The sequence below is a fragment of the Paenibacillus campinasensis genome, assembly GCF_002272015.1.
In the GTDB taxonomy this organism is placed as follows: Bacteria; Bacillota; Bacilli; order Paenibacillales; family Paenibacillaceae; genus Paenibacillus_AQ; species Paenibacillus_AQ campinasensis.
In genome coordinates this window covers 1-57,671 of sequence record NZ_NPBY01000029.1, presented here as the reverse complement: position 1 = coordinate 57,671, position 57,671 = coordinate 1, and the positions used below count along the sequence as shown (strand labels likewise).

Here is a 57,671-nt window from a genome sequence, read left to right as displayed (position 1 = left end):
CGTGGTAAAATCCTTCCTCGGCAATGGCGTTCATAATATGTCCGCAGGCCACATCCACCGCTGATTTATAATCCCCGTCGCTCCGAAGCTCGTATTCCAGCAGCGTGATGCCCTGCAGATCGGATAGAAGATGGTATTCCTCCACTGTCGCATCGTGTATCAAGTCTTTCTCCGGCTCAACCTGATCGGGAATCATGCAGTACACCCTTCTTCTGCCAAGCCTTCCCCAGAACAGCCCCATCTCAAACAAGGTGTTGTCGCGGGTGATAAACACATGCTTGCCCCGAATCAGCGCAATGTCATCCGGGGAAAATACGAACACGCCAAAATCACTGGACGCCAGCTGCTTCTCCAAAGCTTCCATCGTATACATGTTCGGCCCGAACGTTCCGCCGTACCACGGTGTCACCTGCGCGGCCCGCTTAATCTGTTCATGTATGGCCCTAGCATACTTAATGGCCTCTCTGGAAGAACCTATGAATAAATTCGGCTTTGGTATGGACATAGGCACCATATTCCCCTTTGTTATACAATTTCGTCTTATCGACCATTATAACAAAGTTTCCTATTTTTGGCTGTATTTCAGGAATCATTCCATCTGCCAGCAATTCACCACCAACTGCTGTCTGATATAGTATATGCTAAGGTTGATTGACAGACCCCATAAATAACCATGCGCCTGTATCCCGATCTTCGATGGCGAAGAAAAACGGGCGATCGACATGCGTGATAACCGGCTCGGACGGCGGCGCTGCGCTTGTCTGCATCTCGATACCCGTCACCGCCGCTGCTTCCGTGCCCGCCTCATGGACGTCAATGTACACCTTGTGTTGAACCCGGCCAATAAAAAAGTCAGCCCCGTTATCCGCCATCCGGCTGAAATCCGCCGCCTGGTCTTGAAAAGCTGCCCTCATGCCGAGCTGCTCCAGCGCAGCTGACAGCTCGGCTGAAGCCTCCAGCTTGAACTTGGGCAAGGCCAGATCCACCTTCTCCATGGCAAAGCCCTCCCTCCATTCCAGCTCGTTCTCCCACAGCGCGGTATGCATAATATCAAGCGAGGATTGTTCTGACGGCAGCAGAATGAGCATCTCCATTCGCCCGTCTCCGTACGGAAGCCGAACAGCCTGCCAATCCTCGCTTTCCTTGTAGGCAAAGCGCTCCTCCTGCTGCATCATCTGAACCTCAGACAGCTTGCCATCCGGCAGCTTGAACGAATCCTTGACCGTCAAGGACGGGTCAAATGCCTGCTTCCAATTGCCGTTGAAATAGACCGCATTGATCAGCATCGCAGCTGCATTCGGAGGCTCATCAAGGATCTCGCTGATCTTGCCACGGGTTTTCTCCTCGACCCAGCTGTTGATCTCCTCCACCGCTTGTGAACTCGTCAAGTCCGTTTTCCGAACCTCGGCTCCGTAGCTGTCACGGACCGCACTTATATACGGCTGCTGGAGCATCACTCCCTGATGATGCCATACCGAGTTGGCTACATTCAGCAGCACCCCGCCGCCCTGCTCAAGCAGAAGTTTGAGGTGCCGGTTGTTCTCATTAATCTCATCCAGGTCCATGCCCGACCAACCCAGCACCCCCGCCATCTCCTCCTGCGTCATCCCGGCGCTGCCGTTATACGCCAGCGCCAACGCAGCCGTAATGCTGTAGGGAGACAGCATCACATTCGGCTCCGCCGATGACTCCACCAACTGCTGATGGATCGATAGCCCCAGCCGGTTTTGAGCCTCGATCATCTCCCTGTTCACAGCAGACAGCAGGCGTTTCCGCTCATCTTCCGTAAGCTCCGGCACCTCCCTGGACGTATTGACTGAATCATGACGCTTGCTCTGCTCCTTGTCCAAATGCAGCTCCCCGCCATTCTCCCCTTGTCCAGGACCGCCACAGGCCGTCAATGCCAGCAGCACCGCTAGGCCAAGCATCGCCCATCCGCTTCTCCCCATATTCGAACCTCCTTCGTGTAGGTCATCTTATCAACCCGCTTCTTTCCTCGTTATTAGACGAAGTATTGCACCAGGATGTTGCGGCATGCGGAGATGCAGCAGTTCTCCCCCAGCATGCCCTTTATCTTGAACGGCGAGAGGGAGGGCTTTCAGGGCTTTCAACTCGGTCTTGGATTGGGGACGTGCTGCCGAACCAGCACACAGGCTACAGGCTTATATAACAAAAGGCTTTGCCCCGTCCTTCGACGAGACAAAGCCTTTCATGCTACCGCTAGTCATTCAATTCATCTTAAATGCCGGCCAGCACCTGATACCAGATGCCCCGCTTGGAATACAGTGTTTCCCGCACATGATCCCAACCACCGAGATATTCGATGTCAAACAGGCCCGGAGGCTCGGTGAACATCCCCTTCGTCCGTTCTGCTACGGACTCTTCCACCGGCCGGAATCCGTATTTCACAAAAATGTCCTGGGCCTCGGGAGAACGTAAATACGCAATAAACGCCTCGGCCACATCCGTCGTTCCGCGCTCGCTCGCATAGCGATCCACCACCACGGCCGGATTCTCAATCAGAATGGTATCATCCGGAATTACGATATCATAAGCGACGCCCTGGGCGATGCGTGCCAGCAGCTCATTCTCATACGTGACGATCACATCGCCGACGCCGTATTCGAAGGCGGCCATCGAGGCCCTGCCGCTCTTGTCGAGCGACTCCACATTGCGATGGACGGCTTCAAGGAACGCCTTGGCCGCTGCCGGATCCTTCACGCCGTTTTTCTCCTCCGAACGTTTCAGACCGGCGCCATAGATGGCATTAATATCCCACTGGGCGCCTCCGGATGTTTTCGGATTCGGATACAGCACCTTCACATCCGAACGGGTCAAATCCTCAAAATCCTGAATGCCTTTCGGATTGCCATCCCTCGTTCCAAGGACGACGATCGACCGGGTAATCATCCCGCCATAAGGCTGCTGATTCCAATCCTCCCGGACCAGCCCCGATCTGACCAGTTTATCCACATCCCCCTCCAGAGCAAGCAGCGATACATCTGCCTCAAATCCGCCGACGATGGCCCGCGCCTGTGTCCCGGAGGCTTCATAGGATTCCTGGAAGCTGATCGTCTCTCCGGTCTCTTCCTTCCATTGTTGCTGGAAATTCGGAATGATCTCAGCCATGGCATCCTTCACAACGCTGTATGCCCCGATGACAAGCGTTCGCTCTCCCGGCCTTGACACCACTTCGGCCGAAGAAGTTTCTTGATCGGCGCATCCCGTCAGCAGGATCGTGAAGAGCAGCGCCATGCCTGCCGACAGCAAGGCTACCCGCCTCCAAATTAAATTATGCATGAACACCCTCTCCCTCTTCCTCTCCCTCTTGCGCCTTCTCAGATCATGATCGGCATCGGGTCAACCTTTAAGCCATTCTCCTCGATCCAGCTGTTCTCATCATTGAACAGATAGGCCCGGTGCACCAGCACCCGAACCTCCTGCCCCGGATGCAGCGTTTCCTTCTCCAGCGAGCGGTAGGTGATCAGCTTGTTCCCTTTAACCTCCACTTCCACCAGCCATTCGCTGCCCCGGAAGTGCAGGTGGCGGACGATGCCCGTCTCCGTTGCCGACAACACCGGAAAGTCCGTCTCGCTGCCGATCTCGATATATTCAGGGCGGATCAGTGCGCGCACGTCATGCTTCGCGGCTGATTCAAATCCTTTCAGTTCGGAAGCCTTGTCAACCACGGTGGATTCGCCAATAAACGAAGCGACGAACGGCGTTCTCGGCTCCTTGTAGATGTCCCAAGGGGTTCCTTTCTGCTCCACCTGTCCTTGACTAATAATCATAATTTCATCCGCGACTTCAATCGCCTCATCCTGGTCATGCGTCACGAATATCGAGGTGATGCCAACCCGCTCGATCAGCTCTCTCAGCCAGGAGCGCAGCTCCTGCCGGATCTTCGCATCGATGGCTGCAAATGGCTCATCCAGCAGCAGCAGCTGAGGTTCAGGAGCGAGGGCCCGGGCAAAAGCGACCCGCTGTCGCTGTCCGCCGGACAGCTGATGCGGATAGCGGTGTTCAAAGCCGGAAAGTCCGGTCAGCTCCACCAGTTCCATTACCCGATCCTTGATTTTGGCCTTCGTCGCTTTCTTGACCTTGAGGCCGAAAGCAATATTATCAAACACCGTCATATGCTTGAACAGCGCATAGCTCTGAAATACAAAACCGATGCCCCGCTCCTGCGGAGGAATGTCATTGACGACCTTGCCGTGAAACCGGATTTCACCGGAATCCGGTGTTTCCAGACCCGCCAGCATGCGGAGAATGGAAGTCTTGCCGCCGCCGCTCGGGCCTAGAAGGCCGATCAGGTGGCCTTTTTCAATCTCGAAGCTGACATTCTTCACGGCGTGAAAGGAACCAAAGTGTTTGTTAAGATCACGAACTTCCACATGCATATCAGTGCACTCCCTTTCTTTTTTTGGCCCATTCCATCACCAGCAGAAGGCCGACGGAGAAGGCTGCAAGTACCAGGGCGACCCCATTGGCCGCCGCGACATTAAAATTCTCGACATCCTGATACACAAGCGTCGTCGCTGTCTGCGTGTGGTTCATAATATTGCCGGATACGACCAGCACGGCCCCGAATTCGCCAAGCGAGCGGGCGACCGTCAGCACGATCCCGTATACGACCGCCCAGCGGATGGACGGCCAGGTCACCTTCGCAAATGTTGTCCAGCCGTAAGCCCCCAGCGTTGCCGCCGCCTGCTCCTGATCCTCGCCGATCTCCTGCAGCACCGGCATCACCTCACGAACCATCAGCGGAAACGTAACAAACAACGTAGCAATGACCATGCCCGGAAATGCATAGACAACCTTGAAGCCGATGCCTTCAAAGAAACCGCCGATAATGCTGTCCGGCCCCAAGAGCAGCACGATCATCAGGCCTCCGATGACGGGCGATACCGCGTACGGAAGATCCACGATGCTGTTAAGGACGCCCTTGAGCTTGCGGCTGAGCCAGGTTGCTCTGACCAGATATAAAGCCATCATGATGCCAAACAGCCCGTTAAGAAACGTAACAACGATAACAATCAGGCCCGTCATCATCAGCGCGTGCAGCGCCTCGGGACGAAGCAGCGCTGTCGCAAAACCGTCCAGCCCATGTTCGAACGCACCGACCGCTATACGGGATAGCGGAATGATCAACAAGATCGTGAACACCGCATACGTCAGGCCAATCCACAGTCTCCTCATGCCCGTCTCCCCCTCTGCTGCACCAGATTGATCACCCACAGAATCGCAAAGGAGAGCGTCAGGAGCATAACGGATACCGCTGCGGCTCCGACAGGGTTGTCACTTTCCACCTCGCCGAAAATAAAAACAGACGCAATGAGCGTTCGTCCGGGAATATTGCCCGCGACGAGCACCACCGCTCCGAATTCGGCCAGCGCCCTGGAGAAGGCGAGCATGCCGCCGCTGATGATGCCCGGAAGCATCGACGGCAGAACGACCTTGAAGAAGGTTCTTCTTCGGGATGCCCCCATCGTGTAGGCGGCCTCTTCCTCCAAGGGGTCAAGCTCTTCCAGCAGCGGCTGGACTGCCCGAATGACAAACGGAAACGTAACAAAGATCATCGCAATGACGATGGCCGGCTGATGAAACACAATCTGGAAGCCGAGACGCTCCGCAGCTTCGCCGATCCAGCTTCCCGGACCGAGCAGAAGCAAAATCATCAGGCCTCCAACCGCCGTCGGAAGCGCAAAGGGCAAATCTACCAAACTGTTTAACAACGTCCTACCCGGAAATTTGTATCTGATCAGCACCCAGGCGATCATCGTTCCGATGAGCACGTTGATGAACGTGGAGATCAGGCCCAGCTTCACTGTGAGCAGAACCGCCTTCCATGCGATAGGATCAGCGACGCTTTCGATCAGCGCTTCCCATCCGGCCGACAGCGACTGTACGTATACCCCGAATATAGGAAGCACGATCAATGCAAGAAAATACAGCAAAACTGTGCTTCGAAATCCCCATGTCCAGCCCTTATGACGAATCAGAGATGTCATTTAAAGTCCCTCCTGCCTCCGGATCGATATTCCGGTCGACTGCTTTACCCATGATCATTCACATTTCCTATTTGGATACTTGGTTTTTCTTAAACCTACTTTATCAAAAGGGTATTCCGATCGTCAATCCATCTTTTTGCAGATGTAGGGTAAAATATAGAAAACAAAAAAAGATATGGAGGTTATATCCTATGCTGTATACCGGGCATCTGTCTACACAAAAGCGTGATGAAATGAAGGATATTACGAGGGAAATCGCCTCCTTCGTCGAGGATAGCGGCGTGGCTGAGGGGACGGTGCTGATCTACTGTCCGCATACGACGGCAGGCATTGCGATCAATGAAAACGCCGATCCGGATGTAAAAAGCGATGTGCTGATGAGACTGGACGAAGTATACCCTTGGGAGCATCCCAAGTACCGTCATATGGAGGGCAACACCGCTTCCCATCTGAAGTCGATGACGTGCGGCCCTTCGCAAACCGTCATTATCCATAACGGCAAGCTTCTTCTCGGACGCTGGCAAGGCATTTACTTCTGCGAATTCGACGGGCCGAGACAGCGCGAATACATGGTTAAAATTATGCGGGGCTAGCTGGACAAGCCCTTGTTCCGTGTTATCATTCATAACCAATGCCAAAAAGCCAGGCGCATGCTAGGGGGCATGCGCCTGGCTTTTATACAGGTTTGGGTGGTTTCGTATTTCAACGCTAGAGCGTTGCAATCCGTTGAAGTATGCGGGTGCAACAAATCAGGTGCGACGAGGGATCAGACCTTGCTGTACAGGCTGCGGCACAGCACCTTGATGTGGGCGAGAGCGGCGGGTTTTATCTCATCAAACCCTATTCGGTCTTGAATATAGTAGGATATGAATCCATGCAGCGACAAAAACAACGTCCGCGGAACGGTTCTCCGCTCTTCTTCACTGTATTGATCATCAAGCAAATATTGACGGACCAGAATGGCAAACATATCAAAACATCGTCCCTGCTCAGCGCGGCAGTAAGCCAGCAGCTCCTCGTCCCGGATCATGAACATAATCTCGTACTGGTACGGATTGTCCAGGCCGAAACGAATGAATTCCAGCATCAGCTGCTCCAGCTTCGACATCCCTTCGCAGAGAGGCCTCGCCGACACTTCCAACAGCAGATCATTCAGATCGTTGAAGTCCTTCATAACGATGGCGTAGAATAGCTCCGCCTTTTCTTTAAAATGATAGTACAACGACCCGTGGCTATAACCAAGGTGCTGCCCGATGCTTCGCATCGAAATCGCCCTGTAACCCTTGGTTATGAACAAATGCCTGGCCGCTTCCAATATTCGCTCCCTCGACAATTCTCGCTCAACTGCTCTTCTTGCCATATTATTTTATTCCCCTTCAATAAAATAAAGCCGCTCTCCCTCCGTGATCGAGGACTGCCCCTGTGTTAAATCCACCATCCAGGCCTTGAAGTTCTCCGCCTCGCCGTCAAGCGGCAAGCAGGTGAGTGTTACCTTGTCAGCAAATACAGTCTCACCCATCCGAATGCCCCGGCCCCGCAGCGCGTTCTCTACCTTGCCCAGCCACGTATAATCCAGCTCTACAAAAATCTCGCGGTGAAGCACCCTTGTGATCGGTTCGCCGGCCTCGATCGCTGCCACGGCGCCGTCGGTGTATGCCCGAATCAGGCCGCCAGCCCCCAGCATAATGCCTCCAAAATAGCGTGTAACCACGATGGCGACATTCTTCAGCTCCTGGTTGCGGATCACCTCGAGAATCGGCTTGCCCGCCGTTCCGCTCGGTTCCCCGTCATCCGATTGCTTCTGGATCTCGTCCCGTTCCCCGATCATGAAAGCGGAACAGTTATGGGTTGCGTTCCAGTGCTTCTTCTTGATGTCTTCAATAAATGCCACAGCGTCCTCTTCGGTCTCCACCGGCATGATATGCCCGATGAAGCGCGATTTTCGAATGACAATCTCTTTCACGCCCGCTGCGCGCACCGTCTTATAACGTTCCAGCATGAACCGATAACCACCCCTTTACGACCGAGTCCCCCGCAATGTGCGCCTGCCCTCCATAGCGAGGACAGGCCGACTGACGGGTGTGCTCAAAAACCATTCATTTGCAAGAAAGCAGTCCCCGGGCACCTGTTATGCCGGCGAACTGCTTCCTTCAGCGTTATGCTTCTGTTGATGATGTGTTCGGGTTTACTCGGAAAGTCTTGCTTCTAGCTCAGCTTTTTCCTTCTCGTACCCTGGTTTGCCGAGCAGGGCAAACATATTTTTCTTGTAAGCCTCTACGCCCGGTTGGTCAAACGGGTTCACACCCAACAAGTAGCCGCTGATACCGCATGCCTTTTCGAAAAAGTATACCAGATATCCGAAAGAATAGGGAGTGAAATCTGGAATTGTCACAATCAAATTCGGCACTTGTCCATCCGTGTGCGCCAGCATCGTGCCTTGAAATGCCTTCTTATTCACGAAATCGAGCGTTTTCCCTTCCAAAAAGTTCAAGCCGTCGAGATCATCCGGATCGGCTTCAATCGCAATCTGCTCCGTCACCTGATCCACTTGAATGACCGTCTCAAAAATGTTCCGGCTGCCTTCCTGGATGAATTGGCCCATGGAGTGCAGATCGGTGGAGAAATCGACCGAAGCCGGGTAGATGCCCTTGAAATCCTTACCTTCGCTCTCACCGTACAGCTGCTTCCACCACTCCGATACAAAGTGCAGGGAAGGCTCATAGTTGACCAGAATTTCGATCGCCTTGCCTTTGCGGTACAACGCGTTGCGAACCGCTGCATATTGGTAAGCTTCGTTCTCGGCCACATTCGGGTTGCTGTATTCCTTGGCTGCATCCGCCGCGCCCTGCATCATCTCGTCGATGTTAATGCCTGCCGTAGCGATCGGGAGCAGGCCGACAGCCGTAAGCACGGAATAGCGCCCGCCTACGTCGTCTGGAATAATGAAGGACTCGTAGCCTTCCTCCGTCGCCAGCTTCTTGAGCGCGCCCTTCTCGCGGTCTGTCGTGGCATAGATCCGCTTGCGCGCCTCTTCCTTGCCGTATTTCTTCTCCAGCGCGGCACGGAAAATCCGGAAGGCGATTGCCGGCTCGGTTGTCGTGCCCGATTTGGAAATGACATTGATGGAGAAATCCTTGCCTTCAATCAGATCAAGCAGGTGGCTGACATATGTAGAACTGATGTTGTTTCCGGCAAAATAAATTTCCGGTGTCTTGCGCTTCTCCTTCGACAGCTCGTTATAGAAGGAATGCGACAGCATCTCAATCGCCGCGCGCGCCCCGAGATAGGAGCCGCCGATCCCGATCACAATCAGCACATCGGAGTCGCTCTGGATTTTGGCAGCCGCCTTCTGGATGCGGGCGAACTCTTCCTTGTCATATTCGGTCGGCAGGTTAATCCATCCGAGGTAATCGGAGCCTGCGCCTGTTCCTTGATGAAGCTGCTCGTGCGCCGTCTGAATCGGCTGGGCAAAATAATCAATCTCATGCTGGTGAACAAAGGAAAGCGCCTTGCTATAATCAAATTTTACTTTCTTGGACATTCGTTCCATCCTCCTATTATTTATTTCTACATTTCGCTTTAATTCGATATCTGCTAACTAGGATACTTGAATTCGCTCCCCCTTCGCAAGTAACACTCACGGGCGCCCCTCATATGGAGACTGGGCTCTCTTCATCACATCTCGTAACCCCGGATTACCGTCTCTTCCGATAGGATAACTTAGATTTATTGTGGTTCTGCATGATATGACGTGCTAATATAGAAGAGATTTGGAATCCACAAACGAAGGTGATATCGATGAAAAAAATCGGCTTTATCGGACTTGGTACAATGGGTGCGCCTATGGCCTCCAATCTGCTCAGACAAGGGTATGACCTCACCGTCTATAACCGGACTTCCGAGAAGTGCCTGCCGCTGGCCGAGCAGGGAGCGAAGACCGCTCCTACGCCGCGTGAAGCAGCGCTTGGACAGGACATTGTAATTACGATGGTGAGCAATGACGATTCGATTCGCGAAGTATTTTACGGCGAAGAAGGCGTGATCGCCTCCTTAAAGAGCGGGATGACGGTCATCGACTGCAGCACCATCTCGCCAAGCCTGGTTAAAGAAATCGCCTCGGCGGTCACTGGGCTCGGCGCTTCCTTCCTGGATGCCCCGGTTACGGGCAGCAAGCCGGCAGCGATTGATGGAACGCTCGTGTTCATGGTTGGCGGCGATCCCCAGGTTATCGAGGCTCACTCTGACGTCTTCGACACCCTTGGCAAAAAAGTTATCCCGATGGGCGAGAACGGCAGCGGCGCTGTAGCGAAGCTGGCGCATAACACCATTGTCGGCATCAACAATCTGGCGCTTGCCGAGGGCTTCTCCATCGCTGCCAAATCCGGCATACCGGCCGACCGCTTTCTGGAGCTGGTGCAGCTCGGATCCGCAGGCAGCAAGGCAGCTGACCTGAAAGGCCGCAAAATCATCGATGGCGACTTCAGCAACCAGTTCTCCCTGGCGCTGATGCTGAAGGATCTGAAGCTCGCCTCCTCCCTCACCGACGGGATGGGCATGCCTTCCCCGATGCTGAGCCTGGCGAAAAGCCTGTTCCAGGCCGGTGCCAGTCAGGGCTACGGAGACGAGGATCTGTCCGCTGTAGTGAAATGCTACGAGGCCTGGATCGGCCAAACCATCGGGCAGAAGCCATAATGTAATACACAGCTCCTTGCTCGTTCACCAGCGCTCATACAATATGTTCAACCAGAGCCTTAAGACCACATTCCACACTGCTTCCTAATTGTAAGAGCGGGGAGGAGTGTGGTTTTGTTTTCTTAAAGGATCTCATTTCCATTTTTGTTATTAAGGACTGCAACTATTGTCCATGTACAGACGTCTTATGATGGTAAAGGAGGAATGAATTACTATGCATCGAAATCTTCTCAAGACAATGGCCAGTACAGCCGCGCTAACAACGCTCTTCCTGTTGCCTGTATCCGGAGGCCCTGCAGTATCCGCTGCCCCGGCAGCCGCAGCACCAACAGCTATTATTAACAGTGTTCCCGCCGCCGGAGAGGTACTGATCCGGAATGGAACAACGTATGTGACGCTCACCGATCTGAAGCCGATGGGCAACTACAAGATTAGCTACGACAATAAGAAGAAGCAGGCGGTTGTCCAAGGCGATGGCAGAACGATCGAACTGACCGTCGGAAGCACCGCCATAACCGTGGACGGGCAGACGTTAGACGAATCTGCCGCTCCGCTGATCCATAAAGGTAAAGTGATGGTTCCGCTCCGCGCTGTAGCAGAAGCATTCGGGTCCCATATCGTTTGGAACAACGCTCAGAAAACAGCTTTTATCATTAAAGCGGACCCGCTCGTGATCGCAGATCTTCTGAGCTCCGATCTGTCCACCGCAAGGAATGCGGCAGTCCATCTGCCGTATGCTTCACAATTGAAGCTGCCGGAACTGGAGCTAACCCCGATGGAGATGCAAGGCGTTGACTTTTATTTTCCTCAAGGAGCATCCGACCGTTTCTTCATCGTCGACAATGATATTGTAAGTTACTTTGAAATCCGGGGCGGAGTCAAGCTGCTTAAGTGGCAGGGCAAGCTCGATTATGCTGCCGAAGCTCCGGAGAATCGCAACCCGTTCTTCCTGCCTGCTGTTAAAGCCGAGATCGGCGAATTGCCGGATGTGAAGAACTGGACCGTAGCCAAGTTCCAATTCCGTTATCCGGTTGGCGAGACCTACTACACGCTGCTGGACCGTACCAAGGAATGGGCCCAAGGCTCCGTGGAACTGGATACAAGCTCACCGGACTACAAAGGTGTAATCGTCGATATCCCGGAGGAATAACCTCATTATAGCGATAAATTTCAAGCCCTGCGTTGATATCAGACATTGACATCAACAGCGGGGATTAAGTAAGGGCCTGCTGCCTTCCTGCCGTCTGGCGTAGAGCGTCACGCGGGGTGAGCAGGAATGGAGGCCCTCGATGGGTTAAATAGCAGCTTGGATAGAAAGACCCCAATTCCCCTTCGCGCCGGGAACTGGGGTCTTCATCTCTTCATCTTGCTCCCTCTGCCATGCAGTTGATCTAAGAACAGGCGGATACCCTTTACGCCTTGGGATAAGAGCAGCAATAATCTGTAACTGTACGGATTTCCAGCTTAAAGCTTGAATCGCCGGGCACGTGGAATGTCGCGCTGCCCTGAATCTGTCTCCACTCCTGCTCCCCAGGCAGCAGAACGGACAGATCGCCGGACAGGATCTCCATAATTTCCGGACCGTCGGTGCCAAACTCATAGCTTCCCGGCAGCATAATGCCAAGCGTTACCTTCTGCCCGTCCTCCAGCAGCACCGTGCGGCTGGTTACGTTTCCCTCATAATAAATATTCGCGGCCTTTACAATTGTGGCATTGTTGAACTGTGACATGAACAAACCCTCTCCTTATTCAAGTTGTTGTATACATGAACAATGGCATGGCAAAGCCTTCGCCCCACCGGTCTGTTAGCTGAGATAAGCAGCCACATGGGCCATCTGCGAACGGCAGTTTATCTTCCGCCTGTTGCGCTGATGCGGCTCCTAAGCGGCTGTTCGTTCGAACAGGGGCCTGACATCGGGGCGAAACCCCTTCCGAATATATGGACGGCACCCGCTTAAGGCGGGTGCCGAAGCATTCCATATGAAGCTGTGATGGCTATAGCGCCATCTACAATTTACAGCATTACAGCAGCGCTTTTACACGGCTGACCACATTCTCAACCGTAAATCCGTACTCGGCGATGACACGATCGCCAGGTGCGGAAGCACCGAAGGTGCTGATGCCAAGAATATCGCCCTTCTCGCCAACGTAACGCTCCCAGCCGAATGGATGTGCCATTTCAACCGCAAGACGTGCTTTTACATCAGGCAGCAAGACGGAATCCTTGTATGCTTGATCCTGTTGATCGAACAGATCCCAGCTTGGCATGCTGATGACGCGAACCTGGATGCCTTCTTCGGCAAGCTTCGCCTGCGCTTTAACCGCAAGCTGAACCTCGGAGCCTGTCGCAATAATTTGCGCCTGGGCTTTGCCGGATGCTGCATCAGATACAACGTAGGCACCGCGTTTGATGCCTTCGCGTGCGTTCTCGGCCGTTCCGGCGAGAATTGGCAGGTTCTGACGAGTCAGAACAAGCGCCACCGGACGATCCTTGTTCTCCATCGCATACGCCCAAGCTGCGGAAGTCTCATTGGCATCGGCAGGACGAATGACCGTCAGCTGCGGGATGATGCGCAGTGAAGCAAGCTGCTCGATCGGCTCATGGGTAGGGCCGTCTTCACCAACAGCGATGCTGTCATGCGTGAGCACATACGTAACCGGAAGCTTCATCAGTGCAGCCAGACGGATCGCCGGACGCAGATAATCCGTAAAGACGAAGAATGTACCTCCGAAAATTTTCAGGCCGCCATGGAGGGCAATCCCGTTCATTGCGCCAGCCATCGCGAATTCGCGCACACCGTAGTAAATGTTGCGCCCTTCATAGCTATCCGCCGTAAAGTTCGCAAGACCGTTCAGATGGGTCATGGTGGAGCTTTCCAGGTCTGCGGAGCCGCCCAGCAATTGAGGCACTCCTGCCGTCAGCCCATTCAGCGCCTTACCGGAAGCAACACGTGTGGACATTGCACTGTCCTCCGGGCTGTATTTCGGAAGATCCTTGTCCCAGCCCTCAGCCAGGTCACCGGATTCGCCGCGCTCGAATTGCGCTGCCAGCTCCGGATACGCTTCTTTATATTTCTTGAATTGATCTACCCATGCCTGGTAAGCAGCGATACCGCGATCCTTCACTTTGCCGAAATGCTCGCGCACTTCCTCAGGCACATAGAAATCCTCTTCGTATACCCATTTGTAGAATTCCTTGGTCAGCTTCGCTTCCTCTGCTCCCAGCGGGGAACCGTGAGTACCGCCGTGACCGCCCTTACCCTGCTTGTTCGGGCTGCCGTATCCGATGACCGTCTTCACTTCGATCAATGTCGGACGGGACGCGTCAGCTTGCGCTTCCTGGATGGCCTTCTCGATAGCCGGAAGGTCATTGCCGTCCTCAACGCGCAGAACTTGCCAGCCGTAAGCTTCAAAGCGCTTCGCGACATTCTCCGAGAACGCCAGATTAAGCTCGCCGTCCAGGGAAATATCGTTGGAATCGTACAGCATGATCAGTTTGCCAAGCTTCAGATGTCCAGCCAGGGAAGCTGCCTCGGCGGATACGCCCTCCATCAGGTCGCCGTCGCCGCAGATCGCATACGTGTAGTGGTCGATGACTTTGAAATCATCTTTATTATATGTTGCTGCCAGATGCGCTTCGGCCATAGCCATACCAACCGCCATCGCAACCCCTTGTCCAAGCGGGCCGGTGGTAGCGTCAACGCCAGCTGTGTGCCCGAACTCCGGGTGGCCCGGCGTCTTGCTGCCCCATTGACGGAACTGCTTCAGATCCTCCAGCGACAGATCGTATCCGCTCAGGTGAAGCAGGCTGTACAGCAGCATGGAGCCGTGACCTGCAGACAGCACAAAGCGGTCGCGGTTAATCCATGCTGGCTCGTCGGGGTTGTGGACCATCGTTTTGGCAAACAATTGATAGCCCATTGGTGCGGAACCCATCGGCATGCCCGGATGACCGGATTTTGCCTTCTCGATTGCGTCGATCGCCAGCGTCCGAACCGTCGCAATGGACAGGTTGTCGATGGTTTGGTTGTTTTCGGTTGTCATGATTCGTCCTCCTCAAATCTTTTGCTTTTCGGACATTGCAAACCTCGATCCGAGCCGCTTCCGGGACACAATTACAGACGAACATAACCGATTCTATCCATAGATTGCTCATGGTAAGCCACTCATCCGATCCTTGCAAAATCCTGCCTTGAATAAAAGCTGCGAAAAATGAAGACTTCTCCTCCCCATCGCCGGCTGTTCATCACAACTTAGGAAATGGGAATGTTGAAAATATCATTTTGATATTCTTATTGTAACATCTGTGCCGGTTCATTTCCACATCCGAATTATGAATTGTTTCGCAAGGGCAGGCCCTTCCATGCATTATTTCCCTTATTAAACGGGTTATAACCGGCTGAACCGGAGTTCAGCCGCAGCGATGGGCAGATGCCTCTCCCGGCAACCGCCAGGCGGCGGTCTGATAACAAAAAAACGGCCGTTCAGGAGGTCATTCCTGAGCGACCGTTGCATGATTTAGATTCAAGCGGCTGCTTCCGGCGGATGGAATAAGGCGCGTCGCCTGCATCCTTCCCGCTTGCGAAGCCGCGCTGGAGCTAACGCCCCCGGAACGCGGATGTATCTTGGCTGCCATAGCCGCCAGGCCATGGCGAGCCGGACATCATCAGGGGCGCAGCCGGGGGCCGAACCCGTCCCGCCCTGCACTTAGCGGCGGGATGTGGTGCCTCAGGCGCGGCGGCATCTTACCGAGAGCCGCGCTTCTTCGCCTTGAGGAGGCGGTCCATTGAGGACGCGCGCTCCTCTGTCGCCGGCCCTGGGGCACCGGGCCGGCGCTCTTCGCCCCCGCCGCCGGAGGCGGGAGGGGGCGGTGGTGGCGGCGCGCTCGCATCGCGCGCGCCATCCCGGCCGGCCGGCTTCGCCCGGGCCGGCTCCCGCAGCGGGGCATCCGCCCGCCGCTGCGGCGCTGCCTCCGGCGGGGCCTTGCGGCCCCCCGCCGGTGCAGCCCCGGGTGCCGGGGAGCGCACCGCGCCCCCGGCATTCCCGGCGCCCGCGCCGCGTTCACGCGGCCCCGCGGGCGGGGACGACGGCGGCGGCTGGGCGGAGCCCCTGCCTGCGCCGCCGCCGTAGAAGCTCGCGGCACGGGCTTTGCGCGCCGCGAGCCGCTCGAGGCCGGGGCGCTGCCCGGCCTCCGCGGCCTGGGCCGGTCGCCTGCGCAGCAGGGCGGCCGCACCGGCGGCGATGGCCCCCCATGGCAGGGCCAGGCGCCGCACCGCGATGTCGGCGACCCACAGCAGCAGGGCCGCCGCCAGCAGCGCGTAGCTCCAGTCATGGAGCTGCGTCCGCGTGGACGCCTCCCGGTCGAACACCGCTGCCGGTTCATCCCAGGACAGGACGCGTCCCCCCGTCAATTCAGCCAGCCGGGTCAGCGCCTCTTCGCCACCGCCGGAGGAAATTTTGTACTCCGGCGAATATGGAACGACAAACCCTGTCCCCGGCGCAGCCTGAACGGCTTCATCGTCGCTGTGATCCTGGAGCGACATCAGAAACGCGCCCGGCTTGGAGACGCGAACCTGTCCGGTATACCGCCCCGGTGCTTCCTGAATCAGCTCCACGACCTGCTCGCCCGCCTCGTCGTCGCCGATAATCGCACTCAGCTTCTCGGGCGGCTGATCGCCTGTCGTGTTCACCTGCAATGTTACCTCATTGCCCGCTACAGCCGTCGTGATCTCATAAGGCGATGATACGAACTGCGGGAACGTCCATTTCACGATCTCCGTCAGCGTATCCGCAAAGCCGGACCAGTTCACCCACTCGCTCGACCATTTCCCGCTCAAGTCACTCGTCCAGGCTACCGTCCGGCCGGAACCGTACTGCCATCTTGCCAGCACGGGATCCGGCTCGGGACTAACCAGCACATTTTGCGCCGACGACTTCGGCGTCGTTGCCACATAACCAAGCAGTCCCGGAACGCCGCGCTCGAACAAGCCCATCCAGTCTCCGGCCTGCTGCACAGCAGGCACGAACGGCCGGTCTACAATGTAGGACTGCGCCATCATCACTGTCTCTTGGCTGAATACCGCCGGCAGCGTCGTCTCATCTTCCACGAAGTAATAACGTCCGTTCGCCGCTTCCGCCAAAAACTGCAGCAGATTCAAATCGGCATCCATTCCGACCGCGACGGTAGACATCGTAATATTCTCCTCGACCATCGTGTCCGCCAGCCCCTGATAATTGGAGTTGAAGGCAGACTGGCCATCCGTCATCAGAATAATATGCTTACGCTGCGTATTCAGCTTGAGCATTTCATCCAGCGCCGACTCTACTGCCGGGTATATATCCGTTCCCCCGCCGCTCGGGATCGACTGGATGCTGCTGATGACCTCTTCCTTGTTTTCCAGCGTTTGCGGCATCACAACCCACCAGGGCTGATCGTCAAACGCCACCACGCCGACCGTATCCTTGGATCTTAGCAACTCCACCGTCCGCATGGCCGATTCCTTGGCCAGCTCGATCTTGTTGCCGTCCATGCTGCCGGAGCGGTCGATGACGAGTATAAGTCCCAAAGATGGCACTTCACGCTTCCCTTCAAGCTCCATCGAGACCGGCAGCGCTTTTTCGATCGGGGTTTTGAAATAACCCCCCATCCCGTAGCTGTTCTCTCCGCCGACCATCATAAAGCCGACACCGAAGCTGCGCACCGCCTGCTCAATCATATCCATCGCAGGACCGCTTACCTTCGTGGCAGACACATTGTTAAAAATAATGCTGTCATACGCTGCATACTTCGCCGCCTCGAGCGGCAGCATCTCCGGTGGAATCACTTCCGTACCGATCAGCGCCGACTCAAGCGCTGCTGTAATGTTGGAGGAGGTGTCCGGCTTGCCTTCGACGATCAGCACCTTCGGCGAACCCTCGACACGGGTAAAATCATACGCCGCATTATTCGCCGACGATTCATCGCCGCTCATGAACACCTCTGCGCGATAGCGATGCAGCCCCGGCGTTTTCGCCAGGCCCTGGACCGCAAAGCGGTTCTCGCCCGGCGACACCTCTACCGTCTGACGGGCAATCTCCCGGTTGTCCTCATAAATTCGCAGCTCGCCTGAGGTTTTGAAGGTGCTTTGCACCAGCACTTCAGCGTAAAAAGCTTCCGCCTGATACAGCCGGTCCGGCACGCGCAGCTCCTCCACCGCAACATCGCGGATTTGCTGCCCGGGAGCCGGAAGTACATCGACGGCGATGCCGCGATCCTTCAGCAGCCTGCCCGCAGCAGCCATGCTGCCGACATTCTCCTCCCCGTCGGAGATCAGCACGATCCGTGAATCCGAGCTGCCTTCGAACAGGCTGCCTGCCAGTTGAAGCCCGGATTCGAGCCCGGTGAACCTTGATTCCAGCCGGGCGTTCATCCCGGCTCCCGGACGCTCATGGTCAGTCAGAAGACGCTCCACAGCGCCTTCAAGACCAACCGATACAATCGCCGTCTGATCCCGCTCTCCCTTGGTCTGTACCGCCTCGCTGATCCAGGTGCTGATCCGATCGGCATCGCCCATGCTATCCGAGCGGTCCGCCAGAAACACGACCTGCTTGTCACGGAGCACGGTGTAACCGTGCAGACCGGATAACATCAGAATCAGCAGCAGAGTGACCAGGGCGCGCAGCGTCAAGGCCAGCTTTTTGCGAAAGCCGCTTAGCCTGAAATCAGACCGGAATGCATAATACAGAAACAGTGCTGCCGGAATCAGCAGCAGCAGGAACCACGGCTGACTAAACTGAACGCCCACGCTGGTACACCCCCCATTCTGCAGCGATAACGGCCAGCGCAAGTGCCGCAAGCCAAGGCATTAACGAAGCTGCCCTCGCAGCCGCCGATGACGCGTTCTGTTCTGACTGATCTGACCCTTCTCCGGATTGCTCTGGACCGCTGCCTGCCGTGGTCTGAACAATATTCGGTTCCCGGCGCTCGCTCCAATCCCCTTCGAACGGGTCCGGCGCAACCGACAGCCAATAGCTGATCTTCTCCCCGTCCCGATTCTCCTGTTCAAAAGCGTACAGTCCCGGTATGTCCGGTACCGTCTGCACCGGTGAAACTCCCTGCGCTGTCTCGGCCGCTTCCGTATAGGCAGGAGCTTCGGCAAGCGCGAGCCCGCCCTTGGCAGCCCATCCGGCCTTCACCGTGTCCGCCGCAATCGGAATATCTGCCTGGGCACCTGCGATGTAACGTCCAAGCCCGGTGCCTTTGCCTGCTGTCATCCATTCAAGCGCATTGCTGACCAGCACCGGAAATTCCGGCGACAATGGCAGATCGCTGTCCTGGAGCAGAAAATGAAAAGCCAGACGCGGACGGCCGCCTTCCTTCCCGGCATGGATCAGCGGAGTATCTCCGATCCTCGCAATCGCTTCTCCCCAGATCGGCGCCTGCCCCTCATCTGTCACCGCGCCGAAGTACACATCGTTCAGCGTAATGTAAGACATGACCGGATGCGTGCCGATGGCCGCTCGGCCGCCAGGCTGCTCGCTGCGGGTGCCTTCGCCGCCGATCGTCCACAGCGGGACGGAGGCTGTGAGCTTGGCCCACTCGCCCTTCTTGAAGCTGTCCGGCACGCTGCCGTCCATCACGATGACGTCAAAGGCTCCATCCGGAACCGGAGGCGGACTTGCCTCGCTGGACTGACGGTTATCAGCCGTTCCCGTTTCCTCTGTGCTCTCCAAATCCCCGCCCGCTTCGTCCGCGATGCCAGTCGCAATCCGGGTCACCTCGGCACCGCTGAGCTGCAGCGCCTTCTCCAGAAACAGATTGCCGGATGTCAGCAGCAGCACGCGCGAAGTTCCATGCCCGCTGCTGAACGCATACGCTTCATTGTCAGCGGCATAGCCGTCATCCCCTGCCAGCTCAAGCCGGTAGATCTCCGCCAGCGGCAGATCCGGGAAGGAAACCGTCGCACGCGCATCCGGTGTCAGTTCCACCACCTTGCTCGCCAGGAGCTGCTCATCCCCATACAGGCTGACTTCCATGGCTGTCGCCGCCTGCGCAGTCAGGCTGATGACCGCAACGGCATCATGCCGAAGCCCCGCTTCATCCCTTGGCGATACGCCAAACTGATCAATCGATGCATTCAGCAGCATATCCCCTGCAATCGACTCCACCGAGACCGGCACCTGATAAGCGACCTCAACCTCGTCACGTTTCCAGTAACCATCTGTAAATATAACTACTTCGGCATCTGACTCCTCCCGGGTCAGCGCTGAAGCCAGTGACAGCGTCTCTCTGTAGGAGGCTGGCCCGTAATAAGGACGCAGCTGCTCCAAAGCGCTTTGCAGCGAAGCGCTGTCACCTTCCCGCGACAGCAATGTGATCGGGCTCGCCCCTGCAGCCAGCAGGGTAATGTCGCTGCCCTGCCCGTGATCGCGGACATATTCCCGGATTCGCTCCTTCATCAGATCAAGCCGGGAAGTCCGCTCCTGCGCGCCGCCTTCCGAATTATCCGTCGGTCCGGCCTCCGCGCTCATGCTGCCCGAGGTATCCGCAATGATCACGATATGTGCGCTTCCGCCCCCGGACACCTGCAAGAATGGCTGCATCAGTGCGAAGACGAGCAGCGCTGCGACCAGCAGCTGCAACCACAGCAGAAGCCGGTTCTGCAGCTTCTGCCACGGCCGGTTCGCCTCCAGATTTCGGAGAACCCGATCCCATAACAAGTGGCTGGGGACTGCCATGTCGACATACTTTCGCTTAAACATATACATGAGCACAATGGCCGGCAGCGTTAAACCGAACCAGAGACTAACCCACGACTGAATCCCCAAACATGCCCCCTCCTTCCATACCCGGCACAGCGCTTGTCGCTATTCGGCTTATAAGTCATTGCCCTAGCAGATCCAGACGCCGCGCTTTCTGCTATATCTCCCTGATTCTACCTATTGTAGATTTGTCTCGTTTCTTGAATCAGACCCGCAGTGCCTGCCACCTTATCCGCTCACCAGTCCCGATCCGGCCAGTACGCCAAACATCGCGTCGGACAGCGGCAAGTCTGCCGGAATGAGCACATAGGACATGCCCCGCTCGGCACATACGGCGGAGAGCATGTGGCGGTAACGCTCCAGCTCCCTCTCGTACGCCTCCAGCACCTTGCCCGTCAGCGCCACTTCCTTGCCGGTCAGCGTCTCGCTGTCCACCAGCCTCAGATCGCCCGAAAGCTTCGGCTCAAGCTCTGCCCGCGACAAAATATGGACGAGCACCACCTCCTGCCCCGTTCCGGACAGCAGGGACAGCGCCTTGTACAGCTCCTCTTCCCCGCCTTCCAGCCAGAAGTCCGAGAATATCCAGGTCATACCCGGCTGCCTTGGCAGCGAGCCCGGCACTGCCAGCGCCGCCGCCAGGCTTCCTTCTCCCCCGGTCTGTGCCGATTGCAGAAAGGAGAAAAGTCGATGTGCCGATCCTTTCCCCCGCATAACCGGCAAGCGGGCATTGAGCGTCCGGCTGTAACAGGCGATTTGCAGACGGTCATATGAGGATAGCGCCATATAGCCGATGCTGGCCGCAAGCTGCCGGGCGAGCATCCATTTGGCGCCTCCCTCCGGCAGGGCTGAGCCCGATGTCCCCCCAAGCTCCGGAGAAGCTGCAATATCTGTTCCCATGGAAGCCGAGCAGTCCACATAAATGTTGACCGTCAGCTCCTGCTCATCCATGAACTGACGGACGAACCCTTTCCCTGTACGGGAATATATGCCCCAGTCAAACCTGCGGACATCATCGCCGGGAGTGTACAGCCGGTAGTCGGCAAACTCCAGCGAGGAACCGAGGCGCTTGGAGCGCCGCTTCCCTTGATGGGTGCCTGCCACCCGCCTTTTGGCACTCAGGCTGAATCGTTCAAGCCGCGGCAGCCACTCGGGTGGAAGCAAATGTCCGGCCCCGCTCACGCCGATCCCTCCAGCGCCTGCAGAACCTCCTGTATGATGCTGTCTGTCGTAATGCCAAGCGCCTGTCCTTCAAAATTCAGGAACAGACGATGACGCAGCGCAGGCAGCGCCACGGCCCGGATATCACCTGTCGATACATGCATCCGGCCGCTGCACAGCGCCCGCACCTTGCTGACCGAGATGATGGACTGCACGCCGCGCGGCCCGGAGCCGAACTGGACGTACTTCCGAACCGCCTCCGGAGCCGAAGCCTCTTCGGGATGCGTGGACATAAGCAGCCTCACTGCATAGTCCAAAATATCTTCAGCGACCAGCACTTCCTTCGCGCCTTGCTGAATTTCCAGAAGGGTGTCTGCCGTCATCTGTCTCGTCACCTGGAATTCATGCGATGACGTCGTGCGCCGTACAATCTCCTTCAGCTCGTCACCGCTAGGGTACGAAACGTCGATCTTGAGCAGGAACCGGTCAAGCTGCGCTTCCGGAAGCGGATAGGTTCCTTCATTCTCAAGCGGGTTCTGTGTTGCCAGGACGAAGAACGGCCTTGGCAGCCGATGCGTCTCTCCGCCTACGGTAACGGTCTTCTCCTGCATCGCTTCCAGCAAGGCGCTCTGCGTTTTGGGGGTCGCCCGGTTGATTTCATCCGCCAGCACGATGCTGCTGAACAGCGGCCCTTTCTGAAACGTCATGCCGGTGCTGCCCTGCTGCCCGAACGACAATATATTCGTGCCTGTAATATCGCTCGGCATCAAATCGGGGGTGAACTGGATGCGCGAGAACGACAGATCCAGCGCCTCCGACACCGTGCGGACCAGCATCGTTTTCCCAAGGCCGGGAATGCCCTCCAGCAATGCGTGCCCTCCGGCGAATATGCACCAGAGCATCTGCTCGACAACCTCCTGCTGACCGACGATGACCTTTCCGATATGCTCCCTGAGACTGTCGATACTCTCTTTCCATTCCTGTGGTTTCACTGCGATATCCGACATGAATTGTCCTCCGTCTTCTTGAATTAATAAGTGCTGTTTATGGCTATATACGCACGGATGCCTTCCGTACGCACGAAGCTAAGGATTCGGATTAATCTCGATGAAATACGCCTCGACCAGTCCCTGCATCTGCTCAGGCAGCTGGCTGCGATTTAGCGACTTCCGCGCTTCTATTTCATAATCACGGTACACCTCTTCATAAGGTCTGGCAGTTCCTGGCACGGTCGGGGACACGCCGCCCTTCTGGACTTCGCCGCCTTGGCCGTCCAGCGGACCGGTATCGACTTCGACATTGCCGCTGCCCTCCAATGCTCGCGGCGTGGTGACCAGCTCGCGGCCGCCCGACCCAAGTCCGGCTCCGCTGCCGCCTGTCCCATTGCCCACACCAGTCCCACTTCCGCCACTGCCTGCCCCAGCTCCGCTTCCTCCGCTGCCGCCACTGCTGCCAGAGCCTCCAGAACCTTGACTTCCGGAGCCTTCACTGCCAGATGGTTGCCCCGAGCCACCTTCCCCCGATTCTCCTGATTCACCGCTGCTGCCAGCAGCCTGTGCCAGCGCCTGGGCGCTGCCGCCAGAGCTCCAGCTGTTCGATACTGACATCCCCGAGGCCAGCATCTGCTCCGCCAGCCCAAGACCTTGGGCAGCCAGAGCGGACGCCAGTGCAGAGGCGCCTTGCGACTCGCTATCCGCGGACGCCTTGGCAAGGGCAGACTCCTCCAGTTCGGCGAACATCTGCCTTAGCGCCTCTTCCAATTCCTCTGGCAAAGCGCCTTCCTGTAAAGCCTGGGCGGTCTTCTTCAGCTCCTCGGCCAGCTTCTCGATGTCCGGTACTTCTTTCGCAGCTTCAGCGAGCTGTTCCAGCATCTCTTCCAGCTCATCCTTCTCCTGCTGGGTCATCTGCTTGACCTCTTCCATCATCTTGCTCATTTCCTGCTGCATCTCATCGGCCTTGCCTTGTTCCAGACTCTGTCCTGTCTGAGCCAATGCCTGCTCCTGCTGCATCTGCCGGGCCAGCTCTGCAAGCTCACGCGAACGCTCTTCCTGCTGCTTCGCCAGCTTCTCCATTTCCTTCATCGCTTCTTCCAGCTTTTCCAGCGCCTGCTCGGGAAATTGCTCGGCTGCAAGCTGCTGCTTCAGTTCATCCAGCTTTTCAAGCAGCTTCTGCTTGGTGGCAGGATCCAGTGTCTCCTGCTGGATCTGCTCTTCAAGCTCTTCCGTTTTCTGTACCTGCTCCTGTACCCAGGCCTTCTGCTCCCGCGCCGCCTCGATCTTATCATCCATCGGGTTCGGGATCAGCGTCAGCGCCACAACCGAGACGAGGCCGGCCATACTGATCAGCAGCTGTTTGCGAACATTCGGTGCGGGCAGCCTGGACTTCATCTCGGCCGTGAAACTTGCCCCGTATGCCTCCGCCTGCGCCCGCTGATAGCGAGCCGCTACCGTGTCTTCCTCCTTGAAGGAGAGGGCGGTCACCATCATGTCACTTCGCTCGGCTTCACCCGAAGCGCGGTCCATCGCCTGGGCCGCCGCTTCTGCCGGTATGCGCCGCAGCCAGCCATACAGAAGCCCAATCAGGATTGCCGCCAGCGGAACCATCATCACCGCCGTCTTCAGCCAAGGGATCGGAACGATTCTCCCGATCACCAGCAGCAGAAGCGCCGCTCCCATTCCGGCCATAAGGCCGTACAAACCGCCAGCAAGCACGCGAAAGGCCTGAAGCCTTCGCCTGGCAGACTCAATGAAGCGAATGATGTTGTCCACGACGATCCCCTCCTTTAGTTAAATGAACGTGCACCATGTCAGGATTGCGAAGGTTGCTCAGCTTGCCCCACCTCTTGCTGGGCTTGCTCCGCCGCTTGCCCGGCTTTCGGTCCGCCATCCTTCTTTCTCTTCCGTCTCGCCACTGGGCGAATGTTGCGGATGGCAATCAGCAGTGCCAGCACTATCACAACTGAATAGACAAGCACAAACTCCAGCCACAGCTGAATCGGAGGCTCACTGTTCAAACTGCCGCCGTACATGAGAAATGCATCTCTGGAGAACGTCGGGTTCAGCAGGCTAACCATCGCCCCGGCCGGATTAAGCCCCAGCAAATATCCTACCCATGAATAGGTTCCCGGCGCCGGCTGACCTGAGCTGTACATATTCTGCTGCGCAATGCCCATACAGAACAGATACAGAAGTCCCGTGACCAGAAAGATGATCAGCCCTGTTCCATAAGTCACGATCACCGCGATAATGGTGCGCTTAAACAGCGTTGAGAACATCACGCCTAGGGCGCCCAGCAGCAGCATGACAAACAGGTAGAACAGGAAGACCGATACCATCTGTTTTGGTGAAATACCGCCATACAAAAACACAATGCTGTATACCGGCAGTGTTGCCAGGACGATCAGCGCCATGAAGCTCAGCGCAGACGCCAGCTTGCTCAGAATGATCGTGGTAGAGCTTTGCTGGGTCGTAAGCAGCATGCTGAGCGTCTGCTTCTCGCGTTCGCTGCTGACGACGCCCGCCGTTAAGGCCGGAGCCATAAAGGCGATCAGTATCAGCTGTGCAAAACTGAGCACATAGAACATCATCTGGCTCGCCTGCGCATTAAAGCGCTGGGAACTCCTTTGGTCCAAATACAGTGTCAGATAGATAAAGCCCATCGCCACAACGCCCAAAGCCAAAACGTAGAACAGCACGGACATCATCGAACGCGGGGAGCGCATCCGGAGTCTGAACTCCTTGTTAATTACCGGATTGATTAATCTTCGGGTCCAATTCATTCGCGGGCCCCTCCTTTGGTGATTTCGAGGAATACATCCTCCAGGTTGCTCTGCGCTTCCTGGAAGGACACAATCGGAATTTCCCAGGAGATGACCTGGCGCAGCAAGGCGCTCTGCTGCACATCATCCCCGCTGTAATGCACATGGACCCCGGTGTTGTCCGTCAATACGGAGCTTACATGAGGCTCATCCCGCAACTTGGCCGCCAGCTCCTCCTCCCGCTCCAGGGTCCGGATATGAATCACCTTTTTAACCCGCAGCCGGTTCTGAATATCTGCAACCTTGCCCTGGGCAATCATCTCGCCATGCTCGATCACGCCGATTTCGTCCACCATTTCAGCAAGTTCGGGAAGGATGTGAGACGAAATAATGATCGTTTTCCCCATCAGCTTCAATTCTTTCAATATTTCGCGCATCTCGATCCGCGCCCTCGGGTCAAGCCCCGAAGCCGGTTCATCGAGAATCAGCACCTCCGGATCATGAACCAGGCAGCGGGCAAGGCACAATCTCTGCTTCATCCCGCGCGACAAGGTGTCCACGTAGGCATCCGCCTTGTCGCTCAAGTTCACAAGCTCCAGCAGCTGCGGAATCAGCTGCTCCCGCTCCGTGCGCGGAATGCCGTAGCTCGCGCCATAGAAATGCAGGTACTCCGTCGCCTTCAGCTGATCGTAAACCCCAAAGAAGTCGGGCATGTAGCCGATCCGTTTGCGCACTTCTTTTGGATACTGTGTCACATCATAGCCGTCGACTTTGGCAACGCCTGATGTCGGCAGCATTAACGTCGCCAGGATGGACATCGTGGTCGATTTTCCAGCTCCGTTCGGTCCGACAAACCCGAAGACCGTCCCCTTGCCAATCTCCAAGTTGATCTCCTTCAAAGCATGGAAATTCCCGTACCTCTTACTCAGATTGCGTATTTCAATCATGCTGAGACTCCCCTTTCAGCGACAGCTCCGGCATCATGAAGTTGACATGGTCAGACGTGCTGATCATAATCCGGATCTTATTGTTCACAATATACTGTTCCGGGTTGTCCGCGATCACATGGACACTGTTCTGTTGCGTCATCGGCTCCCACTCTCCGGATGATGCGTTCCACAGTTCCATTGTAGCTACTCCCGGCACTCTCGTTCCCTTGATGGAGATTTCAGAATATTTGACATCGTCGCCCGGCAACAGCGGGAACTCCATAATCATCGTTCCTTGCCCAAGCTCCACGCCATGCACATAGGTTCCGAAGATAGGGGAATTCACCTGCGTCACTTCCGGCGTCAAGAATCCATACGGAATGGTAATCTCGCCTTCATTCAGGGCCCATCCCATCTGAATCGGCTGCACCCAGAAGTTCAGCTGGTCGCTGCTCACTTCTTTTCCGGCGCGTGTATAATTCGTCAGATGATCTTTGCTCCAGCCAAAAATATAAGTCGATGTCTTGTCAATATTGGTTGGCGAATAGCTGTACATGGACAAAACTTCCCGTTCACGATTGTAGACATCGTTATTCGTGTACGGATACAGAAGATTGGAAAGATTCTGATGATTGGTAGTGAGAATCTGTGCTTTGTCTTGAGGCACCTCAGCGCTCTCTCCTTGCTTTATATCGCCCATCCGGTAAGCCTTGCCGCCCATAACGAGCACAACATTCTCCAGATCGCTCTTCGTTTCATTCGTCACTTGACCGACAATCTGCCCTGCTGCGTCCAGACGAATATCTGATGTCAGCTTGCCCGCCTCATTGTATCCCTGTCCCTGCATGTAGACTTTGCCAAGCGACCATTGAGGCATATTTCGAAACTCCAGCAGCGTCTCATTTTCCGCAGCACGGATATAGGTGTTGTTATCGCCTAATCTGCTGCCGCCAAAAGAGTTGCTGGAACCTCCGGCTCTCAGGTACGTGTTCTTAGGAAACTCGAGTGTGTAATTTCCGCTGCGAGGCGAGAAGAAGGCGGAAACCGATGACTTCAGAGCGCTCCCCTCACCGTCCATCTCTATAACATTGATCGTGTGGGCCATTTCCTCCGTACGGTCTGAGGAGCCCACCGTATACACCGTGCCGCTGGCCACAACGGCCAGGGCAGGAATAAGAAGCCAGGCCCATTCCCGCTTGTCTACTTTCTTCAATATAAAATACAGCAGCGGACCTACAATAACCGCATATCCGATGAGCATCCACAGCAGCAGCTGAAAGGATGGCATCTTCAAGGACGGAAAGTACTCCGTGACGTAACCGAGGCTTTCAAGCATGGGTTGGTAATACCCCATCCCGCCTGGATTAACAAGCGGAAGCGCGCCTCTTAGAATCGAAGCCCATGCATCTGCATGCCCTCCCCAAGAAGCAACGGGCTCCAAGGCCAGATCATAAGCCGCATACATCACCTGGCCCATGCCCTGGCTTTTCGAGACGATCAGCGGGTTCCCGTTCCCTTCGAGCTGGCTTTCCGCGCCTTCTACCGGCGTTGCGGTCGAAATCGTATAGCTTTCTTGCAGGCTTAGCGGTTTGCCGCCCAGCTTCTCCAGCTCAGGCAGAGACTGCACCGTTGTCGTCCCGGTCCATTGCACCGGAGCAATATCGGCGAATGGCGCCGCGGATTTCACATAACCGGCTCCGCCGGACAGCACCAGGGTTCCGCCTTCACTCACCCAATGGGCGATGGCCTCTTGCTGCGCAGCCGACAATGTATCGGAAGCAAAATTATTAATTACAAGAACATCCAGCCCGTTCAGCAGCTGCGCCTGATCCGGCAATTCCTCTGCCTTCAGAGGCACGGTGTTCAGGCTGTTGCCTCTGCCGTTCAGGGCGTTCATAAAGTTCATCGTATCCGGATCATCGGACAATACGGCAATCAGCGCCCCGGAATATTGCGAGCTCTGAAGGTAGTTCCGGCCGAGGTCAAACGGAATCGGCTGGCCCTCAGTATACGATTTTTCATAAAATAAAATCTGGTTATTATCCTTGTTTAAATAGCCGCCAGGGATGCCGATAACAACCTCCTTCGGCGTGTCCTTCGGAAGCTCAACATATTGAACATAGGAAGACTCTATCCCCATGCCTTGATAGCTCTGAATTTGAACAACGATGTCACCCGCGATATCCTGATCGCTTGTCAGCGTTATCTTCAGCGGATTCCATTTCCCCTCTTTCAGCTTCCCCTTATAGCCCAGCTCTGTCTGAATCTGGATCTTAGGAGCGTCGGCATTGGCCGTTCCGCTCCCGGTGAACAATGACGCAGCCAGTACCAGCAACGCCATCACCCACAGCGACAGACCCCGCAAACTTCTTGTACACAACGACAACTGATGATTCCCCTCTCCAATAAAATAGCTCTTTCCTATTCCCCTCACGTCTGCTTCTTGGCTGTATGTAAAACATAAATACGGATGACCCGAGATGATGTTCCGCCTGATCAAAACGTCTCGAACCCGATCAGAGGCAACCATCGCATCCGGCGTACAATACTATTGACGAGTACAATGTGAAAAAAGTTTGAACTGTTGCTTGAAAAACTGCATCGGCCTTTTCTCCATCAGAGTGCGGATAAAAGAAAGCTCCCGCCCCTTAAAGGAGCGGGAGTTAAACCAATTGCAGCGTTAAAGTGTCAGCTGCTCCTGTGGCCCTTGTTCTCTATTAACCGTGTATACCGCCCCGCATCGTTACCTGCGGGATACGTTATCCATCGTCCGAGCGCCAAGTCTATATCGCATGTACGAAAGCCCTGGCTAAGTCCGGATCAGCTGAATACAACGGTTTTATTGTTGTGAACGAGAATTCGATCTTCAATATGCCATTTGACGGCACGTGCAAGCACCACCCGTTCAATGGTGCGGCCGATGCGCTTCAGTTCATTCACATCGTCGCGGTGGCTGACGCGCTGAACATCCTGCTCAATAATCGGTCCGCCATCAAGCTCCTCGGTCACATAGTGTGCCGTTGCGCCGATGATTTTCACCCCGCGATTATATGCCTGCGCATAAGGCTTGCCGCCAACGAAGGCGGGCAGAAAGGAGTGATGGATATTGATAATCCGGTTCCGGTAAAACTCAATGAATGCAGGTGAGATGATCTGCATGTAGCGGGCGAGGATAATGACATCAATATCTTCCCCAATCACTTCAAGCTGACGCTTCTCGGCTTCTGGCTTCGTATCAGCTGTAACCGGAATATGATGATACGGAATACCGAAAGACTCAACATAATCCTTCATGTCCAGATGGTTGCTTACCACCATCGCAATATCCGCATCCAGGTCTCCGGCTTGCCACTGCCACAGCAGTTCGACCAGACAATGATCTTCCTTGGACACGAAGATGGCCAGTCTTTTTTTGCGGGCGGCGTGGTAGATGTTCCACTGCATGTCGAACGAGTCTGCAACCTCGCGGAACGAACGCTCCAGCTCTGGCAGCTTGCTGTCCAGATGGTCCAGGTCGAACTCGACCCGCATGAAGAACATTCCACCCTCGGGGTCCATGGAGTACTGATCGGATTGGACGATATTGGCGCCGTGCTCGAACAGAAAGCGCGAGACGGCCGCTACGATCCCAGGTCCATCCGGACAAGAGATCAGCATGCGGGCACGATTCGGGTGTAAGCCGGATGCCGACGGCTGTTCTTTTTTTACATGGATTTCCATACTAACTTGATGACCCTCCTGTCATTTCGATGCTGTAAAGCGGCTACTTACCTATTATGAAGACAGAGACGCACCGGACAACCAGGCGATGATTCGTTGGTTCACCTGCTCCTCCGAGCAGTCCGGCAGCAGTTCTGCTGCAACAACCATGTCATACAGACGCTCCATGGGCTCGCGCGGGTCGGCCTTTTTCGCCTTCGCGTCATTCTTCAGGAGCGTCCACGTATCGAGCACGAATTGGCGGGAATCGATCCCTTCCTTGGTAAAGAACGAGCCGAGCTCTTCAACCTGTTCAATGAACCCTTGTCCGAAGCGAGCTTCAACATCGCCGCGCAGCAGCGCAATTTCAATCTCATACATCGGACGCTGCGTTTTGGGATCTTTGCCGATCCAAGGCGTCTCCAGAATGAACGGTCTGCCCTGCAGCTTCTCATGATGAACCACGTTGCGGATCGCCTCGAAGCCAATCCAGCCTGTGCCCAGTGGCGTATGGCGGTCTTTGGCTGCTCCGATCGGATTTTTGCTGTCGTTAATATGAACGACACTCAGACGGTCCAGACCGATCAGCGAATCGAATTTCTCCAGCACACCGTCCAGATCATTGACGATGTCATAGCCGGCATCATGAATGTGGCATGTATCCAGGCAGATCGAGAGCCGGTCATTATACTTCACCTTATCTATAATAGAAGCAATTTCTTCAAAGCTGCGTCCCATCTCCGTGCCTTTGCCGGCCATGGTCTCCAGTGCGATCTTCACCTCGGTCTCTTCGGTACCGCCCAGCACTTCATTCAAGCCCTCGGCAATCCGGTCGATACCGTACGCCGGGTCCTTGTCGGTATATGCACCGGGATGCAGCACGATGTTCTTCACGCCAATGGCATGCGTGCGGCGAATCTCTTCCTGCAGGAAGCTGACCGCAAGCTCATAGGTGTTCACCTTATAGGAGCCCAGGTTAACAATGTAAGGCGCATGGACAACGATCTCCTCAATCCCGCTTTCCTTCATCGCGGCTTTGCCCTCTTCGAGGAACATGGATTCCATCGGCTTGCGGCGAGTGTTCTGTGGCGCGCCGGTATATATCATGAACGAGCTGGAGCCATATGAATTGGCTTCAGCCGTTGCTGTCAACAATCCCTTGTCCGAGAAGGACACGTGGGAACCAATCTTCAACATAAACCTAATCCCCCTTTTGACACACAATTACCACCTATTTTAGCGTGAATACTGAAATAAATCTAGAAATGCGTTATAATTCTCATAGAAGTGTCATGTAAGTTAATCCTCCTGAGGTGATATAGAGATGATGAGCGTAGGGGTTGTTACAGCATTTTTATCCTCCAGCGCACCTCCTTCCTGGTTTATGTATTCGATTGCATTCTGGGGATGGGTGATGCTTGGGGTGATGGGTATCGGCGGTTTTTTTATGTTCCGGAAGTTTCTGAAGGTGCTTCCGAAGGCCGACGGCAAGTCCAAGCTGGACTGGCAGAACTATTGGGTTGAGAAGAGCCGGCCATTGTGGACCGATGATTCCAAGGCATTCTTGAATGAGCTGGTGCAGCCGGTTCCAGGCCCGTTCCGCGACATCGCCAAGCATTCCATCGCCGCCGAGATCGGCAAGATCGCCGTGGAATCCGGCGCAACTGAAGTGACCCGCGACCACTGCATCAAAGGCTACATCGTCGCGACACCGAAACGGGACTACAAGTTCCTGGTCGACTTTCTTCAGAAGAAAAATATCGACTATACACCATACCAGCATTTATTGAACAAGTAAGCATAACGAACAGATCCCCTGGGTCCTTTACGCTTGACGTTAAAGGACCCAGGGGATGTTTTTGTTAATATCCGAATCGGGCACAGTCTCAGTTTCATTCCCGCTTTCCGCACGCTTTGCTCCGTTATCCCGATTAATCAGGAAGCTGCAGGAATAGCACTAACACTGCCACGACACAGGTTTTGTTCTATATCGCTCTAATATTCGCTCTATATTCGTTCTATTTTCGTTCTATTTTCGTTCTATATTCGTTCTATATTCGTTATCGTTTCATGTTCGTTCCCTCTTTAACTGTCCCAGGCATTGGGTTACTTGCTACACCGACACCCTAAAGCTGAATTTCCCTCCTGCAATGACAAAGGTATCTCCCTCTTGCAGCGCATACCCTTTGTACGGAACCATAGGCTCCCCGTTCAACACCGTCCCGTTCTTCGAACCCAAATCTTTAATGAGATAGCCGCCTTGATCGCGAGACAATTCCACATGTGCCCGCGAGGTTCCCGGAGCGGAGGCCACATACTGTGCGACCTCGGGTGAACGGCCGATGATAAAATGCTGCTGAACAAGCTCAATTCGCTGACTTGCTCCTGTATTCGGGTCGGTTGTCTCAATGAAGGCTCTCGGAGCTGTAGCTGCCGTCATACATCCCCCATCCTGGGCTGAGAGCAGCATTGTACCGGCGTCACCCGAAGCCAATACGCTGGTCTTGTGTGACAGCTGCCGATAATAGTCTTCGGCATCGGTCGGCTCCTCCATCTGCCTAGTTGACATCCCAGGATTCCCGGCGGTTCGTTGTTGATGGGGACGCTGCTGCAGCGCACCTCCCTCAGCCTGGATTCCTCCGGAAGAATTGTAGCCGCCTCCGAATCCGGAATCTGGGCTCCCCGTCCGGTCGTTTGTGCTTACGCTCGGCTGCTCTCCCGGTTCCATATCCGGTTGATTCCATCTCCAGTCCTCCGTGAGTTCCTCCTCATGCCTTTGTCTTCCCCTGACTGGTCGGGATGGAATATCGCGATGTTCCGTCAAAACCTCAGATAACGGGTCTGCCTCAAATTTCGGAATTCCCCAGCCAATCTTGCGCGGGGAAGGAAGCTCCACCGATTCAAGCAGCGGCAGTGAGCCTGAGTCTGTCCAGGCCTCCGATCTTGCAAACAAACGCTTCAGCTTGCCCTGCCATGCCAGCCAAGCAGCTGCCGCCAGCAGCAGTGTAATGACAGCCGATACGATCAGCATCAGCGTGCCCGGCTGATTCATGTACAGGAACCGCCACGTGACCGCTGCCGCGAGCATACAGCCAAGCACAATATACGTACGTACGGGCGAGGAGCCTTGCGCCTCCTCCGTTGTCTCATCCTCGCTCGAAGAAAAGGAAGCGGACAACGAAAAGGCGGAAGCCTTCGGCAGACGCTCACGTATTTCCCTCTGCTCCTGTGCCTGATCCTCCTCTTCCTGCGCTCGCCTCGCATTTCGCCTTATGCTGCGGCTGCGAACCTGACTTTTTCTATTCGTCTCCTGCTCCGGGTGTTGTGCTGTTGGAATCGCGTCCGGTTCATACCTTGCCGCCCGGTAGCCATGCTCCACCTCACTGGCCGCTTGCTCGCTGGCAAGTTCATACACACTCCGCATATCGGCATTTTCGGTCCGAGCCTCTCTGCCTCCCGTATCATCCTCTGTGGACAACAGGTCAATAAGCAGCTCCTTAATCCCTGTCAGATGGAAGGCTTCGCTCGCGCAAAAAGACATCAGCGCCTGCACACCCCCGCCTTTCAGCTCGGTCACATTCGCCAGCAGACGGGTCATGAACTCCTTCAATGGATGCTGCACGCCAGGCCCGGTTCCCCTGGCGTTTTCCAAAGGGACATAGCATAAATACAGCGTCCCGAGATGCAGATCCCCTTCCACAAAAATATAGTCCTCATGCAAAACATACTGCTCGGGCTGAAGCATGTATTGACTCGCTTCATTCAAAGCTGTGGCCATCTGGAGCAGCAGCCCATAATATTCAGTCAGGCTCAGCCTTTCGCTTTTCAATGCTTGTGACAGCATCTTTTTGCCGCTGATGTCATATTCCAGCGTTACCTGATTATCCAGTTCCCGCACATGCAGCTTGAGCAGGTGAGGGATACGCGCGGAGCGAATCATCCCTAGCTGCACCGGGTTGAGCTCGGAAGGTGCAATTCCTTGCTCTCTCCCCAACACCATAAACGTTCCGCCATTCTGTACAAAATCCGTGTTTAACCCAAGCAATGCTCCCGCCCCCTACACATATAAAAATAGGTACGCACCGATGGCGCCCGGGAGCACCGCGGTCATAAACGGAAAACGCAAATGCTCTCCCTCCTGACCACGCCAAGGCTGCAAGCTTCTCAGCATAACCACACCCGCTATGCCCGCCACGACTCGTCGTAACCTGCTGAATACCTCTCTGCGCCAGAGCAGAAGACATAATCCGATTACGCCGGCAAACAGAACCGAATACAGAATACACTGCAGTGTGAACAACGCTCCGGTCCATGCGCCGATTCCGCCAAACAGCTTGACATCTCCCGCGCCAACAGCCCCGGTAAAGTACATGATCAGCAGAATGAAGAACCCCGTCCCAAGGCCTTTAAGCGAAAAGAACAGCCCTTCCCATCCCCCAATCACACCATGATACAGCAAGCCCAGTGTCATCGCCGACACCGTTATGACATTCGGAATTTTCATCGTGCGAATATCGGTTATAAATGACATCAGCAGAAAAATGCCGCAGGCTCCAAAAGCCAGCTCCATGTCCCGTCCCCCTCTCGATCCGACCGTACATATCCGCCGTTCTTCACTTTCGTTCTACCTCTTGCCCCTTCAATTGAAGGTTCTCGTTCCATGCCAAGCAGGGTCCTGATCATTGTCGCGGCACGACAGTAAACATCACCTCGAGTCGCTGACCATCCGCGGTTTCTATCACAAATGGCCATGTGCCAGGGGTCGTGTTAAAGCCAACATTCCATTCCCATTCGATATACCCGTTCTCATCCGCCGTTTTCCAGCCCAAATATTTGGCTGTGCTTTTGCCACTTTTGTAGTAGACCGACAGCTGGGCTTCCATCCCTGGCTCGATCTTGGCCCGCACGATAGCCTGCTTGCTCGCAACGGCCGGGTCCGGCTTCTCCAGCAGCTCAATGGAGCGTCCTGTGTTCTCCTCCGTTCCCCCGCCGCTTCGCCCTTCTCCGGTATCTCCAATCCATAGCCGTTCCTGGGCTTTCGCCTGCAGCACAATCTTCTTGTTCACAAAAGGCATGCGGATCGGAAGTTCGTAGTTGACCTCAATGCCGAAGTAAGGCTTCTCATTGGTCTTCAGGTTCGGAATATGGAGATTGGATACATGGATCCGTTCGTAATGAAGAAGCTCCGGCATGAACGGCCTTAGAATCGGTTTGACTACCGGGTCAAGCACCGCTTGAGCCGCCTCGTTCTTAAGCTGCTGCAAGGGCTCCTCCCCGGTCGCAATAGCCTCCTGTATCCACTCATTCACAGGCGATGGAAGCTGTGATGTGTACTGGGAGGCCCAATCGCTTAAAGACAGCTTCGGAATTTCCCAGTGCGAGGGACTCGAGGAACCGGATTCGGAGGCTTGGTCTCCGTTCGGACTCACTGCGATGGAGACCGGGTATATATGGGCGGTTACCGTTTTGACTGTATCGGACACCATGCTTTGCAGGGCAGTTGAAATCAGTGTCATTTGCACAATATAAATGAGAAAAATGACAAAAAACATAAACATCGGCAGCACCAGTGCTGCTTCAACCACCATGCTTCCCTGCTCGGTTCGAATATGGCTCCCGCTCCCGTGCCGGAAGGCGCTCTTACGCCGTATTGCTCTTCTCATTCGAATCCCTCTAATCCTAATAGGAAAAATCCGCTCTGCGGCTAAACACATACCGATTCCCCTGGACTTCGCCGCTGTCGCCAATTGCTGTGCCCAGCACATTCGTAATGCCAGGCAGAAACCAGAGCCGCATCGCCATGGTGACCTCACCGGAAGCATAGGTCGATCGATCAGCCGGATTGATTCCCGTATTGAATCGGATCAGTGCCAGCATACGGGACATTTTGCGCTCATTGTTGCTATGCAGCAGCAGAAACAGCCTGAGATGATCTCGATAAGTCAGCTGCACAGGCACATACTTGGACAATGGAATCGAGCCCTTCTGAACTAGCTGAAGCATGTCTTCAATCGACTTCTCGATCCCATACAATATAGCAGCTGCCAGAACCACCAGCGGATTGCCGAGCTTGCTGTTCTCGACCAGTCCCTCCATCGTCCGGATCGCAAGCCGGGTAGCGAAAATTTCGGCATAAGCGGAAGATATGTTGCCAATCGGGTTGTGAAATCCGTAAAGAATGTACTCCACCTCTTGATTCGCGACCCTAAGCTCATCAGCTAGACGGCTTCCGGCCGAAGGATTCTGGATGACCTCGGATAATTTGCCTATATCAAAATGCTGATAATAGTGCACCGCATACTCATTTTGAAAAAGCTCTTCTCCTGCTCCCTCCAGAATGCTCCCCATCGATCCGAATATGCCGTCCATCCCGTTCATGGCTGACTTGCCAGCGTCATAGGGATTGCTGCCGAGCTCCCGTCTACTCCTCGCCTCATCTAGCTCCCGGTTGAACTGCAGACTTTCGTCATAATACTGCTGCAGCTTGCGGAACTCATCCATTAGCTCGTTTTGCCCTTCGAGTCCGTTAAGAGCGCTCAATACATTCGCAGCCTCATTCAGCTTCTGCTTGGCAAGCTTCTCTGCTGCCTTCCGTTCTTTATCGGCAGCACGGCTTTCGTCCAGCTGAGCCCGTTGACGGTCAAGGATATTTGCACTGCCTGAAACCGCATATTCCTGCAGGTAACTGTCCAACTGCCGGCTTGTCTGCATGACCTGTCCTTTGTTCTCGCTTCTTCCTGCAGAGGAGGCGACAGACGATACTCCGCTCTGAACAGCCGCGTACTTCCGCTTCTGTCCATGAATCTCCTGACGCAATCCGTTCAGAAGCTCATCGCTTCGCAGCAGTTGATCCGTCTTCTCCCGAATCGAACGAATCAACGCTGCGTCTTCTCCGGACGATCCTGAGTTGCCGAGGGTCTGATCATTCGTTACGGTATCATAACCGACATTGGTGTTTCGATCCTCTGCTTCCTGAATCACCCGCTTCATTTCCTCATTCAAACTTTGGGCTTCAGTCCACAGTTGTTCCGCCTTGGTTAGAAGCTCATCATGCGTGCTGGAGGCCTTATCCAATCGAGCTGATATTTGCGAGCTTAACACTGACACGCCGAACTCATAATCCTGTATCAAGGAAGTATACAACTTGTCCTCATCCTCCGGCCGTCTGGCATCCTCCTCTACCTTGGACATATAATCTGCATACTGGGCGGCCGCATCGCTCGCCATATAGACGAAGCCGCTGAGAGACGCATCATAGATGTAAGCCCCTGGCGGGTCCATAATCAGCTTCGGCAACGGCAACGCGCTTTCGGCTGCTTTCCGCTGTTTCTCCAGCATTTCATTTAGCGCATCTTCTCTTCTGTCGTACAGCTTCTGAAGCTTTCCAAGCACATCCACCGTATTCGAGGCTTCCTTCATCGCTTGCGACATCGGCTTGAACTTTTGTACCAATTCGAGTGTAAAATCAATCGGTGCTTTATATTTCATGTCTTCGCCGATCATGCGATTAAAGACTTCATAGGATCCCAATGGCCGTTCCAGTTCAAGCCCTGAGCTGTCTACCCGCATCGCCATCAATTGGAAAGCATCGCCCCGGTCACCCGGATTCAAGCTGTCATTCAGCACATTGCCCATAATCATGTTGCCATCGGTCTCTCCATATGCAAAAAGTCCGTAGCGCTGCTGCAGGACTGGATCATAAGCGGACATGACCGACCGGACAGCGGCCCGCGCCAATCTTTCGGTCTGAACCTTCATCGCCGCAATCCGGGCATAGTCAATAAACACCGCCACAAACATAAACACAGCGGCCAGAATGACAATAAGAAAGATCGATACCGATCCATCGGAGAAATGTCTCCTGACTGACCGCCGCCCTCGTCTGAAACCTCGCTTCAGCATGTTATTTCAGCCCTCCAAACCGCTGCAGCACGCCGGAGGCAGCGCCTGGATCCGTTATGCTTCCGCCCGCTCCGCGGAACTTCGAACCGTAATAGCGCATCAGATCAATCGTGCGGATGAATTCAACAGGGTCCACCACAGCGGACTGGGCAGCAGCGTAGACGTAGCCGTCTCGGTTCATCAATCGGGTCACCGGCGTCATCGAGGTGCTCTGTACCAGCTTCGTCTCCACCGTGCGCAGCAGCAGCTTGTTGTCATAATTCATCTCTCCCCGAACACCGTCAGGAAGAACAGAGTTTCCTTTAGCCAGCTTTCTTGAGGGAAGTCCTCCACCCTGCCCATCCGATGAGGGCAAGGAAATGTGTCCTCCGCTCTCTCCCTTGCTCCAGCCAAATAACGAGGTAAGCAATGCGTCATCCGTCAGCCGCCAGTAGAGGGAGTCATGCAGCCCTTCACTCACCGCTCCATTCGAAGCTTCCCTATGGCTGTTATTCCATATAAAAGCGACGCGCTCCGAGGCGGCATTCGACACCTGCACCAGCATCGATTGTTGGTATATATACAAGCACAGGAACAACAGCAGCACGACGACAACGAACACAAGCGGGAGTACAAGGGAAGCTTCAATGGTGAAGCTCCCCTCCTCCTTCAACAACTTGCTTCTCTTAATCCTTAATGAATTCATTGGTTCTTTGGTTCACATTCGCAAACAATCGCTGTACAAGTTGGAACAATTGATCCTTAAAGAAATAAGCGATGACCAGAATAACGACGATGATCAAGATCATCTCAAGCGTGCCGATCCCTCTATCGTCCTTCCAAAAGCGCTTTAATCCTCTTCCAAGCCCTGATACTATCATGTGTATACACCGATCCCTTCTATATATTCATCATCATAAATGCCGGCGCTCCGAGGAGAACAATGACGATCATAAAAATGACAACCATCGGAAACACCAGCTTGGAGGAGGCCTGCTCTCCCCTCGTTCTGCTGATCGCTTTGCGCTTCTCCCACAGCACGCGGGACAGATCTCTTAACGCAAGCACGAAGTCATTTCCTCCGCGCCGGAAATTAAGCAGCATCGTCGTCGTAAAGATCGAAACCTCCTGTACCCCGCAGCGCTTGTTGAACTGCTCGAACGCTTGCTGAAATGAAACGCCGCCTTCCCATTCCTGGACCAGCTGCCTCAGCTCGCGATACAGCGGATGATCTTGTTGACTGCTCTTCTCCGTACAGTGGATTAGCGCCCTCTGGACCGTTTCACCCGCACCTACGAGCAGCACCAGCTTGTTCAGAACCTCCGGAAGCTCCATTACGATGTCCTGCTCACGCTGAACGACTTTTTTGTGAAGATCCTGAACCATGAGCACCGGCAGCAGAATCCCCAATCCCAAACCGGATAACAGCCCCATAGCCTCACCAGAGATCAGTGTGAACAGACATCCGCCTAGCAGAGCGAGCCAGCCATAAGCCAGCGACTCGGCCATGAACAGCAATGTCATCTCCGGACTTTGACGCAATCCGTAAATTTTCTGCACGGAGCCTTGAATGCGGAAGAACAGAATGGGAAAACGCGTCGCAATGTTGAACCGGTCAAACAGATACAGCATCGGCGGACTCATCTTCCGCAGCTTCAATCCTTCCATATGCACCTTGCCAAAGCTTCGATATTTCTTGCCGCCGATCAAGTTCAGCACCACCCAACCACCCGCCAGCAGAACCATCACAGCAGCAGAGACCCCAAGCAGCATGCCTGTATCACCTCCTTAAACCTGGATATCCATCATTTTCGTAATCCACCAGAAGCAGCCGCCAAGCCCGGCTAAAGCCAAGGTGGAAATCATCATCCCGGCCCCGCTGCGCATAGGCTCCATGTAATCGGGTGCGGTCAAATTCATAAAGAGCACAAGCAAGAACGGAGCCACGAGCAGCGCCTTGGATTCAAATCTTTTCTGCGAGACCATCACCGATATTTCCTGCTGGATATCAAGCTTCTCTCCGATTACACTGGAGGTTCTCCGAACGACCTCAACCAGGTCTCCCCCGGTCCGCTTGCACGTTGTAAACACATCTGCGAAATTGGTGATGTCGTCCATAGCTGCTCTCGTGGCAAAATCCCGCAAAGCAACCTCAATGGGCTCCCCGTATTCCAGTCGGGAGACGATGAGCCTCAGCTCAAAGATCATATCGCTGCGGCCCCCAGGGTCCAGCAGCAACAAGTCCTGCACCGCGTCTCGGAACGCATTCTCCACCGACTTGCCCGCGGAGAGCGACGAAGATATCGAATATAGCGCCTGCTTGAAGTGAAGATTTAATGTTCTTCGTCTCCGCTCCAGCAAATGCCGCCTCCAAAATTTCGGAAAGAATACACAACCGGCCACCAGCACCGTCGCCATTACAACATGGCTGTAAAACAGGTAGCCGATCCCGAATAACAGCACCGCACCTGCCAGCAAACTGCCGACCCGCTGACTCGGGGACAAATGGTATGTACGGTAGTCAGGAAATCTTCCGCTGCCCTGAGATTGACTTCGAGCAGCCCCCTTATGCTGTGCTTCGCCTATATCTGATCGGCGCTTCGGTCGTCGCTTCAATTCAGCTTGTTGCTTCCATTCGGCCTTCATCAGCAGCCTCCTCTGACTTTTTCTGCAGCGGCCAAAGCTTGATGCCGGCCATAGCCAGCTTGTCATCGCGCCGGAGAAAGCTGCCGCATGATTCGAGCTCCCCCAGCACGCGTCCCCCTGCTTCTCCGCTCTCCCGAAAACGGTAAAGCGGGTTCAGCTTGACCTCGCCGCCGCTCATACCTATCACCTCACTGATCTCGGTGACGCGGCGCGAACGATCCCTAAGCCGGGATAAGTGGACAAAAATATCGATCGCCGAACTGATCTGCTGGCGAACCACCTCAACCGGGAGATCAGCCCCGCTAAGCACCATGGACTCCAGCCGGCTGATCATATCCCTTGTGCTGTTCGCATGGCCGGTGGACAGACTTCCATCATGTCCGGTGTTCATCGCCTGCAGCATATCGATCGCTTCGCTTCCCCGAACCTCGCCCACAACGATGCGATTGGGCCGCATCCGAAGCGAGGACCGAATCAGATCGCGGATCGATATTTCACCCCGTCCTTCGGTATTCGCGTTCCGTGTCTCCAGAGATACAAGATTCGGAACGGTCACAATCTTCAGCTCCGCCGAGTCCTCGATCGTAATGACCCGTTCATCGGGCGGAATGTACTGGGACAATGCGTTCAGAAAGGTTGTCTTCCCCGAGCCTGTGCCACCGCCGATAAAAATGTTGTATTTGCCAACTACCAAAAGTCTTAGCAGTTCAGCAGCTTCCGCGGTGATGGCTCCCTTATCCACCAGGTCCTCCATCGTCATCGGCGACTCCGGGAATTTCCGGATCGTCATGGTCGGGCCTTTTAACGCTATGGGCGGTAGCACAATATTGACCCTGGAGCCATCCTTCAGCCTGGCATCCACGATCGGCGAGGATTCATTCACCACCCGGTTGACGGTGCCAACGATGCTCTGAATAATATCCTCCAGCCGGCTCTGTGACTCAAATTGCATCGGCAGCTTCATGACTTCACCGCCCCGCTCGATAAAGATCTCCTCATGACTGTTAATCATAATCTCGGTAATGCCCGGATCGTCCACTAACGGCTGCAGAACATCCAGCCCCCGGAACGAGTCAAACACCCGGCGAACCAGCCTTCTCTTCTCGGATGCGGTCAGATATCCAAGCTCCCGGCTTCTCCACACCACATCCTCAATATGCCGAATCAGCTCCTCATTGCTGATGGCTGAGGTCATATCCAGCTCTGAACGAACCCGCTCGCGGACGGCTGCAAATTTCTCCTCAACCATAAGCCCGGTCCCCGTCGGCATGAAATGACACCAGCCCCGGCTTCTCCAGCAGCGCTCTGCACAGCTTCAGAATTTCCCGCTGGAAGATCGGCGAGCAGAGCAGCAGATCTTCCTGATGCACTTGCTTCCATGAAGGGATGTAGGGCAAAGCACCATCCAGGCCCGATGCTTGCCGAGGAAGCGGATTGGCAAGCTGTCCCGTAAACCGGTTCATCACATATCGGCTCTTGCCCATCGCATTCCTGAACAGCTCCGGATGCCGGCTCTCCAGGTAATTGAGCCACACCCCGCTCTTGTACATGCTGACTAGGTCATCCAGCAGCACCCACATCAGCAGATCCGCCCCCTCCAGCACCCCAAGCGTGCGTTCCTCAATACAGCCTCCCGTATCGGCAATGATGAGATCGTATTCGTCGCTAGCTGCCAGCAGCTTCAGCAGTAAACCTGTATCCGCCTCAGTGATCTCCATCAGCTCCTGCACCTGCTGACTCGGAGCAAAAGTGTCGCATTTCATCCCGGGATGCTTCACAATAAATGGCCCAAGCTCCACATCCGGCATCTCCGGGCGCTGGGCGCCTGCCTGGCGTTTAGCGATGTTCTCCTCCTGCCAGGCCTTCACGTTGTACAGCAGTCTGGAAAAGCGCTGCTCGCCTTCCGGCGTCCCGGATGAAAACAAAGCACCGGTGTTCGCCGTCTCCAGATTGAGATAGAAAACGTGAAGCCCCAGTACGCCAAGCTGCTTGGCCATATTCATCGCAATCGTAGATTTCCCGCATCCGCCTAGCGGCGATGCGATCCCGAGCACGGGTGTCGTTCCGCTATGGCGCTTCGGTTCGCTGACAGCTCCGTTAAGCGGACCCTTGCAGTAGGCAAGCACCGCCTCCAGCAGCTGCGGAAGCGGCTGGTACTTGGCAATGGCCGCTCCTCGGCCAGGCTCACCGCCTCGGGCACTCGGAAGAGCGCCCCCGTCCTCGCTCAGCAGCAGCCAGGCGATGTGCCGAGCATCCTCGCCTGCCGCTTCAAGCCAGGCCTGCAGCATGTCACGATCTCCGACCACGAGCCCGGGCTTATGCTCTGTCATATATTGAAGGAATGCATCCATACGGGTAAATGCCGTCACGTGCAGCATATTTCCGAAGGAGCTGCCCTGAACATAGTCCAGCAGCGGCTCCACATACCGGGAATCCTGGACGGCCAGCACCATTCTCACCGGCATTTTTGCAACCACCTTTCTCATGCCAACGCAAAAAAGCACCGTCAATACCGCTTATCGCGGTTATTGAACGGTGCTTCCGTTGTCTTGTTATAATTTGACATTAGAATAACATAGCATCTGTCAAACGGCAACATATATTTTTCAGAGATTACTGATCTTCCTATTGCCAAAACAAGGATATATATCCTACTATATAGGCTCAGCAGCAATTCTCTTTATGTAGCACGTTGTACATAGAATCTGCTGAAACTATATAGGATCTGCTGCAACCGGAACCTCCCAGAGACTCCGAATACGAATCATGTGGATTTCATCAAGTCAGGAGAGTGACATCAAGTGAAACGCTATGTTATGTTCGTTCTATTGGCCTTCGTGTTCTTGACAGGCTGCGGCCAGCCGCTGGCGGCTCCGCCACACACGAGTGAAACGGCCATCCCGGAAGCCGGCCCTGCCGGAAATGAATCTTCAACAACGGTTTACCCTACAGACGACCTCAATCTGCCTCGTGTGCCTGTCGAGCTCGTAAGGGCCATCGACGGTGACACGATCAGTGTCATGTATGAAGGCAAGAAAGAAAATGTTCGCCTTCTGCTGATCGATACGCCGGAGACGAGTCACCCCCGCCTCGGTGTGCAGCCATTCGGGCCGGAGGCCAAGCAATTCACGAAAGAGCTTGTAGAGCAGGCCGAATTGCTGGAGCTGGAGTTCGATATCGGCCCGAATCGGGACAAATACTCCCGGCTTCTCGCTTATGTGTACGCTGATGGAGTCATGGTGCAGGAAGCGCTGCTGGAACAGGGACTGGCCCGGGTCGCGTATATTTATCCGCCCAACGTCCGTTATGTTGACAAATTCGACGATCTGCAGCGAATCAGCCGTGAGCAGGGCCTTGGCATTTGGAGTATAGAGAACTACGCCCAGGAGGACGGCTTCTATCCAGAAGAAGCGGAGGGCGCTGAACCTTCTAAGTCAGAAGATTACGACATCCTGACCGAGGCGCCTGAGCCTTCAGCCGGGCAAGCGGATGTTCCGGCCAACGGCTGCCATATTAAGGGGAACATCAATTCCAAAGGGGAGAAGATCTATCATACGCCCGAGTCCCGGTATTATGAACAGACCAAGCCGGAGCAATGGTTCTGTACAGAACAAGAAGCGGAGGAAGCCGGTTTCCGCGCTCCTCTACGTTAACAACAGGGACATCTAGGAGAGAAAGCGCCGCCGAATGTCCGGCGTTGGAATGAGACATTCCTCAGACTTTCCGAACCAGCGATAGCGATTCCGGGCCACCATCCGATACAGCTGATTTCTCAGCGGTCTCGGAACGGCCACTGCGATGTAGAGCAACGGCCAGGGGAAGCGCAGGCGCCGGACAATTCGCAGCGCAGCTGTGGAACGGGTATAGTAGGTTCCATCTTCAATCAGCACCATCGTCTCGCTCATATCCTCCGGCAAGCCTCCTTGTCTGAGCAGTTCCTGCCCCGCATCGGACTGAAGCGAGGCGAAATGAAAATAACCATCAGGATCTCGCTGTATGATGAATCTGGTGAGCCCCTGGCATAAATGACAGACCCCATCGATAAGCACGATCGCGTGCGGAGATTGCGGGTCTTTATGGTTATGGGCCATATGGATTTCCCCCGTTCTGTTCGTTATATCGTCCGTATATAAAGAGAAAACGCAGGGAAGCCTCCCCACGCTTGTTCAAATCGCCTATTCTCGATTATTATTCGGCAACCTTGCTCAGCCATTCCTGTTCCTTCAGCTGACGATCGAAATCATCTTGAAATTTCTCCATACATTTGCAGATAAAATCCTTGTGGCACACCGGGCATGGCACTTTTCCCAGTCTCGTCAGTGCGGTCATCTCCCAATCCGGAAATCGGTTATAGAACACCCGGCATTGTGTTCCGTCAGCCAAGCTGACGATGAATTCGTAAAGACCTTCCTTGTCATTGCTTCCGGCTTTGGTCACATTCGCAATCTTCGGTCTGTATGACATGTCATCACCCGTCTATTTTAAATTGTTATTGACTGTTTGTACCTTCTAGTACTTAGTCATATTAAAGAATTTTGCACCATATGTCAACCTGACCCCGGATACGCTGCCCAAGGGCTTCCATTGACCCAAAAATGCCCGAAATACCGGCTCAACAAGCGGTATTTCGAGCACTTGTAAAGTACAGGAACATTGCAAATTACAGGACGTTCAGCTCCACGTCTATGTTGCCTCTTGTCGCCTTTGAGTATGGGCAGAAGTCATGAGCCTTGCGGGCAAGATCCTCCGCCTGGGAACGTTCCACGCCAGGCAGTTTCACATTCAGCTTGACTGCAAGCTTGAAACCTCCGTCCGATTCATCCTTGCCGATCATAACATCGGCTGTAACCTCGGTTTCGGTCAGCTTTACCTTCTCCTTGCGGGCGATGTTCTGAAGAGCACTTTCATAGCAAGCGCTGTAGCCTGCTGCGAACAGCTGCTCAGGATTGGTTCCGGCTCCTCCGGGACCTCCAAGCTCCTTTGGCATTTTCAGATCATGTTTAAGTACGCCATCCGATGAAGAGACGGATCCTTCGCGCCCGCCGCGCGCGGTGGCCGAGGCAGTATACAAAGCGTTCATGTTTACTCACTGCTCCTTTCAAGTTAGGGTACACTTTCTACTTTACACTTCCCATTAATTTTGAAACGTAATCATGAGATTCAGATTTTCTAGAAAGAATCTATGGATGCGTTACCGGAAGCAGCTTCCCGTCTGGAATAGCTCCAAACCCAATTCTTGCAACTGTTTCGCATCGAATTCATGAGTCATATCGTCAACTTACGAAGTAATGCTGTATAGCCTCCATCTTCAGATCTTCAGCGTATACTTTTAACTTTAATAGCAATGAAAAATGCACCCTCTTCATCGGTTAAACCCCGGGGGGTTCCGATGTCTCTTCTAAGGGGTGCACTTCAGAGTGACTTTCGGATTTTTTATTTTATGAGCTGAAGCTTCAACTTTTCATATTCCTCTTGTGTAATTACGCCTTGCTTAACAAGCTCCGATAACTTCAATAGTTCATCGGCAAGTGACATTTTCTGCCCATGAACATCTTGTACAATAACATGGTGGTTACTTGCCTGATTGGCTGCATCATTGGCTTCATCTTCATTGGATCCAACTTTATTTACATTTTTAATTAAATAGCTCAAAATATTGTGCCAATGCAGCACATCATCATATACCTTTTTATATTCCAAGCTAGATTTGGGAACCGCCTGATCAAAAGAACCAAACGTAATTCTATAAAATGATTTTTGAGAATCATTAACTACAATCTGCAATTGTACTTGTCCCACTTGGGTGGATGAAGCTGTAGCTGCACTTAAACCGCCGATCACCGCACCAACCCCGCCAGCAATCAATCCGCCAAGCAGCGCTCCACCGAGCTGGTCGGATCTTGATGTCCTTGTAACTGTAGCTCCATCCTCAATGATTTCCGATTGAAGAATATCATCATAATTGAATATTTTAGATGTGTAGTTGATTCTCGAAAGGGCCTGCGATAATTCCAGTCCTTTATTATCATATGTATTGTAAATGATAGCAATCTTCTTATTGTCTTCATCAATCGCAATCATGGAGGATAAATCAGCGGAGACAGCCTCTTGACTGGCATAAAAAAAATCTCTTTTCAATTTATTGAAGGCCAGATCTAGTTCACTTTTAATGGATTTGCTCATCTGATAATTCTGCCTGATGATCTTTTCTTCTTTGTCCCTCTCCCGCTTTTTTTCCAAATAATATGAGGAGAAACTAGATATCATGATGCCAAAAATTCCAAACCATATCACAACACTATTATCATTTTTTGCGCCTACGGAAATAATAAAAAACATTACAATAATGCCTAAACAACCTATTCCAACCCACATTAAAGTTTCCTCCTGACCGTTGTACAGAGACAAGTCTAAGCTGTATACAACTCTGCTTATTGAATAATATCGGCAGAGTTATTTCCTTTATATAAAAAAGAAAACATTAAATTAGTAAGTAGAGATCGACTGTAGAACATCGTTTACAAAATAAAGATATTTATCTCCTCCATATGAACGCTCGTATACCCAAAATTCCGTAGTTCCCCACGAATACGTGTTCTTCATATTCTGGTCGTACCATCCCCAGGATAAATACACCATATCGGATGTCATGCCTGTGCTGATGGTATGCTCTTCGATCTGTCTCCAGTGCTTTTGTGAAAACTTGTATTGCTGATATGGATTTGACGTGTAAAATACATACTTGAAATCTGATTTAACCATAGGTGCTTTATAGGTTTTTCCCTTGTAAACAAAATAAGCATCGATCAAGTCCCCGATATTTCGTTCGACTTTCGTTAGTTTCACTTGAGCTAAATTTTTAATATTGACATAGTTGCCGGATAAGTCGGAGATTAGCGTATGCGCTGTATGGACCCATTGATTCTGCAACATCGTCAGTTTCTGCAACAAAAAAACCACGCTTCAAGTTCAGGAACAATCCTAAACGAAGCGTGGTTTTCTCATTTCCAATGCGGTAGAGAGGACTCGAACCTCCACGGGCGTACGCCCACTACCCCCTCAAGATAGCGTGTCTGCCATTCCACCACTACCGCATAATAAAAAGGGAACGTCTCAGCAGAACATTCCCTATTATATCCCTCTGTAAAGCAAATGTAAAGCGCCAATCCTTACCTTATTATAAGGGCTCACCGATTGATGTCTTTGTTCCTTCCCTTATCCTTGCGATATGCGGAAAATTCCAAATACTCGCGGATGAATTCCCGCTCTTGCTCGCCCAGCTCGGAGAGCTCGGCTGGATCAATCATGATCTCCTGTTCCGCGCCATGCTCCATGCCGTAGCCTTCGCGTGTTTCCTTGATTTCCGGGAATGGGCTCCCCCTGCCGATGATTAACCAATCCAGACTCACCGAGAAGAATGCTGCGATTTCGATCAACTTGTTTGTGCTTGGCGTTGTTTTGCCCCTTTTCCAATCACCAAAATTTCCCGTGCTGATGCCGAGCGCTTCGCAAAAAGCCTTCTTGGTCATACCTCGGTCTTCAATTAGATGTTCGATTCGTTGGTAGATAGACTGCATGAAACAACCGCCTTCCCATACTCTTCAGCATAAAATAACTTATTTAAGTTATTTCCTCTTGCACAATTACTTATATAAGTGTATAATAGTTTCTATATTGCCTAAATTATACCATAGATCGCAGCACTTTTTCCTCAATGTATGAATCCAGTTAGAGGAGCGAGTAATTTGCCAAATACCGTAACATCTTGGAGTCATGCCGTTCACTCCTTGAACAAGGGGCTGATCATCCTGCGCGCGGACGGAACGATCGACAACATCAATGATCCGTTGATGAAATGGCCCGCCAAGTTCGGAATGTCGCCGAAGCACCTGCAGCCAGGGATTTCGTTTTTTGATGTCAGCCCGCCCGAGTTTGATTCGTCTTTTGCCCTTTTTTATAGGGAGTTTTTTCTCCCCGCTATTCGTGAGGTGCTGCTTGGGCATAAGGAGGCGTTCTCCGTTGAATATGAGCTGGAAGGGGAGGACGGCCCCGCCTGGGTGTTGTGCGAGGTTCAACCGATCGCCAGCACTGGGAACAAGCTTGTGCTTGGAGCCGTACTGTCTTATTCGGACATTACGAAATATAAGCATACAGAGCTTCAGCTTGCTCACTTGCTTTCCTACAGCGCTGCTCTGCCGGAGCATGTCCCGATCTGTGCCGTATGCAAGCATGTGCATACCGAAGACGTATGGGAGCCCGTGGAAAGCTATCTGGAAATCCGGCTTCCGATCAAGTTCACCCATGATATATGTCCTGGTTGCATCCGGCGCTTGTATCCACAATATTCATCCGCGTTTGATGACGCCGAATTGCCGGATAATGAGGAGCCTTGACGTCATCTAACAGACAGATCGCGTTTCTGACATACAAAATAAGCAGCCCGAACCCTGCTCTGTGGCAGAATTCGCGGCTGCTTTTTATTTTGGACAGAAATGAGATGAGGCATACTGATTAGGTTTACGGGGTTTCCGGCGCTGCCGTAACGATCCGAAGCAGCGGGCTGAACAGTGAGGGCAGCACGGATACGTGCCCCTCCCCTTCAATTTCCCGGTATGTGGTCTTCAAGAGGTGATAATGCGGTTTCAAGCAAGCGTACAGTTCTCTGGCATCCGTCACCATGGACGGCTTCTCTTCTCTGCCAACATAAAGATGTAGCTCCCGGAGCGGTTGCATCTCCTGGAGGCGTGCGCTTCCATTCTCCCAGTGGGTATACAGCGCATGATGCTTCCACCATATCGATGGGCTCGCGGCAACATACCGCTGGAAAGCCTCGGGCCTGGTGAACAGCGTGTACAAGGCAAAATATCCGCCCAGAGAATGACCGAAAAGCGACTGCCTGCTGCGGTCTATCGGATAGTGTTCCTCGATCCTCGGCTTCAGCTGCGTCTCAATAAACTCCAGAAAATGCGCTACCCCGCCGGTCTCCGGCCATTCCATTCCTCCGGGTCTTGCCGGCAGCTCGCGGCTATCCGCATATTCGGTGTAATTATAGAAGCGCTCCTCGCTTGCAATCGGGCTATCGCTGTCGAATCCGATGCCCACGACCACCGCAGGCGGTATTCCGCGAGGGGTTCGGGACTGCATCCGGATCGATTCCGCCAGCGAGCCGAAGGTGGCGTTGGCATCCAGCGAATATAGCACAGGATATCCGCCTTCTGGCGGCGGCCCCATCGGCTCGGCGATGCAGATCCGGTATGCCCGCCCAGTAAGCTCCGAGCGCAGACTCCAAGTGACCGTGCCCGGAATGCTGAAAGCTGCCGGTGCGCGGGGTGAACCGGATTCAGCAACAGATGCATCCGGGCTTGCCGAACCGTCAGGGGCTATGGCGCCGGACGCTGTGAGCTTCCGCGCTGCAGCGGATTCAGCACCTGGCTCAGTTACCGGCTCCGTTGCTGGTTCAGTCAAGGCATGAGAAGCTGCTGCTTCGGCCGCCTCTGTGAACAGCCACTGCAGGGCGTCCGTAAATTTGCGGTACATGAAGATCGGATCATGGGTGCCGTCCGGATCAACGATCAGGCACAGCTGATGTTCATTCGTTCCGCTTTCCACCCAGTGGCGATATGCCTCAAGATGATTCGGAAACATGCTGCGCTGAGCATTTAGTTTATAGATGCCTTCATTTCGCCCGACCGACATGAACAGGCTCACGCCAGACGGAAGCGCCCCTTGTTCCTTGATATATTCCAGCACTCCTTCGTACCATAGCGACCCGGAGAGCATGCCGATCCGGCCGAAAATCTCGGGGCGCCAGTAGCCCGCAAAAAGCGAGATTAGGCCCCCGAACGATCCGCCGATGATGGCCGTGTGCTCCGGTCCGCTAAGCGAGCGGTATGTACTGTCAATCCAGGGCTTGATCACATCTGCCACTTCATTGACATAAGCCCGCCCCTCCCCAGCGAAGGCCGGACGCCCCGCAACGAGCGCATCCATCGGCCATGGCGTATATTCCCGATTGCGATCCTTGGTACAGATGCCTACCAGAATCACTTCCTGCAGCTTGCCTGACGCATAACAGTGCTCCAGATAGTTCAGGGAATCCTGAAAAGGCTCCCCCTGGTCTTGTACATAAGCCACCGGGTAAAGGCGCTCTGACTGATGATAGGATGGGGGGAGACAAATCACCAGCTCCCTCCCCCTCACTTTCAACTGTTGATAACGATTCATATGTTCTCTCCCCGAAATGACGGTAGCGACCATCATATTATTTTCTCATGCGAAACAGCAGATAAACGAAATATGGCACCCCGATCACCGATATGACGATCCCCGCTGCCAGCTCCGCAGGCGCAAAGATCGTTCGGCCGATAAAATCCCCAGTCAGTACAATCGCCATGCCGGCGATGCCGCTGATGGGAATCATATGCCGATGCTTGAAGCCCACCAGCTGTTTAGCCATATGGGGGGCAATCAGCCCCACAAAGCCGATGCTGCCGGATACCGCCACACTGGCGCTGACCAGACCGATGCTGCCCAACAGCAGCAGCTTCTTCTCGCGCTCGGCGGCAACGCCGACGCTTTTTACGCTGTCCTCGCTGAGCTGGAACAGATCAAGCACTCGCGAGCGCAGCCAGATGAGCGGAGGCAACAAGACAAGCCAAGGCAGCATCGTCACCACAAACTTCCAATTGGCGCTGTGCAGGCTGCCCGCCAGCCAGGAAACGGCCATTTCGTAATCTCTCGGGTTCATCTTCAGCGAAAAATACATCGTCACCGCTCCAAACCCGGACGCAATCGCAATCCCTACCAGAATGAGCCGCTGCGGGTCCAGCTTGCCTCCCTCCCTGGCGAGTATCAGGATCGCCGCCGTAGCAAGCATTCCTCCTGTGATGCCGAATAGCGGCATCATCATGACGCCAAGCCAGCCGGTCATCGTAAGCTGAGCCTGGAACAGGAACATGAACAGCACCACCGCCATGCCCGCACCTGCATTGATGCCAAGTATGCCCGGATCGGCGAGCCCGTTGCGGGTCACGCCCTGTATGACAGCGCCAGCGATGCCGAGCGCATAACCGACCAGCGCCCCCAGCACGATCCTCGGCAGGCGAAATTGAAACACGACAAGATCATAATCAGGATCCGCTTCAAGCCGAAGCAGCGTTCGGAACACGTCGCGGATGGTCATGTCAAAGGTGCCATTGGTCAGGCTGAAATAGATCGCTGCTAGCACGATGACAAGCCCTCCGGCAAGGACAACCCGAAAACGCATCGAGCTATTAAGCACGCTGAGCCCCTCCCCTCGTCTTGATCAGATAAAGGAAGAACGGAACACCGATCAACGCAGTGATAACACCGACAGGCGTTTCGAAGGGAGCGTTGACAAAGCGGGCAAGAATATCGCACAAGGCAAGGAACAAGCCGCCGAGCACGCCGGATACCGGCACGATCCATCGGTAATCGGAGCCTGACAAGAACCGGGCAATGTGCGGGATGAAGAGCCCGACAAAGGCAATCTTCCCGGCAAGGGCTACGGAGACCCCGGTCAAAATGACAACCGACAGCATCGTCAGCCCTTTAATCAACGAAGTCCGGACCCCAAGCCCTTTCGCAGCTTCCTCCCCCAGCGAGAGCAGCGTAACCGACCGGGACAGTATCAATGCCAGGGCAAGGCCAGCCAGCGCAAACGGAATGCTGAGCTTGATCAGCGAAGGGTCCATGGCATGCAGCCGGGCATTGTACCAGAAGCTGATGCTCTGCGAAATCTGGAAATAAGCGGCGAGCGCCTCCGCGACGCCACTGAGGAAGGTCCCGATCACCGTCCCGAGTATAGCAAGCCGAACCGGGCTAAGCCCGCCCGGAATGAGCCAGGCCAGGCCGAATACGATGGCAGCGCCAATGGCGGAACCGACCATGGAGCTGATGATATACATCTCGGACCCGGCGTTCGGGATCAAGATCATGAACAGAGTCACCGCAAAAACCGAGCCGTCGGTCACCCCCATAATGGAAGGCGAAGCGAGATAGTTGCGTGTCATGCCCTGCATCAGAGCGCCCGAAACGGCAAGAAATGCGCCGATGAGCATGGCTCCGACCACTCTTGGCAGCCGTGAGCTTATGATAATCTGGTGGTCAATTTCTTCCGGATCAAAAGCAAAGATGGAGTCCCATACGGTATCCATCGTAATATTTTTGGCTCCATACAGGATGGAAGCCGCAATCAGCAATATGACAAGCGCCGGGGCCGCCAACAGAATGACGGCCGGCAGCCTCTTTCTAAGCCCCATGAACAACACGCCTTATTTACTGGAATCAGGACTTTGTAGGAATCCCTGTTACTCGTATATCTCGTATATATCGTAATAAAACCTATGCTCGACCTTTACTGTGTCAGGCTTTCAACAGCGGCTTTCAAAAACGCGATTTTGCTGTAGGCCGTCCCGCCCTGGGCCAGCGGATCTACGACGTTCACAAAGACGGTGCCGTTCTTGAACGCGTTCAGATTTTTCAGAATCGGATCATTCTGCAGCTCTTCCCAGGCATTCGGCGTCTCCCTGTTCTCGTCCGGCGAGAATTGCACAAACAGATAATCCGGATTCATCTCCGCCATTCTTTCCTTGGAGATCAATTCCTGCGCCTCCGCCGCAGCTACCTCATCCGGTACGGCGATGCCGAGATCCTCATACAGAACCGGGTTGAAGAAGACCTCTGCCGGATAGATGTACATCTCGCCCGCGCGAACCCGCAGCGCCAGCACCTTCTTCTCCGTGAGGCTGTCGCCGATCAGCGACTTTGCCGCTTCCAGATCCGCTTTGTATTTCTCGATTTCCTGTTCGGCCAGCTCCTGCTTCCCGCTTAGCTCGCCAAGCAGTCTCAAATTGCTCTCCCAGTTCGTGGAGATGTGAGAATACGGGATGGTCGGCGCGATTTTGTTCAGCTGCTCAGCCACCTCGGGCTTGAACTTGGATGACCCTAAAATGACGTCCGGCTTCAGCGACAGAATCGTCTCAAAATTCGGTTCCGTCTTCTCGCCCACCGACTGGGCATTCTTCGTAATCGACTCAAACAATGGCGGGAATTCACCTGCAAAAGAGATCGCCCCGACCGGATTGACATCGAGCACGATGGCATCCTCCATCGCTTCCACCGCGCCGGTAATGACAATGCGCTCCGTTTGCGCTGGCAGAATGTATTCCTGGTCGAGGTATTTGACCACCTTCGTGTCGGCTTCAGCTGGCACTGACTCCGTCTCCTGCGGCGACGGCTCCGCCGCTGTGTTCGCGTTATCGGCGGCCTGCTGTGCCGCAGGCGCTGCGCCCGGATCGGCCGTGCCGCCTCCGCATGCGGTAAGCATCAACATAAGGGCCATCAGCCCTGACAATAACTTCATGGTCTTCATTTCTCTCAAGCGTCCCCTTCCGTGTAGCTGATCATAATATGATTATCATCCCCTCAATTGATAATGATTATCATTATTGATCATAGTAAGCGAAAGTCCGCTCCTTCACCATGGACAATCTCCGGTTCTGTCATGGATATTTTCCGGAAAACATGCGCAGTGCTTCCTCCGCCATCTGCTCCATCGCGATCGGGGAATACTCACGCCACGGATAAGACGAGAGCTGGCGGAACGTGCCGCTTCGGACTGTGTCCAGCGCCATCCATTCCGGTGACGACTCAAGCTGACGCCAATAGGCCAGCGTCTCGGAATCCTGCCGGACCAGCAGGAGCAGATGGCCCGGACAGCTCTCTTCAATCTGGCGGATGCTCAGGCTGTTATTAGCCTCCTCAGGCACTACAACCGGCTCGAACTCTAAATATTCATACAGCACTTCCCGGATTCCCGGATGACTGTATGCTGCCAGCTCATGACGGTGAAGCCGCGCCGTGAGAATTCGCCGCTTGCGCCTAGTGTGTGACGGGAGCTGCTCCAGCCAGCCGGATATTGTACGTTCGTAAGCTGCCAGCCAGCTCACCGCCTCGGCCTTTCGGTTCAGCACCTCCGCCAAGTCAAGCAGACAGCGGCGCCAGCATGTCTCCTGCCCCGGCATTTCATACAGCGGCGCGATCCGGCGCAGCTCCTCCTTCTCCCACGCCTCAACGCCGGATGCGCATATAATAAGCTCCGGGCGCGCGGCGGCCAGCTTCTCCAGATTCGCTGTTCTGTTATGGTTCTGCCGATAAGCATCCAGATGCACAGGGATGTCTGGGCCAAGGACATTATAGTAGTGCTGCGACCATTTCGGATGAAGCGGGGCGGCATAGGGAGTCCACTGCAGCGGCATTGCATACCCTAGCAGCGTGGTCGAGCCGTACATGGCAACCTTGTTCTTATGCGTCCTCATATATTCGGACGGAGATAAACCAAAAGCCTTCTTGAATTTGCGGCTGAAATAAAATTCGTCCTTATATCCGACCGAATGCGCCACCTCTTTCAGCAGGGAATCTGAACCGAGCATCAATTGCTTGGCTTTCTTCATCCGCACCTGCCCCAGGTAATCCATCGCACTGTATCCATAGGTCTTCTTGAACACCTCGACAAAATATTTCGGACTGAGATCCGCCAGCTCGGCCAGCTGATCCATCGACAAATCCTGATCGTAATGTTCATTCATATATTCCTTCACACGCTCCAGCGCCTGCCGCTTGTCATGCCTCGTATCCGGGCTGCTCTCGGCTATCAAGGTATACAGCAATCTCTGGAAATCGAGCTGTCCCCGCCATTTCCGGAGCGGGTCCTTGTCCTGGACATGCCGGTATACCGATCGGCAAATTTGCTGCAAACGCTCGGGTGAACCGTATGTAAACACGCCATTCTCCGGCAGAACCGCTGCGGCGTCCAGCTCCTTCCACTCGTCACTGCCCGGAAGGCTGACGAACAATCCAAAATGCAGAATGGCCACCACGGTCTGTTCCCGCTCGTGCTCCGCCAGCTGGCCGTCACCCTGTACGCCGAAAGTAGAGCCCGCCGGACAACCGTATACACATCCTTTCACCATGCGAGTCGTCTGCTCGGCCTGCAGCAGGCTTGCTTCTCCTCCAAGAAGAAGCACCAGAGCCGGATGAACCGTAAGCTGCTGATCCAGTTGAAGACAGCGCCCGTTATATATCTCCATATGCCGCAGCCGGGCCATTAGCCCGCTATCGCTCCCCAGTTCCTGCAGCACAGGATGATGCAAAGATCGGTTAGACATTATGTGAAACCTCGTTTCTTTAAATGAGAATGGTTATCATTATCATATAATTATCATACCGTTGTGAAAAAGTCCAGTGCAGCGGACCGCTTCCCCCATCCGTCCATCACAAAAAAAACAGCCACAGCTCCATATCGGAACCGTGACTGCGCTTCGGTTAGGATGGAAGGCGGGTCCTTGGTATGCGAGCATCTGCTCGCGGCCTTGACTCCTCTTCCAGCCTGTTTATGCTGTTCGTTAATTACGGCGCTGACGAGAGCTTGCCTGACCGCCTTTGCGGCCCGCTTCCTCGCGGCTCATCTTGCCGTTATCGGAGTTGTCGCGGGCTTCGCCGCCCTTCTGCCCAATCTCCTGATAGAACTCGCGGTCATGAGAGCGAGAGGTCGCTTCGCCGCCTTTCTTACCGATCTCCTGATAGAACTCCTTATCATGCGAATCGGAGGTAGCTTCGCCACCTTTGCGTCCAATTTCCTGATAAAATGCTTTGTCGTGATTGTTTGCTGTTGCTTCTCCACCTAAACGGCCTGCTTCTTCCCGGCTCATCTTTCCATTGTTGTTTCCAGCCATTCTGAATCACTCCTTGTAGGTATTTGGACGTCCACGGTATCATATTAACCGCTTCGTCGAAGATGAAACAGACATGGCCAATCCCAAGCATGAAAAAAAGCCCTGCATCAATGCAGGACTTATTCCGTTTCCGTATGAATGCGGTAGAGAGGACTCGAACCTCCACGGGTATACACCCACTACCCCCTCAAGATAGCGTGTCTGCCATTCCACCACTACCGCATATTGTTGAGTACTTCTAAAAAAACTGGTGAGCCATGAAGGACTCGAACCTTCGACACCCTGATTAAAAGTCAGGTGCTCTACCAACTGAGCTAATGGCTCTCGATGATCATCATGGAGCTGCCATGTAGATGGTTCGAGAATACAAATTGCTGCTTATGCTCCGACGAACCTATGGGGTTCTCATCCCCGAAGCTTGTAGTGAAAGTATGACCCGTAGGGGATTCGAACCCCTGTTACCTCCGTGAAAGGGAGGTGTCTTAACCCCTTGACCAACGGGCCATATTTATCAGTGCCGTCCGTGACGACAAGAATGAGTATAGCATAAATTCAAAAATGATGGCAAGCCCTTTTCCTCATTTTTTCGAGATTTTTTTCTGTAATCTTTCGGACATGTCAGCCAAGCCACGTTGTTTGCAGTGTCCGCTCGATGACGGCCTCCCCGTCCCTTTCCACCACATAAGCCTTTGCGTTCATTCTGGAACCGACGACGCCGTGCAGCCGTCCCTCCTTGAAGTGCAGTGCGGCTCCATCATCTGCGGCATAGCCCGCTTGAATGTCTCCTCGAAGGATCATGTCATGATAAGCCGGCCTGCGCTTGTTCTCACCGTCATAATGGGGGCAGTGGCTGCCCTTGAGTAAACCGAGTCCTTGCAGTTTATAAAGCGGGGCATTTAGCGGGTCCGTAACGCCTTCCTCAAACCAGCAGATCGAACCGGCGCTGAGCCCGCATAACACGATCCCCTGCTCATAGGCTTCCTCGAGGATCCGGTCCAGCCCCCACTCTTTCCATAACACGAGCATATTCCGGGTATTCCCGCCCCCGACGTACAGAATATCCTGCTCCAGCACATAGGATCTCAAATCGGCAAAATTCGGCTGGAACAACGACAGGTGACACGGCGTGCACGGCAAGGTTCGAAAAGCGGCATAAAACCGTTCCACATAGTTGTCCGCATCCCCGCTTGCCGTCGGTATGAAACAAATCTTCGGTGTTTCCTTCGGAACTTGGGCCAGCACATACCGGTCAAGTTGCAGATTGTCCGGCTCCATTGAAAATCCGCCTCCGCCCATGGCGATAATTTGCCTTGTCTTCATTTCGGCTCCCTCCCCTTGCTTCCCAATATAAGAAAAGCCCCCGGCACATGTCCACCGGGAGCTTTCCAACAAAATATTCCAA

50 protein-coding genes and 4 tRNA genes (1 of these 54 running past the window's edge) are annotated in these 57,671 nt (G+C 54.3%); 6 read left to right on the top strand and 48 right to left on the bottom strand.

Going from position 1 to position 57,671, the window contains the following annotated elements:
- The 6 genes from CHH67_RS09200 to cysT form a co-directional block, all read right to left on the bottom strand.
- Positions 1-505 carry the beginning of a TIR domain-containing protein gene (locus CHH67_RS09200; RefSeq protein ID WP_095264871.1) on the bottom strand. The gene continues 527 nt to the left of window position 1, outside the view, so the window shows 505 of its 1,032 coding nt (coding positions 1-505); the start codon lies at positions 503-505; its stop codon lies beyond the left edge, outside the window.
- A 136-nt stretch (positions 506-641) separates the two neighbouring features.
- Positions 642-1,949: a serpin family protein gene (locus tag CHH67_RS09195; RefSeq protein ID WP_244908136.1), complete on the bottom strand. Its 1,308-nt coding sequence runs from the start codon at positions 1,947-1,949 to the stop codon at positions 642-644.
- A 289-nt stretch (positions 1,950-2,238) separates the two neighbouring features.
- Positions 2,239-3,300 carry a sulfate ABC transporter substrate-binding protein gene (locus CHH67_RS09190; RefSeq protein WP_095264870.1) on the bottom strand — a complete coding sequence of 354 codons (1,062 nt, stop codon included), beginning with the start codon at positions 3,298-3,300 and terminating at the stop codon, positions 2,239-2,241.
- A gap of 38 nt (positions 3,301-3,338) precedes the next feature.
- Positions 3,339-4,400, bottom strand: coding sequence for a sulfate/molybdate ABC transporter ATP-binding protein (locus CHH67_RS09185; protein WP_095264869.1), 1,062 nt, complete (start codon positions 4,398-4,400; stop codon positions 3,339-3,341).
- Between the two features lies 1 nt (position 4,401).
- Positions 4,402-5,199 (bottom strand): sulfate ABC transporter permease subunit, encoded by a 798-nt coding sequence (locus CHH67_RS09180; RefSeq protein WP_095264868.1) that lies wholly within the window; start codon positions 5,197-5,199, stop codon positions 4,402-4,404.
- Positions 5,196-6,011 (bottom strand): sulfate ABC transporter permease subunit CysT, encoded by an 816-nt coding sequence (gene cysT / locus CHH67_RS09175; protein ID WP_095264867.1) that lies wholly within the window; start codon positions 6,009-6,011, stop codon positions 5,196-5,198. Before cysT ends, CHH67_RS09180 begins: the two co-directional genes overlap by 4 nt.
- A 191-nt stretch (positions 6,012-6,202) precedes the next feature.
- On the opposite strand from cysT, the gene CHH67_RS09170 reads away from it, so the two are divergent.
- Positions 6,203-6,604: a secondary thiamine-phosphate synthase enzyme YjbQ gene (locus CHH67_RS09170; protein ID WP_095264866.1), complete on the top strand. Its 402-nt coding sequence runs from the start codon at positions 6,203-6,205 to the stop codon at positions 6,602-6,604.
- Between the two features lie 173 nt (positions 6,605-6,777).
- On the opposite strand, the gene CHH67_RS09165 is transcribed toward CHH67_RS09170, so the two are convergent.
- From CHH67_RS09165 to CHH67_RS09155, 3 genes are all read right to left on the bottom strand, one after another.
- Positions 6,778-7,371 (bottom strand): TetR/AcrR family transcriptional regulator, encoded by a 594-nt coding sequence (locus CHH67_RS09165; RefSeq protein WP_095264865.1) that lies wholly within the window; start codon positions 7,369-7,371, stop codon positions 6,778-6,780.
- A 6-nt stretch (positions 7,372-7,377) separates the two neighbouring features.
- Positions 7,378-8,010: a YigZ family protein gene (locus CHH67_RS09160; protein WP_095264864.1), complete on the bottom strand. Its 633-nt coding sequence runs from the start codon at positions 8,008-8,010 to the stop codon at positions 7,378-7,380.
- Positions 8,011-8,196: 186 nt separating this feature from the next.
- Complete coding sequence (locus CHH67_RS09155) at positions 8,197-9,552, bottom strand: glucose-6-phosphate isomerase (RefSeq protein ID WP_095264863.1); 1,356 nt, start codon at positions 9,550-9,552, stop codon at positions 8,197-8,199.
- 257 nt (positions 9,553-9,809) lie between these two features.
- On the opposite strand from CHH67_RS09155, the gene CHH67_RS09150 reads away from it, so the two are divergent.
- Positions 9,810-10,703, top strand: a complete 894-nt coding sequence (locus CHH67_RS09150) for an NAD(P)-dependent oxidoreductase (RefSeq protein WP_095264862.1) — start codon at positions 9,810-9,812, stop codon at positions 10,701-10,703.
- A 238-nt stretch (positions 10,704-10,941) separates the two neighbouring features.
- Positions 10,942-11,853, top strand: coding sequence for a copper amine oxidase N-terminal domain-containing protein (locus CHH67_RS09145; RefSeq protein ID WP_095264906.1), 912 nt, complete (start codon positions 10,942-10,944; stop codon positions 11,851-11,853).
- 262 nt (positions 11,854-12,115) lie between these two features.
- On the opposite strand, the gene ppnP is transcribed toward CHH67_RS09145, so the two are convergent.
- The 12 genes from ppnP to CHH67_RS09085 all read right to left on the bottom strand — a co-directional run bounded on the left by ppnP (position 12,116) and on the right by CHH67_RS09085 (position 31,184).
- Positions 12,116-12,433 carry a pyrimidine/purine nucleoside phosphorylase gene (ppnP, locus tag CHH67_RS09140; RefSeq protein WP_095264861.1) on the bottom strand — a complete coding sequence of 106 codons (318 nt, stop codon included), beginning with the start codon at positions 12,431-12,433 and terminating at the stop codon, positions 12,116-12,118.
- A 292-nt stretch (positions 12,434-12,725) separates the two neighbouring features.
- Positions 12,726-14,747: a transketolase gene (tkt, locus tag CHH67_RS09135; protein WP_095264860.1), complete on the bottom strand. Its 2,022-nt coding sequence runs from the start codon at positions 14,745-14,747 to the stop codon at positions 12,726-12,728.
- Positions 14,748-15,448: 701 nt separating this feature from the next.
- Entirely contained in the window at positions 15,449-18,487 is a 3,039-nt protein-coding gene (locus tag CHH67_RS27025) for a VWA domain-containing protein (RefSeq protein WP_095264859.1), read from the bottom strand.
- A complete protein-coding gene (locus tag CHH67_RS09125; protein WP_095264858.1) occupies positions 18,471-20,510 on the bottom strand; it encodes a vWA domain-containing protein in 2,040 nt (679 codons plus the stop codon). The genes CHH67_RS27025 and CHH67_RS09125 overlap by 17 nt, the downstream gene beginning before the upstream one ends.
- Positions 20,511-20,672: 162 nt before the next feature.
- On the bottom strand, positions 20,673-21,623 hold the full coding sequence (locus CHH67_RS09120; protein WP_095264857.1) for a DUF58 domain-containing protein: 951 nt from the start codon (positions 21,621-21,623) through the stop codon (positions 20,673-20,675).
- Positions 21,620-22,609, bottom strand: a complete 990-nt coding sequence (locus CHH67_RS09115; RefSeq protein WP_095264856.1) for an AAA family ATPase — start codon at positions 22,607-22,609, stop codon at positions 21,620-21,622. The genes CHH67_RS09120 and CHH67_RS09115 overlap by 4 nt, the downstream gene beginning before the upstream one ends.
- A 78-nt stretch (positions 22,610-22,687) precedes the next feature.
- The gene (locus CHH67_RS09110) at positions 22,688-24,370 is read right to left on the bottom strand and encodes a 6TM ABC transporter family protein (protein ID WP_095264855.1); all 1,683 of its coding nucleotides are present in this window, start codon (positions 24,368-24,370) and stop codon (positions 22,688-22,690) included.
- A 38-nt stretch (positions 24,371-24,408) separates the two neighbouring features.
- Positions 24,409-25,380 (bottom strand): ABC transporter permease, encoded by a 972-nt coding sequence (locus tag CHH67_RS09105; protein ID WP_095264854.1) that lies wholly within the window; start codon positions 25,378-25,380, stop codon positions 24,409-24,411.
- Positions 25,377-26,306, bottom strand: coding sequence for an ABC transporter ATP-binding protein (locus CHH67_RS09100; protein WP_095264853.1), 930 nt, complete (start codon positions 26,304-26,306; stop codon positions 25,377-25,379). Before CHH67_RS09100 ends, CHH67_RS09105 begins: the two co-directional genes overlap by 4 nt.
- Positions 26,299-28,653, bottom strand: a complete 2,355-nt coding sequence (locus CHH67_RS09095; protein ID WP_244908135.1) for a DUF7408 domain-containing protein — start codon at positions 28,651-28,653, stop codon at positions 26,299-26,301. The genes CHH67_RS09100 and CHH67_RS09095 overlap by 8 nt, the downstream gene beginning before the upstream one ends.
- 455 nt (positions 28,654-29,108) lie before the next feature.
- Entirely contained in the window at positions 29,109-30,008 is a 900-nt protein-coding gene (purU, locus tag CHH67_RS09090) for a formyltetrahydrofolate deformylase (RefSeq protein ID WP_095264851.1), read from the bottom strand.
- A 54-nt stretch (positions 30,009-30,062) separates the two neighbouring features.
- Entirely contained in the window at positions 30,063-31,184 is a 1,122-nt protein-coding gene (locus tag CHH67_RS09085; RefSeq protein WP_095264850.1) for a deoxyribonuclease IV, read from the bottom strand.
- 127 nt (positions 31,185-31,311) lie between these two features.
- Between CHH67_RS09085 and CHH67_RS09080 the strand changes: the two genes are divergently transcribed.
- Complete coding sequence (locus CHH67_RS09080; protein WP_413773633.1) at positions 31,312-31,785, top strand: DUF2621 domain-containing protein; 474 nt, start codon at positions 31,312-31,314, stop codon at positions 31,783-31,785.
- Positions 31,786-32,100: 315 nt separating this feature from the next.
- Here CHH67_RS09080 and CHH67_RS09075 read toward each other — a convergent pair whose 3' ends face one another.
- From CHH67_RS09075 to CHH67_RS09030, 10 genes are all read right to left on the bottom strand, one after another.
- Positions 32,101-34,032, bottom strand: coding sequence for a DUF6382 and FHA domain-containing protein (locus CHH67_RS09075; protein WP_095264849.1), 1,932 nt, complete (start codon positions 34,030-34,032; stop codon positions 32,101-32,103).
- A 12-nt stretch (positions 34,033-34,044) separates the two neighbouring features.
- A complete protein-coding gene (locus CHH67_RS09070) occupies positions 34,045-34,557 on the bottom strand; it encodes an A24 family peptidase (protein WP_095264848.1) in 513 nt (170 codons plus the stop codon).
- Between the two features lie 109 nt (positions 34,558-34,666).
- Complete coding sequence (locus tag CHH67_RS09065) at positions 34,667-35,650, bottom strand: TadE/TadG family type IV pilus assembly protein (RefSeq protein ID WP_342351952.1); 984 nt, start codon at positions 35,648-35,650, stop codon at positions 34,667-34,669.
- Positions 35,651-35,666: 16 nt separating this feature from the next.
- Entirely contained in the window at positions 35,667-37,889 is a 2,223-nt protein-coding gene (locus CHH67_RS09060; RefSeq protein WP_095264847.1) for a hypothetical protein, read from the bottom strand.
- Position 37,890: 1 nt separating this feature from the next.
- A complete protein-coding gene (locus CHH67_RS09055; protein ID WP_244908134.1) occupies positions 37,891-38,544 on the bottom strand; it encodes a TadE/TadG family type IV pilus assembly protein in 654 nt (217 codons plus the stop codon).
- A 10-nt stretch (positions 38,545-38,554) separates the two neighbouring features.
- Positions 38,555-38,749, bottom strand: a complete 195-nt coding sequence (locus CHH67_RS09050; protein ID WP_095264845.1) for a Flp1 family type IVb pilin — start codon at positions 38,747-38,749, stop codon at positions 38,555-38,557.
- 19 nt (positions 38,750-38,768) lie between these two features.
- A complete protein-coding gene (locus tag CHH67_RS09045; RefSeq protein WP_095264844.1) occupies positions 38,769-39,641 on the bottom strand; it encodes a type II secretion system F family protein in 873 nt (290 codons plus the stop codon).
- A 15-nt stretch (positions 39,642-39,656) separates the two neighbouring features.
- Positions 39,657-40,514: a type II secretion system F family protein gene (locus tag CHH67_RS09040; protein WP_095264843.1), complete on the bottom strand. Its 858-nt coding sequence runs from the start codon at positions 40,512-40,514 to the stop codon at positions 39,657-39,659.
- Positions 40,486-41,763, bottom strand: coding sequence for a TadA family conjugal transfer-associated ATPase (locus CHH67_RS09035; RefSeq protein WP_095264842.1), 1,278 nt, complete (start codon positions 41,761-41,763; stop codon positions 40,486-40,488). The genes CHH67_RS09040 and CHH67_RS09035 overlap by 29 nt, the downstream gene beginning before the upstream one ends.
- A complete protein-coding gene (locus CHH67_RS09030; RefSeq protein WP_095264841.1) occupies positions 41,756-42,979 on the bottom strand; it encodes a P-loop NTPase family protein in 1,224 nt (407 codons plus the stop codon). The genes CHH67_RS09035 and CHH67_RS09030 overlap by 8 nt, the downstream gene beginning before the upstream one ends.
- 351 nt (positions 42,980-43,330) lie before the next feature.
- Between CHH67_RS09030 and CHH67_RS09025 the strand changes: the two genes are divergently transcribed.
- Positions 43,331-44,167 carry a thermonuclease family protein gene (locus CHH67_RS09025; RefSeq protein ID WP_095264903.1) on the top strand — a complete coding sequence of 279 codons (837 nt, stop codon included), beginning with the start codon at positions 43,331-43,333 and terminating at the stop codon, positions 44,165-44,167.
- Positions 44,168-44,179: 12 nt separating this feature from the next.
- On the opposite strand, the gene CHH67_RS09020 is transcribed toward CHH67_RS09025, so the two are convergent.
- The 7 genes from CHH67_RS09020 to CHH67_RS08990 form a co-directional block, all read right to left on the bottom strand.
- Positions 44,180-44,605 carry a thiol-disulfide oxidoreductase DCC family protein gene (locus CHH67_RS09020; protein WP_095264840.1) on the bottom strand — a complete coding sequence of 142 codons (426 nt, stop codon included), beginning with the start codon at positions 44,603-44,605 and terminating at the stop codon, positions 44,180-44,182.
- 97 nt (positions 44,606-44,702) lie between these two features.
- Positions 44,703-44,978, bottom strand: coding sequence for a hypothetical protein (locus CHH67_RS09015; protein WP_095264839.1), 276 nt, complete (start codon positions 44,976-44,978; stop codon positions 44,703-44,705).
- A gap of 196 nt (positions 44,979-45,174) precedes the next feature.
- A complete protein-coding gene (locus CHH67_RS09010; protein ID WP_095264838.1) occupies positions 45,175-45,594 on the bottom strand; it encodes an organic hydroperoxide resistance protein in 420 nt (139 codons plus the stop codon).
- A gap of 353 nt (positions 45,595-45,947) precedes the next feature.
- On the bottom strand, positions 45,948-46,889 hold the full coding sequence (locus CHH67_RS09005) for an SHOCT domain-containing protein (RefSeq protein WP_095264837.1): 942 nt from the start codon (positions 46,887-46,889) through the stop codon (positions 45,948-45,950).
- Between the two features lie 111 nt (positions 46,890-47,000).
- Positions 47,001-47,360 carry a hypothetical protein gene (locus CHH67_RS26505; RefSeq protein ID WP_218832012.1) on the bottom strand — a complete coding sequence of 120 codons (360 nt, stop codon included), beginning with the start codon at positions 47,358-47,360 and terminating at the stop codon, positions 47,001-47,003.
- A 165-nt stretch (positions 47,361-47,525) separates the two neighbouring features.
- A tRNA-Leu gene (locus CHH67_RS08995) sits at positions 47,526-47,608 on the bottom strand.
- Positions 47,609-47,701: 93 nt separating this feature from the next.
- A complete protein-coding gene (locus CHH67_RS08990) occupies positions 47,702-48,091 on the bottom strand; it encodes a helix-turn-helix domain-containing protein (protein WP_095264835.1) in 390 nt (129 codons plus the stop codon).
- A gap of 168 nt (positions 48,092-48,259) precedes the next feature.
- On the opposite strand from CHH67_RS08990, the gene CHH67_RS08985 reads away from it, so the two are divergent.
- A complete protein-coding gene (locus tag CHH67_RS08985; RefSeq protein WP_230875821.1) occupies positions 48,260-48,907 on the top strand; it encodes a PAS domain-containing protein in 648 nt (215 codons plus the stop codon).
- Between the two features lie 124 nt (positions 48,908-49,031).
- On the opposite strand, the gene CHH67_RS08980 is transcribed toward CHH67_RS08985, so the two are convergent.
- The 10 genes from CHH67_RS08980 to CHH67_RS08935 form a co-directional block, all read right to left on the bottom strand.
- On the bottom strand, positions 49,032-50,738 hold the full coding sequence (locus CHH67_RS08980; RefSeq protein ID WP_095264833.1) for an alpha/beta hydrolase: 1,707 nt from the start codon (positions 50,736-50,738) through the stop codon (positions 49,032-49,034).
- Between the two features lie 37 nt (positions 50,739-50,775).
- On the bottom strand, positions 50,776-51,780 hold the full coding sequence (locus CHH67_RS08975; RefSeq protein WP_179292086.1) for a FecCD family ABC transporter permease: 1,005 nt from the start codon (positions 51,778-51,780) through the stop codon (positions 50,776-50,778).
- A 7-nt stretch (positions 51,781-51,787) separates the two neighbouring features.
- On the bottom strand, positions 51,788-52,795 hold the full coding sequence (locus tag CHH67_RS08970; protein ID WP_095264831.1) for a FecCD family ABC transporter permease: 1,008 nt from the start codon (positions 52,793-52,795) through the stop codon (positions 51,788-51,790).
- A 95-nt stretch (positions 52,796-52,890) separates the two neighbouring features.
- Positions 52,891-53,907: an ABC transporter substrate-binding protein gene (locus CHH67_RS08965; protein WP_095264830.1), complete on the bottom strand. Its 1,017-nt coding sequence runs from the start codon at positions 53,905-53,907 to the stop codon at positions 52,891-52,893.
- Between the two features lie 130 nt (positions 53,908-54,037).
- Positions 54,038-55,702 (bottom strand): AraC family transcriptional regulator, encoded by a 1,665-nt coding sequence (locus CHH67_RS08960; protein ID WP_095264829.1) that lies wholly within the window; start codon positions 55,700-55,702, stop codon positions 54,038-54,040.
- Between the two features lie 237 nt (positions 55,703-55,939).
- On the bottom strand, positions 55,940-56,269 hold the full coding sequence (locus CHH67_RS08955; RefSeq protein ID WP_095264828.1) for a KGG domain-containing protein: 330 nt from the start codon (positions 56,267-56,269) through the stop codon (positions 55,940-55,942).
- 139 nt (positions 56,270-56,408) lie between these two features.
- Positions 56,409-56,491 (bottom strand) — tRNA-Leu (locus CHH67_RS08950).
- A 26-nt stretch (positions 56,492-56,517) separates the two neighbouring features.
- Positions 56,518-56,593, bottom strand: a tRNA-Lys gene (locus CHH67_RS08945).
- A gap of 108 nt (positions 56,594-56,701) precedes the next feature.
- Positions 56,702-56,773, bottom strand: a tRNA-Glu gene (locus tag CHH67_RS08940).
- A gap of 114 nt (positions 56,774-56,887) precedes the next feature.
- Entirely contained in the window at positions 56,888-57,589 is a 702-nt protein-coding gene (locus tag CHH67_RS08935) for a Type 1 glutamine amidotransferase-like domain-containing protein (RefSeq protein ID WP_095264902.1), read from the bottom strand.
- Positions 57,590-57,671: the final 82 nt, after the last annotated feature.

Coding starts and splice junctions, on each gene's coding strand:
- CHH67_RS09195 (WP_244908136.1), bottom strand. CDS start 1,949: ATGGGGAGAAGCGGATGGGCGATGCTTGGCCTAGCGGTGCTGCTGGCA.
- CHH67_RS09190 (WP_095264870.1), bottom strand. CDS start 3,300: ATGCATAATTTAATTTGGAGGCGGGTAGCCTTGCTGTCGGCAGGCATG.
- CHH67_RS09185 (WP_095264869.1), bottom strand. CDS start 4,400: ATGCATGTGGAAGTTCGTGATCTTAACAAACACTTTGGTTCCTTTCAC.
- CHH67_RS09180 (WP_095264868.1), bottom strand. CDS start 5,199: ATGAGGAGACTGTGGATTGGCCTGACGTATGCGGTGTTCACGATCTTG.
- cysT (WP_095264867.1), bottom strand. CDS start 6,011: ATGACATCTCTGATTCGTCATAAGGGCTGGACATGGGGATTTCGAAGC.
- CHH67_RS09170 (WP_095264866.1), top strand. CDS start 6,203: ATGCTGTATACCGGGCATCTGTCTACACAAAAGCGTGATGAAATGAAG.
- CHH67_RS09165 (WP_095264865.1), bottom strand. CDS start 7,371: ATGGCAAGAAGAGCAGTTGAGCGAGAATTGTCGAGGGAGCGAATATTG.
- CHH67_RS09160 (WP_095264864.1), bottom strand. CDS start 8,010: ATGCTGGAACGTTATAAGACGGTGCGCGCAGCGGGCGTGAAAGAGATT.
- CHH67_RS09155 (WP_095264863.1), bottom strand. CDS start 9,552: ATGTCCAAGAAAGTAAAATTTGATTATAGCAAGGCGCTTTCCTTTGTT.
- CHH67_RS09150 (WP_095264862.1), top strand. CDS start 9,810: ATGAAAAAAATCGGCTTTATCGGACTTGGTACAATGGGTGCGCCTATG.
- CHH67_RS09145 (WP_095264906.1), top strand. CDS start 10,942: ATGGCCAGTACAGCCGCGCTAACAACGCTCTTCCTGTTGCCTGTATCC.
- ppnP (WP_095264861.1), bottom strand. CDS start 12,433: ATGTCACAGTTCAACAATGCCACAATTGTAAAGGCCGCGAATATTTAT.
- tkt (WP_095264860.1), bottom strand. CDS start 14,747: ATGACAACCGAAAACAACCAAACCATCGACAACCTGTCCATTGCGACG.
- CHH67_RS09115 (WP_095264856.1), bottom strand. CDS start 22,609: ATGTCGGATATCGCAGTGAAACCACAGGAATGGAAAGAGAGTATCGAC.
- CHH67_RS09105 (WP_095264854.1), bottom strand. CDS start 25,380: ATGAATTGGACCCGAAGATTAATCAATCCGGTAATTAACAAGGAGTTC.
- CHH67_RS09100 (WP_095264853.1), bottom strand. CDS start 26,306: ATGATTGAAATACGCAATCTGAGTAAGAGGTACGGGAATTTCCATGCT.
- purU (WP_095264851.1), bottom strand. CDS start 30,008: ATGGAAATCCATGTAAAAAAAGAACAGCCGTCGGCATCCGGCTTACAC.
- CHH67_RS09085 (WP_095264850.1), bottom strand. CDS start 31,184: ATGTTGAAGATTGGTTCCCACGTGTCCTTCTCGGACAAGGGATTGTTG.
- CHH67_RS09080 (WP_413773633.1), top strand. CDS start 31,312: ATGATGAGCGTAGGGGTTGTTACAGCATTTTTATCCTCCAGCGCACCT.
- CHH67_RS09070 (WP_095264848.1), bottom strand. CDS start 34,557: ATGGAGCTGGCTTTTGGAGCCTGCGGCATTTTTCTGCTGATGTCATTT.
- CHH67_RS09065 (WP_342351952.1), bottom strand. CDS start 35,650: ATGAGAAGAGCAATACGGCGTAAGAGCGCCTTCCGGCACGGGAGCGGG.
- CHH67_RS09060 (WP_095264847.1), bottom strand. CDS start 37,889: ATGCTGAAGCGAGGTTTCAGACGAGGGCGGCGGTCAGTCAGGAGACAT.
- CHH67_RS09050 (WP_095264845.1), bottom strand. CDS start 38,749: ATGATAGTATCAGGGCTTGGAAGAGGATTAAAGCGCTTTTGGAAGGAC.
- CHH67_RS09045 (WP_095264844.1), bottom strand. CDS start 39,641: ATGCTGCTTGGGGTCTCTGCTGCTGTGATGGTTCTGCTGGCGGGTGGT.
- CHH67_RS09040 (WP_095264843.1), bottom strand. CDS start 40,514: ATGAAGGCCGAATGGAAGCAACAAGCTGAATTGAAGCGACGACCGAAG.
- CHH67_RS09035 (WP_095264842.1), bottom strand. CDS start 41,763: ATGGTTGAGGAGAAATTTGCAGCCGTCCGCGAGCGGGTTCGTTCAGAG.
- CHH67_RS09030 (WP_095264841.1), bottom strand. CDS start 42,979: ATGCCGGTGAGAATGGTGCTGGCCGTCCAGGATTCCCGGTATGTGGAG.
- CHH67_RS09025 (WP_095264903.1), top strand. CDS start 43,331: ATGTTCGTTCTATTGGCCTTCGTGTTCTTGACAGGCTGCGGCCAGCCG.
- CHH67_RS09020 (WP_095264840.1), bottom strand. CDS start 44,605: ATGGCCCATAACCATAAAGACCCGCAATCTCCGCACGCGATCGTGCTT.
- CHH67_RS09015 (WP_095264839.1), bottom strand. CDS start 44,978: ATGTCATACAGACCGAAGATTGCGAATGTGACCAAAGCCGGAAGCAAT.
- CHH67_RS09010 (WP_095264838.1), bottom strand. CDS start 45,594: ATGAACGCTTTGTATACTGCCTCGGCCACCGCGCGCGGCGGGCGCGAA.
- CHH67_RS09005 (WP_095264837.1), bottom strand. CDS start 46,889: ATGTGGGTTGGAATAGGTTGTTTAGGCATTATTGTAATGTTTTTTATT.
- CHH67_RS08990 (WP_095264835.1), bottom strand. CDS start 48,091: ATGCAGTCTATCTACCAACGAATCGAACATCTAATTGAAGACCGAGGT.
- CHH67_RS08980 (WP_095264833.1), bottom strand. CDS start 50,738: ATGAATCGTTATCAACAGTTGAAAGTGAGGGGGAGGGAGCTGGTGATT.
- CHH67_RS08975 (WP_179292086.1), bottom strand. CDS start 51,780: ATGCGTTTTCGGGTTGTCCTTGCCGGAGGGCTTGTCATCGTGCTAGCA.
- CHH67_RS08970 (WP_095264831.1), bottom strand. CDS start 52,795: ATGGGGCTTAGAAAGAGGCTGCCGGCCGTCATTCTGTTGGCGGCCCCG.
- CHH67_RS08965 (WP_095264830.1), bottom strand. CDS start 53,907: ATGAAGACCATGAAGTTATTGTCAGGGCTGATGGCCCTTATGTTGATG.
- CHH67_RS08960 (WP_095264829.1), bottom strand. CDS start 55,702: ATGTCTAACCGATCTTTGCATCATCCTGTGCTGCAGGAACTGGGGAGC.
- CHH67_RS08955 (WP_095264828.1), bottom strand. CDS start 56,269: ATGGCTGGAAACAACAATGGAAAGATGAGCCGGGAAGAAGCAGGCCGT.
- CHH67_RS08935 (WP_095264902.1), bottom strand. CDS start 57,589: ATGAAGACAAGGCAAATTATCGCCATGGGCGGAGGCGGATTTTCAATG.